We start from the raw sequence: 53,670 nt of genomic DNA, 5'->3' as shown, positions 1-53,670 counted from the left end.
CCGGCACCGCCCGCGCCGCCGGTGCCCGCGGTTCCGGCGGTCGCAAAGCCGCCCGCGCCCCCGGCACCGCCGGCACCCATCAGCCCGGCCGCCCCCCCGGCACCACCGACGGCACCCGCGGAGCCGGATCCACCCGCGCCACCGTCGCCGAACAAGATCCCGCCGGCACCGCCGCTAAGCCCGCTGCCGGCGGGGGCGTTGGCGCCGTTGCCGATCAATGGCCGGCCCAGGAACTGCTCGGTGGGCGCGTTGATCGCCCCGAGCACCGACTGCGTCACCGTGTGCCAGGGAGAGGGATTGACGGGGGCGTTGAACCCGTCGGCGCCGAAGACCAGCCCACCGCCGCCACCGGCACCCGTGCCTCCCGTCGTCAGGCCGAGGCCACCGTTGCCGCCATTGCCGCCGTCGCCCAACAGCACGGCGTTGCCGCCGGCCCCCCCGGGGTTGAAGAGGCCGCCTGCGCCGCCGGTGCCGCCGGTCCCGCCGTGGAAGCCGCTGCCGTTCCCCGTCCCGCCCGTGCCGCCCGCGCCACCCGGTGCGAAGGGGTCCAACAACCCGCTGCGGCCGCCCGCTCCGCCGGCACCGCCGAACTGGCCACCCCCGCCGGCACCGCCGAGACCGCCGGCGCCGAACAGGCCGGCGGCCCCGCCGGCACCGCCCGCGCCGCCATTGCCGGTGGCGAGCGCAAACCCGCCGACTCCACCGGGGCCCCCGGAACCGAACAGCAGGCCGCCGGCCCCGCCGGCGCCGCCCGCTCCGCCGTTGCCGGTGGGGGAGCTACCGCCGGCGCCGCCGGCCCCGCCGACGCCGATTAGCCCGGCGGCCCCCCCCTTGCCGCCCGGCAGTCCCGCCCCGCCGGACCCGCCGGCGCCACCGTTGCCGATCAGGATCCCGCCGGCGCCTCCGGGTGCGCCGGTGCCCGGCGTCCCGTTGGCCCCGTTGCCGATCAGCGGGCGCCCCAGCAGCAGCTGGGTGGGGGTGTTCACCAGGCCGAGCAGCTGCTGTTCCAGGGCCTGCAGCGGTGACGCGTTCGCGGCCTCGGCGGCCGCGTAGGCCGCCCCGCCCGCCGACAGCGCCGCGACGAACTCGGCGTGATAGGCCGCCGCCCGCGCACTGAGCGCCTGAAACTCCTTGGCCTGTGCGGAAAACAGCGCCGCGACGCCCACCGACAGCTCGTCCGCGGCGGCCGCCGCGATTTCGGTCGTCGGGGCCGCCGCGGTCGAGGTGGCCGCGCCGATTGTGGCGCCGATATCCGCTAAATCCGAAGCCGTTCCCGAAACTATTCCTGGCACAGCGAATACGAATGACATGTATGCCTCCCGGCACGTACGGCGAGTCCGCGAGGACATGCCGGACCCGGGCATCGTCAAATCATTGAGCGAAATTGATCCTATCGGTAACCATTGAAATTCCGAAAGTAAATCGGACTAATTGACGACGACTTATTTGGTGCTTTACTTATCGCAATGCTTCGAGTATAAGCCGTGCGGCAGTTTTTATTCGGGTTCCAGCCACAGCGCCGACGTGGGTGGGAGCACCATCACCGCCGAGGCGGGGCGGCCATGCCACGGGTCGTCGGTGGCGTCGACGCCGCCCATGTTGCCGATTCCCGAGCCGTTGTACGTGGTCGCGTCGGTGTTGAGCACCTCGCGCCAGCGGCCGGCAGAGGGCAGGCCGAGGCGGTAGCCACTGTGCTCCGAGCCGGCGAAATTGAAGACGCATGCCATTACCGAGCCGTCTTTGCCATATCGCAGGAAACTCAGCACGTTGTTGGCCGAGTCGTTGGCGTCGATCCAGGAATAGCCCTCGGGAACGGTGTCCTGGCTCCACAGGGCCGGGCGGCTCCGATAAATCTCGTTGATGTCGCGCACGAAGCGCAGTACCCCGTTGGAGAAACCCTGTTCGTCCAGCTGCCACCAATCCAAACCGTTCTGCTCGGACCATTCGGCGCGCTGGGCAAATTCCTGGCCCATGAACAACAATTGCTTGCCCGGGTGCGCCCACTGGTAGGCGAGCAGGCTGCGCAGCCCCGCCGCCTTGACGTGGTTGTTGCCCGGCATCCGACCCCACAGGGTCCCCTTGCCGTGGACCACCTCGTCGTGGCTGATCGGCAGCACGTAGTTCTCGCTGAACGCGTACAGCATCGAGAACGTCATCTCGTGGTGGTGGTAGCTGCGGTAGATCGGGTCGCGGCTGATGTAGTCGAGCGTGTCGTGCATCCAGCCCATGTTCCACTTCATCGAAAAGCCAAGGCCGCCAAGGTTGGTCGGCCGCGTGACCCCGGGCCACGAGGTCGACTCCTCGGCGACGGTGACGATTCCGGGTGCGGCCTTGTGCGCCGTGGCGTTCATCTCCTGCAGGAACTGCACGGCCTCCAGGTTCTCCCGCCCGCCGTAGATGTTCGGGGTCCAGCCGCCCTCCGGGCGCGAGTAGTCCAGGTAGAGCATCGACGCGACGGCATCCACCCGCAGGCCGTCCACGTGGAACTCCTCGAGCCAGTACAGGGCGTTGGCGACCAGGAAGTTGCGCACCTCCGCGCGGCCGAAGTCGAAGACGTAAGTGCCCCAGTCGAGTTGCTCACCGCGCTTAGGGTCGGCGTGCTCGTAGAGCGGGGTCCCGTCGAAGCGGCCCAGCGCCCACGCGTCTTTCGGGAAGTGCGCCGGCACCCAGTCCACGATGACGCCGATGCCGGCCCGGTGCAGGGCGTCGACCAGCGCGCGGAAATCGTCGGGCGTGCCGAACCGCGATGTCGGCGCGTAGTACGACGTGACCTGGTATCCCCAGGACCCCGCAAATGGGTGTTCGGCGACCGGCAGCAGCTCTACATGGGTGAACCCGTGCTCCAGTACGTAATCCGTCAGCTCACGGGCGAGCTGGCGGTAGCTCAGGCCGGGACGCCACGAGCCGAGATGCACCTCGTAGGTGCTCATCGGCTCGAACACCGGATTGCGCTCCGCGCGCCGCGCCATCCAGTCGGCGTCCTCCCACGTGTAGGAGCTGCGCGTGACGCGGGACGCGGTGTGCGGCGGCACTTCGGTGGCGAAGGCCATGGGGTCGGCCCGCTCGGTCACCACGCCGTCGGCGCCGTGCACCCGGAACTTGTACAGGCCCTCTACCGGAAAGCCGGGCCAGAACAACTCCCACACCCCGGAGGAGCCGAGCACCCGCATCGGCGCGTCGTTGCCGGTCCAGCCATTGAACTCCCCGATCAAGTTGACGCCCTTGGCGTTGGGCGCCCACACGGCGAACGAGACCCCGGTCACGACACCGTCGGCCGTGGTGAACGAGCGGGGATGGGCGCCAAGGACTTCCCACAGCCGCTCGTGGCGGCCCTCGTTGAACAAATGAAGGTCGACCTCGCCCAGGGTGGGCAGGAAGCGGTAGGCGTCGGCGACGACGTACGGGTCGGAACCCTCGTAGGTGACCTCGAGCCGGTAGTCGATGAGGTCGACGAACGGCAGGGCCACCGCGAACAGGCCGGCTTCGACGTGCTGCAGCGGGAACCGATCCTCGCCGACGAGCGCGACGACTTCCCGCGCGTGCGGGCGAAACGCACGGATGACCGTGTGGTCGCCGTACTCGTGGGCACCGAGGATGCCGTGTGGGTTGTAATGCGCGCCGGCCACCAGGCGCGCCAGGTCGGCCGGGTCGGGCGCCAGATCCAGTCCGGCCAGTTCGTCGGTTCGGCTCACAGCCCGTCACCTCCTACGCAGCAGCGTGATTCGCGATTCGTACGGTATGAGCGGCATGTTGATGATGTGTGCGACCGACTGCCCGGGATCGAGGCGGATGTAATTGGATTGCCCCCATTGAAATTCCTGACCGCTGATCTCGTCACGCACCCAAAAGCGCTCATAAGGCTCCATACCCAATGCCGCCATGTCCAACCACAACGTCGCTTCCTCGGGTCCGAACGCGTTGAGCGTCACCACCACCAGCACGCAGTCACCGGTGGCCGGGTCGAACTTGCTGTAGGCAAGCATTGCGTCGTTGTCCACGCCATGGAAATGGATGGTGCGCAGCTGCTGCAGCGCCGGGTGCAGGCGGCGAATCATGTTGAGCCGTTTGATGAACGGCTCGAGTGATCGCCCTTCGGCCAGCGCGGCCGCGAAGTCGCGGGGGCGCAATTCGTACTTCTCGGAGTCCAGGTACTCCTCGCTGCCCTCGCGCACCGCGCGGTGTTCGAACAGCTCGTAACCGGAGTACACGCCCCAGGCGGGACCCATGGTCGCCGCCAGGACCGCGCGGATGGCGAACATCCCGGGTCCGTTGTGCTGCAGCACCGCGTGCAGGATGTCGGGGGTGTTGACGAACAGGTTCGGCCGGCGAAAGTCGGCGAGGGCGGCGATGTCGTTGCCGAACTCGGTGAGCTCCCATTTGGCCGTGCGCCAGGTGAAGTAGCTGTAGGACTGGGTGAACCCCAGTTTGGCCAGGCCGTATTGCCGGGCCGGCGGTGTGAAGGCCTCCGAGAGGAACAGGACGTCGGGGTCGGCGTCTTTGACCTGACCGATCAGCCAGGCCCAGAAGTCGGGCGGCTTGGTGTGCGGATTGTCGACCCGAAAGAACTTGATGCCGTGGTCAATCCAGTGCCGGACCACCCGCAGCACCTCGTCGTAGAGACCCGCCGGGTCGTTGTCGAAGTTGATCGGATAGATGTCCTGGTACTTCTTCGGTGGGTTCTCCGCGTAGGCGATGGTCCCATCGGGCAGCTCGGTGAACCACTGTCGGTGTTCGCGGGCCCACGGATGATCGGGCGCGCATTGCAGCGCCAGGTCCAGCGCCACCTCCAGGCCCAGATCGCGTGCGGCGGAGACGAAGTCGTCGAAGTCGTCGATGGTGCCCAGGTCCGGGTGTATCGCGTCGTGGCCGCCCTCGTCGCTGCCGATCGCCCACGGGGATCCCACGTCGCCGGGCGCGGCGGTCGGGGAGTTGTTGCGGCCCTTGCGATGTACCTTCCCGATCGGATGGATCGGCGGGAGGTAGACGACGTCGAAGCCCATGTCCGCGATCCGCGGGAGCTGGGCGGCCGCCGTGGCGAAGGTGCCGTGCACGGGCTTGCCGTTCTTGTCCCACCCGCCCGTCGAGCGCGGGAACATCTCGTACCACGCGCCGAAGCGGGCCAGTGGCCGGTCCACCCACACCCCGAACTGCTCGCCGCGGGTGACGAGGTCTCGCAACGGATACTCCGCCAGGAGTTCTTCGATTTCGGGGGCCAGCGCCAGCGCGGTGCGGGTGACCGCGTCCCCGGGCGCCCGCAGCGCCTTGGCCGCCGCCAGCAACGGGTCGCGCCGCGCCCGCGGCACACCGGTCGCGGCACGCTCGAACAGCGCGGCCCCCACCAGGAGATCGTTGGACAACTCGTTCGCGCCCTGCCCGGCGTCGAGCTTGGCGACCAGCCCGTGCCGCCACGAGTGGATGGGGTCACCCCACCCGTCGACGCGGAACGTCCACAGTCCGACGCGGTCGGGGGTGAACACGCCATGGAAAACGTACGGCTCCTGGCCCTCCGTCATCGGAAGCAGCAGGGGCTTGATCCGTTGCTCGGCGGCCTTGCCGTCGAGCACCGGCTCGGTCCGTTCGGGGGCCTGGACGGCCTTGATGCGGCGCGTTTCGGGTACCTGCGGATAGCGCGGGCCGAGGTAGCGCACGACCAGCGTCGCCGCGACCGCCTCGTGGCCTTCCCTCCAGACCGCGGCGCTGACGGGGACCATCTCACCGACCACCGCCTTGGCGGGGTACGCGCCGCAGGAGACGACGGGCTGGACGTTGTCGATCTCGACACGACCGGGCACAACCACTCCGTTTCGATTGTGTGGCGAGACCGCGCACTGTGCTTCGCCGCGGAATGTCTCGCCTCTCAGAAACTTCCTGCCGTGGGGACTTCATCGGACGGACCGCATCGTTGCGGCCCCACAACTAACCGATACCCACCCTAGTGGGCGATCACACACCGCTGAAGGCGAACGGGCGCTCGCTGGACCTGCGAGCGTCGAAATCCTCAGTAAGGTAATGATGTGTGAAAGCCCTTCGCCGCTTTACCGTCCGTGCTCATTTGCCCGATCGTCTCGCCGCGCTGGATCAGCTTTCGACCAACCTGCGGTGGTCGTGGGACAAGCCGACGCAAGACCTGTTCGCGGCGATCGACCCGGAGCTGTGGGCGCGGTGTGGCTGCGATCCGGTGGCGCTGCTTGGTGCGGTGAGCCCGGCGCGACTGGACGATCTGGCGCTCGACGAAGAATTCGTGGGCCGCCTCGACGCGCTCTCGGCCGACCTGAACGATTACCTGAGCCGTCCGCTCTGGTATCAGCAGCGGCAGCACGCCGGTGCCGCGATGCCGGCCGCCATCGCCTACTTCTCGATGGAGTTCGGGGTGGCCGAGGTGCTGCCCAACTATTCGGGCGGACTGGGAATCCTCGCCGGGGACCACCTGAAGTCCGCGTCCGATCTCGGCGTCCCGTTGATCGCGGTGGGCCTCTACTACCGCTCCGGCTACTTTCGGCAGTCGCTGACAGCGGACGGCTGGCAGCATGAGACCTACCCGGCGCTGGACCCGCAGGGGCTGCCGTTGCGACTGCTCACCGACGCCGCGCGCGAACCCGTGCTGGTGGAACTGACGCTTCCCGACTCGGCGCAGCTGCGGGCGCGGGTCTGGGTGGCGCAGGTGGGACGCGTCCCGCTGCTGTTGTTGGATTCCGACGTCCCCGAGAACGAGCACGAGCTGCGCAGCGTCACCGATCGCCTGTACGGCGGCGACCAGGAACATCGCATGCGCCAAGAGATCCTGGCCGGCATCGGCGGGGTGCGGGCCATCCGCGCATTCACCGCCATCGAGGGCCTGCCCGCGCCCGAGGTCTGGCACATGAACGAGGGGCATGCGGGGTTCCTCGGGGCCGAACGCATCCGCGAGCTGATCACCGATTCGGGTTTGGACTTCGACACCGCGCTGACCGTCGTGCGGTCGGCCACCGTGTTCACCACCCATACCCCGGTGCCCGCCGGTATCGATCGGTTCCCGGTTGACATGGTCCGGCTTTATTTCGACGACGGGCTGGACGACGGTCCCGACGGGGCGACAAAAACCAAGGGAGCGCCCACCTTGCTGCCGGGCGTGCCGACTGACCGGATCATCGAGCTCGGCGCCGAGGACGATCCCACCAAGTTCAACATGGCCCACATGGGGCTGCGGCTGGCGCAACGGGCCAACGGTGTCTCGTTGTTGCACGGCCGGGTCAGCCGGGCGATGTTCAACGAGCTGTGGCCGGGATTCGATCCCGGCGAGGTGCCGATCGGCTCGATCACCAACGGCGTTCACGCGCGCACCTGGGCGGCGCCGCAATGGCTGCAGCTCGGCCGCGAGCTGGCCGGCTCGGACTCGTTCGGCGATCCCGGGGTGTGGCTGCGGCTGCAGGAGGTCGACGCCGGTCACCTGTGGTGGATCCGATCGCAACTGCGATCGCTGCTGGTCGAGGATGTGCGGAGGCGGTTGCGCCGCTCATGGCAGGAGCGCGGCGCCCCGGATGCCGAATTGGGTTGGATAGCAAAGGCTTTCGATCCCGACGTGCTCACCATCGGGTTTGCCCGGCGGGTGCCGACCTACAAGCGGCTGACGCTGATGCTGCGCGATCCGGATCGGCTGGAACAACTGCTGCTCGACAAGGAAAGACCGATCCAGCTGATCGTCGCCGGCAAATCGCACCCGGCCGACGACGGCGGCAAGGCGCTGATCCAGCAGGTGGTGCGCTTCGCCGACCGACCGGAGGTGCGGCACCGCATCGCGTTCTTGCCCGACTACGACATGTCGATGGCCCGGCTGCTGTATTGGGGCTGCGACGTCTGGCTGAACAACCCGTTGCGCCCCCTGGAGGCCTGCGGCACCTCGGGAATGAAGAGCGCGCTCAACGGTGGACTGAACCTGTCCATCCGCGACGGCTGGTGGGACGAGTGGTACGACGGCGAAAACGGTTGGGAGATACCGACTGCCGACGGCGTGGCCGACGAATCCCGTCGCGACGACCTGGAATCCACCGCGCTGTACAACCTGCTGGAGCAGTCGGTGGCGCCGAAGTTCTACGAGCGCGACGAACACGGGGTCCCGCCGCGGTGGATCGAGATGGTGCGCCACACCCTGCAGACCCTCGGCCCGAAGGTGCTGGCGTCCCGCATGGTTCGCGACTACGTCGAGAAGTACTACACGCCGGCGGCGGAATCGCTGCGCAAAACCACGGCGGCCGAAGACGGCGGCGCCGAGTTCGACGCGGCCCGCGAGCTCGCCGTCTATCGCCGGCGCGCCGAGGAGGCGTGGCCCAAGATCACCATCACCGACGTCGACAGCACCGGCTTGCCGGACAGCCCGGTGCTCGGCTCCAAACTGACGCTGACGGCGACCGTGCAGCTGGACGGGCTGGCGCCCGACGAGGTCACGGTTCAGGCGCTGGTGGGCAGGGTCGACACCGGCGACGCGCTGTTGGACCCGGTCACCGTCGAGATGTCCTACACGGGCACCGCCGAGGGCGGCAACCAGGTCTTCTCGACGACCACGCCGCTGCCGCTGGCCGGAGCGGTCGGATACACCGTGCGGGTGCTGCCCAACAACCCCATGCTGGCCGCCAGCAACGAGCTCGGTCTCGTCACCCTGGCGCGCTAGCCGCAGGTGCGCGCAGCCGCTCCAGCGCGGCGCGGACCCGCGCGCCATCGGTGGTCGCCCAAAACGGCGGCAGCGACGCGCGCAGGTAGCCGCCGTAGCCGGCGGTCACCATCCGGGAGTCGAGGATCGCGACGACGCCGCGGTCGGTGACGCGGCGCAGCAGCCGGCCCGACCCCTGGGCCAGCAGCAGCGCGGCATGGTTGGCGGCGACGGCCATGAAGCCGTTGCCGCCGCGCGCGGCCACCGCGCGCTGCCGCGCGCCCAGCAGCGGGTCGTCGGGCCGCGGGAACGGGATGCGGTCGATCAGCACCAGCGACAGCGACGGCCCCGGCACGTCGACGCCCTGCCACAGCGACAGCGTGCCGAACAGCGAGGTCTCCTCGTCGGCGCTGAACTGTTCGACCAGCGCCGAGGTGCTGTCGTCGCCCTGGCACAACACCGGCGTCGACAGCCGCCCGCGCATGGCCTCGGCGGCGGACCGGGCGGCCCGCATCGACGAGAACAGCCCCAGCGTGCGCCCGCCCGCGGCGGTGATCAGCTCGGCGATCTCGGTCAGCTGCTCCGCCGAGCCGGTGCCGGCGCGGCCGGGCGGCGGCAGATGGGCGGCCACGTACAGGATTCCGGCCTTGGCGTGCTGAAACGGTGACCCCACGTCGAGGCCGCGCCAGGCCGCGGGCTCCTCGGAGTCCGTCCCGGCCAGGCCCCACGCCGCGGCCATGGCGTCGAAGGACCCGCCGATCGCCAGCGTCGCCGACGTCAACACCGTCGTCGAACGCGAGAAGATCTCGTTGCGCAGCAAGCCGGCGACCGACAGCGGCGCCACCCGCAACACGGGTCGCACCGAACCCCGGTTGTCCTCGTGGTCGAGCCAGACCACGTCGGTCCGATCCGGGATCGGCGGGGTGAACGACGTGAGGATCCGCGACGCGGTGTCGGAGATCTCGCTCAGCGCCGCAACGGCTTCGGCGCGCGCCGAAGCCGCCTTGGCGTCGCTGGTGGTGTCGATCGCCAACCGCGCCGCGGTGGCCACGTCGCGCAGCGCGGTCAAATAGGTCGCCATCTCGTCGTCGAGGCGGTCGATGCGCCCCGGCGTGCCGTCGTGGATGGCCGCGGCGAAACTGGCGGTCGTCGCCTCCAGCCGTTGCACGAGTTCGGGATCCACCAGCCGGGTGATCCGGCGCGCGGCGACACCGAGCGCGGCCGACGTCAGTTCGGCGGTGGCAACCGACGTCACCCGGTCGACGAGCTCGTGCGCCTCGTCGACCACCAGCAGCGCGTGCTCGGGCAGCACCGCCGATTCCGCGACGGCGTCGATGGCCAGCAGCGCGTGGTTGGTGACGACGATATCCGCGGCGCCGGCCAGGCCACGCGCCCGCTCGGAGAAGCACTCGGCGCCGAACGGGCAGCGCGCCACGCCCAGGCATTCCCGGGCCGAGACGCTGACCTGCGACCAGGATCGGTCCGGAACGCCGGGCTTCAGGTCGTCGCGGTCGCCCGAGTCGGTCGTCGACGCCCAGGCGGTGAGCCGTTGCACGTCGCGTCCCAGCGCGCTGACGGCCACGGGATCGAAAAGTTCGTCCTGCGGTCGCTCGTCGTCCGAGTCGCCGGCCGCGGCCCCGTTGTGGATCTTGTTCAGGCACAAGTAGTTTCGCCGGCCCTTCAGCAGTGCGAAGCGGGGCCGGCGCGGCAGGGCGTCGGCGAGCGAGTCCGCCAGCCGGGGCAGGTCGCGGTCGACGAGCTGACGCTGCAGCGCGATCGTTGCCGTCGACACGACGACCGGCGCCTCGTCGGTGACCGCGCGGACGATCGCGGGAACCAGGTAGGCCAGCGACTTGCCGGTGCCGGTGCCCGCCTGCACGACGAGGTGCTCACCGGTCTCGAAGGCCCGCTCGACAGCGCCGGCCATCTCCACCTGGCCGCTGCGCTCGCTGCCGCCGAGCGCGGCGACGGCGACGGCGAGCAACCCGGACACGGAGACGTCGGACGTGGTCATTGCCTCGCTCTCAGGCCCGGATCTGCGTCGTCGGGATCGCGGGCTCGCCGTGCGACAGGTTCAGCCCCTCCCACGGCAGGCTGCGCAGCCCCGAAGCCACCAGCTCCCGCGCGGCCGCCAGGTCCGCGTCGAACACCGCCTCGCCGCCGCGGACGAGCGGCGTCGTCACCGCCCGGCACGGCTCGGTGGTCTCCGGTGGGCGGCCCGCCGGATAGACCACCTCCTCGGTGATCGTCCCGGTCGGGCGCGCAAGGCGCAGCGCCTCCTTGCGGCCGCCGTGGGATTCCTTGTGGCTGCTTCGCTTTTGCACGGGCATGCCGTCCACCTCGACCAGCTTGTAGACCATGCTCGCGGTCGGCGCGCCCGAGCCGGTGACCAGCGACGTGCCGACGCCGTAGCTGTCGACGGGCTCGGCGCGCAGCGCGGCGATGCTGAACTCGTCGAGATCGCCCGACACCACGATGCGGGTTTGGGTGGCTCCCAGGCCGTCGAGCTGCTCGCGCACCTGACGGGCGAGCACCCCGAGCTCGCCGGAGTCGATGCGCACCGCGCCGAGCCCGGTGCCGGCGGCCGCCACCGCGTTGGCCACGCCGGTCGTCACGTCGTAGGTGTCCACCAGCAGCGTGGTGCCGGCGCCCAGCGCGTCGACCTGGGCGCGAAACGCCGCGACCTCGTCCGGGCCGTCGCGGTGCGTGTGCAGCATGGTGAACGCGTGCGCGGAGGTGCCCTCCGCGGGAATGCCGTATCGGCGCTGGGCCTCGAGGTTGGAGGACGCGGCGAAGCCGGCGATATAGGCGGCGCGGGCCGCGGCGACCGCCGCCTGTTCGTGCGTGCGACGCGACCCCATCTCGACCAGCGGGCGATCCCCGGCGGCGCTGACCATGCGGGCCGCCGCGGAGGCGATCGCCGTGTCGTGGTTGAAGATCGACAGCGCCAACGTCTCGAGAACCACGCATTCGGCGAAGTTGCCGTGCACCGACAGCACCGGCGATCCGGGGAAGTACAGCTCGCCTTCGGCGTAGCCGTCGATATCGCCGCCGAACCGGAAATCGCGCAGGTAAGCCACCGTGTTCGGGTCGAGGAATCCGGCCAGCAATTCGCAGGCGTCGTCGTCGAACCTGAACTGCGGCAACGTTTCCAGGAGCCGGCCGGTCCCGGCGACCACGCCGTAGCGGCGCCCGTCGGGCAGCCGCCGGGCGAACAGTTCGAACGTGGTCCGGCGCTGGGCCGTGCCGTCGCGCAGCGCCGCCGCCAGCATGGTCAACTCGTACTTGTCGGTCAGTAGCCCAGCTAGGACCGGCTCGTTCATTCCGCAACGGTAACGGCTGGCGGCGACGGGCGTGTGTCTCGGTATCGTAGGGGCCATGGTTGTTGCGTCAGCGCCCACGAAACCGGGCACTACCGGACAACGCGAGTCGGCTCCGGTGGACGTCACGGCCAGCCCGTGGGTCACCATCGTGTGGGACGACCCGGTCAACCTGATGACCTATGTGACGTACGTCTTCCAGAAGTTGTTCGGCTACAGCGAGCCGCACGCCACCAAGCTGATGCTGCAGGTGCACAACGAGGGCAAGGCGGTGGTGTCGGCGGGCAGCCGGGAATCCATGGAAGTCGACGTGTCCAAGCTGCACGCCGCGGGTTTATGGGCGACGTTGCAGCAGGACCGGTGAGGTTGAGGTAGTCCGGGACTCCTTGTGCGCAAATGGAAGCGCGTCGAGACCGCCGGCGGTCCCCGTTTTCGGTCCGCCTTGGCCTCCCACGAGGCTGCCCTGCTCAATAACCTCGTGAGCGCGATGATCGGCCTGCTCGAGGAGCGCGAATCTTCCTCGCCCACAGACGAACTCGAGGAGATCACCGGCATCAAGACCGGGCACGCCGATCCGCCACAGGACCCGACGCTGCGGCGGCTGCTGCCGGATTTCCACAATCCGGATGAACCGGACAAGGCGGCGGGTGAAACGCCCGACGCCCTCAACGCCGCGCTGCGCAGCCTGCACGAGCCGGAGATCATCGCGGCCAAACGCGCTGCGGCGCAACGGCTCCTGGACACCGTCCCGGACAACGGCGGCCGCTTCGAGCTGACCGAGGACGACGCGAACGCCTGGATCGCGGCGGTCAACGACATCCGGCTGACGTTGGGCGTCATGCTCGAGATCGGGCCGGAGGGCCCGGAGCGCCTGCCGGCCGACAATCCGCTGGCTGTGCACTTCGACGTTTACCAGTGGCTGACCGTCCTGCAGGAGTATCTGGTGCTGGCGTTGATGGGGTCCCGATGATGTGGATGACGGCCGGATGAACTGCATCACCGACGTCGCGGGCATCCGCGTCGGCCACTACCAGCGACTCGACCCCGACGCGTCGCTGGGCGGCGGTTGGGCCTGCGGCGTGACGGTCGTGCTGACCCCGCCCGGCACGGTCTGCGGCGTCGATTGCCGCGGCGGTGCGCCGGGCACCCGGGAGACCGATCTGCTGGATCCGGCGAACACCGTGCGGTTCGTCGACGCGGTGTTGCTCGCCGGCGGCAGCGCCTATGGCCTGGCGGCCGCCGACGGGGTCATGCGCTGGCTGGAGGAGAACGAGCGCGGCGTGGCCATGGACGGCGGCGTCGTGCCCATCGTGCCGGGAGCGGTGATCTTCGACCTGCCGGTCGGCGGCTGGGACTGCCGGCCGACCGCCGATTTCGGCTACGCGGCCTGCGCGGCCGCCGGGTCCGGTGAGATAGCCGTCGGGACCGTCGGCGCCGGGGTCGGGGCACGGGCCGGGGTGCTCAAGGGCGGCGTCGGGTCGGCGTCGGCGACCTTGCCGTCCGGGGTGACCGTCGGCGCCGTCGTCGTGGTGAACTCCGCGGGCGACGTCGCGGACCGGGCGACCGGCCTGCCGTGGATGGCGGACCTGATCCGGGAATTCGCGCTGGCGTCGCCGCCGGCCGAGCAGATCGACGCGTTCGCGCGGTTGCCGTCGCCGTTGCAGCCCGAGCACTCGCTGAATACCACCATCGCGGTGGTCGCGACCGACGCCGCGCTGAGCCCGGCCGGGTGCCGGCGCGTGGCGGTCGCCGCCCAGGACGGCCTCGCCCGGACCATCCGCCCGGCGCACACCCCCGTGGACGGCGACACGGTGTTCGCGCTGGCCACGGGGGCTGTCGAGGTGGCCCCGGCCGTCGGTGCGAAGCCGGCGCCCGCCGCTTTTTCGCCCGAGACGGGGCTGGTCACCGAGGTCGGTGTGGCCGCGGCCGACTGCCTGGCCCGCGCGGTGCTGGCCGGAGTGTTCGCCGCCGAATCGGTCGCCGGAATCCCGACCTACCGCGACGTGTTGCCCGGGGCGTTCGCCTGAGGCAAGAAGGCCGTCATGGCCGGTAAGCGCGCCGACATCGCCTTCGTGGTCGCTGACGCCGGCTGGAAGTATCTGTCCACCGGGGCCTATGCCGGTAGCCTGGACGATGCCGAGAAGGCTCTAGAAGGGCAGCTATGGGCATGAGTCCGCGCCGCGACGATGCAGAGCGCAGCGATGAGAAGGAGCGGCGCTGATGAGTCCCGGACATCCGCGGGCGCCAGCAACCACGTCGAAAAAACGACCCCAGTGGGTGGTCGGCGGGGCCACGATCCTCACGTTCGTCGCCCTGCTGTATCTGGTAGAGCTGATCGACCAGCTGATGGGCGGCCGGCTGGATTCCAACGGCATCAGGCCGCTGACGACGGACGGCCTGTGGGGCATCATCTTCGCGCCGGCGCTGCACGCCAACTGGCAGCACCTGATGGCCAACACGGTGCCGCTGTTGGTGCTCGGCTTCCTGATGACGCTGGCGGGGTTGTCCCGCTTCGTGTGGGCCACGGTGATCGTCTGGGTTGTGGGCGGCTTCGGCACCTGGCTGATCGGCAACGTGGGGAGCGCGTGCGGCCCGACGGACCACATCGGGGCCAGCGGCCTCATCTTCGGCTGGCTGACGTTTTTGCTGGTCTTCGGGATATTCGTGCGCAGGTTCACCGACATCGTCATCGGGCTGGTGGTGTTGTTCGTCTACGGCAGCGTGCTGCTGGGCGCGATGCCGGTGCTCCACCAATGCGGTGGGGTGTCCTGGCAGGGCCACCTGAGCGGCGCGGTCGCCGGCGTCGTCGCGGCGTATCTGCTGTCCGCCCCGGAGCGCAAGGCCCGCGAAAAGAAAGCCGGCGCGCGGCGGCCCAAGACATGAGTTCACCATTGGCGCCCGTCGGGGTCTTCGACTCCGGCGTCGGGGGACTGACCGTCGCGCGGGCGATCATCGACCAGCTGCCCGACGAGGACATGATCTACGTCGGCGACACCGCCAACGGCCCCTACGGTCCGCTCTCCATTCCCGAGGTCCGCGCGCACGCGCTGGCCATCGGTGACGACCTGGTCGACCGCGGCGTCAAGGCGCTGGTGATCGCCTGCAACACTGCGTCGGCGGCCTGCTTGCGCGACGCCCGCGAGCGCTACGACGTCCCTGTCGTCGAGGTGATCCTGCCGGCCGTGCGCCGCGCAGTCGCCACTACCCGAAACGGGCGCATCGGCGTGATCGGCACCCGGGCGACCATCAACTCGCACGCCTACCAGGACGCGTTCGCCGCCGCACGGGACACCGAGATCACCGCGGTAGCCTGCCCGCGGTTCGTCGACTTCGTCGAGCGCGGCGTGACCAGCGGGCGTCAGGTGCTGGGGCTGGCCGAGGGCTACCTGGAGCCGCTGCAGCGCGCGCAGGTCGACACCCTCGTGCTCGGGTGCACGCACTACCCGCTGCTGTCCGGGCTGATCCAGCTGGCGATGGGGGAGAACGTCACGCTGGTCTCCAGCGCCGAGGAGACCGCTAAGGAGGTGCTGCGGGTGCTCACCGAAGAAGACCTGCTGCGCCCGCACCCCGACGATCCCGACGCCGCCCCGTCTTCGAGGGTCTTCGAGGCCACCGGCGACCCGGAGGCCTTCACCAAACTGGCCGCGCGGTTTCTGGGTCCCGCGGTGACCGGGGTCCAACCCGTGCATCAAACCCGCTCGCGCTAGCGCGCGGGGAGATTCTGATCACACCAAAGCGGCCATGTTTTCTCCATCGCCCCATCGGGCATGGCACAGTAGTGTCCGTGCGAATAACCGTGCTCGGCTGCTCGGGCAGCGTGACCGGTCCGGATTCGCCTGCATCGGGTTATCTGCTTCGGGCACCGGATACCCCGCCGCTGGTTCTCGACTTCGGCGGCGGTGTTTTGGGCGCGCTCCAGCGCTACGCCGATCCCGGTTCGGTCCACGTGCTGTTGTCGCACCTGCACGCCGATCACTGCCTGGACGTGCCGGGCCTGTTCGTGTGGCGTCGGTACCACCCGTCGAAGCCGCTCGGCAAGGCGCTGCTGTACGGCCCCGGCGACACCTGGTCCCGGCTGGGCGCCGCGTCGTCGCCCTACGGCGGCGAGATCGACGACTGCTCCGACATTTTCGACGTTCGTCACTGGGTCGACGGTGAGCCGGTGGCGTTCGGCGCGGTCACGGTCACGCCCCGCGTGGTGGCACACCCCACCGAGTCGTACGGCTTGCGGATCACCGACGCCAGCGGTGCGTCGTTCGTCTACAGCGGCGACACCGGCCTCTGCGACCAGCTGGTCGAGCTTGCCCGCGGCGCCGACGTCTTCCTGTGCGAGGCGTCGTGGACGCACGCGCCGGATCGCCCGCCCGCGCTGCACATGAGCGGCACGGAGGCCGGCCGGGTCGCCCGTCAGGCCGGCGTGCACGAGCTGCTGCTGACGCACATCCCGCCGTGGACTTCGCGGGAGGACGTGATCACCGAGGCCAAGGCCGAGTTCGACGGTCCCGTGCACGCGGTGGTCTGCGGCGAGACGTTCGATGTCCGCCGCTCCGAAAGGGTCTGACCACCGGGCGTTGGCTAGTGTTACTGGGTGTCCAAACGAGAAGACGGCCGCCTCGACGACGAGCTTCGCCCCGTCGTCATCACCCGCGGATTCACCGACCACCCGGCGGGTTCGGTACTGATCGAATTCGGCCACACCAAGGTCATGTGCACCGCCAGCGTGACCGAGGGGGTGCCGCGCTGGCGCAAGGGATCGGGCCTGGGTTGGCTGACCGCCGAGTACGCGATGCTGCCGTCGGCCACCCACACGCGCTCCGACCGCGAATCGGTGAAGGGCCGGCCGAGCGGACGCACCCAGGAGATCAGCCGGCTGATCGGCCGGTCGCTGCGGGCGTGCATCGACCTGCGGGCGTTGGGGGAGAACACGATTGCCGTCGACTGCGACGTGCTGCAGGCCGACGGCGGCACTCGCACCGCGGCGATCACCGGCGCCTACGTCGCCCTGGCCGACGCGGTGACCTACCTGTCGGCGGCGGGCAAGCTGTCGGACCCGCGCCCGCTGTCGTGTGCCATCGCGGCAGTCAGCGTCGGCGTCGTGGACGGCCGGATTCGGGTCGACCTGCCCTACGAGGAGGACTCCCGCGCCGAGGTCGACATGAACGTCGTCGCCACCGACACCGGGACCCTGGTCGAGGTCCAGGGGACCGGCGAGGGCGCGACGTTCCCGCGCTCGACGCTCGACAAGCTGCTCGACGTGGCGCTGGCCGCGTGCGACAAGTTGTTCGCCGCCCAGACTGAGGCCCTGGCGCTGCCGTACCCGGGTGTGCTGCCCGAGGGGCCGACGCCGTCGAAGGCGTTCGGCAGCTGACCCGACTGCTGGTTGCCAGCCGCAACCCCAAGAAGCTGGCGGAACTGCGCCGCGTGCTCGACGGCGCGGGTCTGTCGCGGTTGACGTTGGTTTCGCTGGACGACGTGGAGCCGTTCGACGAGGCCCCCGAAACCGGTGCGACGTTCGAGGACAACGCGCTGGCCAAGGCGCGCGACGGGTTCGTCGCGACGGGCCTGGCGTGCGTGGCCGACGACTCGGGCTTGGAGGTCGCCGCTCTGAACGGGATGCCCGGCGTGCTGTCGGCGCGCTGGTCAGGCAAGCACGGCGACGACTCGGCCAACACCGCGCTGCTGCTCGCGCAGTTGCGTGACGTTCCCGATGAGCGGCGCGGTGCGGCGTTCGTGTCCGCCTGCGCGCTGGTCTCCTCGTCCGGGGAGGTCGTCGTCCGGGGCGAGTGGCCCGGCAGCATCGTGCGGGAGGCGCGCGGCGACGGCGGGTTCGGCTATGACCCGGTATTCCTTCCCGACGCCAGTGACCGCACCGCGGCGGAGTTGAGCCCGGCCGAGAAGGACGCGGTGTCGCACCGCGGTCGGGCGCTCGCGCTGCTGGTGCCGTCGCTGCGCGACTTGGTGCCGCGAACGTGAAGCTAGCCGCACGTTCGGCCTCGAGCGTGCGCCCAGCCGCACGCTCGATCGTCTAAAGCCCGAAGCGCGCTTTGACGGCCTTGGTCTGGAAGTGCTCGACGATGATGCCGAGCAGCGGGATGGTGCCGGACAGAAGCACGCCGATGGTCTTGCCGATCGGCCAGCGCACCTTGATCGCGAGGTTGAACGCCGCCAACACATATGCGAAATAGACCCAGCCGTGCACCACTTCGATCCAGCGGATCTCGTGGTGGAACGCCAGGTGCGAGACGATCTCGTAGCACAGCGCGATGAGCCAGAGACCCGTCGTCCACGCCATCACCCGATAGGCGAGCAACGCCGTGCGGATCTTCTCGACGGGGAAGGCGGGCGCGGGCGTCTCTGGGGTGCTCATGTGGTGGTCCTGTTCTCCTTCTCGGCATCCTTCTGGGCGAGCTCGGCCAGGTAGGCGTTGTACGCCCGCAGCGCGGGATCATCGGGCGGCGGCGACGCCGGCTTGGGCCGCTCCGGCAGCAACCCGGCGGGGATCTCGGTCATCTCGTCGCTTTTGTGCGGTTGCGGAGGCTCGTCCTCGTAGCGCACGAATTTGCGGTATGCGTAGACGCAGAACCAGGCGAACAGCGGCCACTGCAGCGCGTAGCCCAGGTTCTGAAACGTGCCCGAGACCGACTGAAACCTCGTCCACTGCCACCAGCCCAGGGCCAGGCAGCCGCACGCCGCGACGATCACCAAAGCGATCAGCGCGGGCCTGCGACGGCGGGTAGTGGACACCACTTGACCGTACCGCTCACGATTTGGGCCCGACGAATTCGTCGAGACGCGCGGTACGATCGGCACGCCGCGGGCGTGGCGGAATTGGCATACGCGATGGTTTTAGGTGCCATTGCTCGTGAGAGCTTGAGGGTTCGAGTCCCTCCGCCCGCACGTTGTGATGTCGCGAGACATCGAGGACAGATGTCTCGCGACATAGTGAACACCCTTAGTTGTCGGCTGGGGGTTTGAAGTTCGCCGGTTTTGGTGGCGATGCATGTTTCGTTGAGCATCCCGCGCCGACCTATCGCCCCTCGTCGCCGTCGCGCTCGTCGTCCCCGTAGGCCCAGTCGGGAAGCGGTGTATTCGGCATGGCGCCGAAAGCCTGCGATTCGTAACCAGGTTGGCCGCGTGGCCCCTTCCACCGGGGGTCTAATCTGTTGGCGCGTGAGCGCCGAATTCCCCGGGTTATCAGGGCGACGGCGCCTCCAACGATGAAGGCGAGCAGCGCGATCTTCAAAGTCAGCAACAGCACGGCCATATCCCCTTGGGCTCCTTATACGGCGTTGCATCTTCAGTCATGCTTCAACCAAGGCTCCCCGGTTTCGAGCGTCGTCACCGCCGTTGTAGCCGTCGGTGTGGTGTGAAAAGGGTTCGAGCCCTCCGCCCGCACGTGTTTCGTTGTGCGTTCCGCGGGTAACCGCGTTGAACCGCAGTAAGGAAGGCGCCATGGCTCACGAGCCGCGAGAGCAAGCCATCACGGCCGAAGACGTGGACCGCGCGGAAAGCCGGGCGGCAGAGGCTCGCGAACGGGCCGCGCTCGCAGGGCTATCGGCGGCCCGCAGCTTCGAGGATTCCGCACGCCAGCACGAGCGCGTCGCACAGGTGCAGGACGCGACCGTCGCACAGGGCGCGTCTCACCCGGAGGCGCACCGCAGGTCCGCGTCCCGCCATCGCCAGGCGGCGGCCGACGATCGGAAACTGGCCCGGCAGAAGCGAAAAGAGTCGGAAGCCGACCTGTCTATAGACGGGGAGTGATCACCCGAAAAGTTCGCGGTTCCGTTCGACGTACTGCCGCACCGACTCCGCCGGACGGCCGATGATGCGCTCGACATCATCGGTTGACCGGTTGTAGCGGTCCTCGCCGTGCAGCCGCGCCATGGTGGCGATGTGTTGCTCCACGTGCGGCGGCAATCCCAGCCCGCCCAGCTCGGGTAGCCACTCGTCAAGGGAAGGCCGCACGGCGGTGACCGGCCGGCCCAGGGCCTGCGAGTACTGCTCGGCGAGCTCATCGACGGAAAGCGTTGCGGGGCCGGTCAATTCGTAGACCGCACCGAGATGGTCCCGTGGTGCCTCCAGCACCACAGCGATGACGTCGGCGACGTCACTGGATGCGACGGGCGAGGTGCGCCCGCTTCCGAAGGGCAGCGACACTTGGCCGGTTTCGCGGATCGAGCGGGCGGCCAACATGCCGAAGAGCGGGTTCTCGAGCAGGACGGTCGGCCGGACGTGCACCGCCGGGACGCCCGACCAGTTGATCACGCGCTCGGCGAGCCAATGCAGCCGTTGCTGCTTGGATTCTTCCGTACTGGTGGCGGTCATCTGGGAGACCGTCATCTGCGACATGTTGACCAACACTTCCAGGCCGCCGAGTTCCTCCGCCGCCACGCACACCACCGTGGTGGCCTGCAGGTAATCCGGCGAGACGCTCATGTTGAAGAACATCCGGGTGATGCCCGACACCGCCGCGAAGACGTCGACCGGGTTCGTCAGGTCCCCGGCGATCACCTCGGCGCCCTGGGCGCGCAGCGCGTCGGCGCGATCGTCGTCGTGGTGCACCATGGCGCGAACCGCCTCGCCCCGACCGAGCAGCCTGGTCACCACCTGCGGGCTGACGCCCGCGACCCCGCCGCCCGCGCCGGTGATCAGGTAGGTCGGTGGCTCGGCCATGGAACCGCCTCTGTCTCAAGGGATTTGGAGCTGATCGTAACCCCGGCAAGAGGGGGTTACGCGTGTTTACAAATTGGCACTGCGTTCAATGGCGCGCAGATCCATCTGCAGACGCTTGAATTCGCAGCTAGAACGCCATTTTCGGTATGCGTCAGGAGGCCACGGAGAATCAAGTCGGCGAACATGTGTTTATCGAACGCAGCGGATGGGAAGCCGATGGGAAAGCGTGAGCCGACCGGCCCACGGAAACCTCGATCAGACCGGTGGAATGACTTATGGCTTCTCCGTTTCGTAGCCTCACTCGTTGGAGCACGGCGCCCGCCAAAGGTGTGCAGACCGCCAAATCCTGGGTCAATGTGCCGCGTGGGCTGGCCGCCCGCGCGACCACCCCGTTGCTGCCCGACGATTACCTCAAGCTGCTCAACCCACTGTGGTCGGCGCGGGAGTTGCGCGGCCTGATCGTCGACGTCCGCCCCGAAACCGCCGACTCGGCGACCGTCACGATCAAGCCCGGTTGGGGTTTTTCGGGGCGCTACAAGCCGGGCCAGTACGTCGGCATTGGCCTACGGATCGACGGTCGATGGCACTGGCGCTCTTATTCGTTGACGTCGATCCCGCGCCGCGACAGCAAGAACATCACCATCACCGTCAAGGCCACTCCCGAGGGCTTTCTGTCGACCCACTTGGTCAATGGGGTCAAGCCGGGCACCATCGTCCGGCTGGCGTCTCCCAAGGGAGATTTTGCGCTGCCCGACCCGCCACCACACAAGATCCTGTTCATCACCGCCGGCAGTGGAATCACCCCGGTGATGGCCATGTTGCGCACTCTCAGGTCGCGCGGCCAACAGGCGGACATCGTGCACATCCACTCGGCGCCCAGGGCAGACGACGTGATATTCCACGACGAGCTACGCGAGCTGGAAAAGGCTCAGCCGGGGTATCGACTTCACCTGCAGCTCACCGAAACTCACGGCCACCTCGACTTTGCCCAGCTGGGCGATATCGTCGGCGACTGGCAGCAACGCCCCGCCTGGGTATGCGGCCCCTCCGCGCTACTGGACTCTGCCGAAGACGCATGGAAAGCGGCGGGTTGCGGCGATCAGCTGCACATGGAGCGCTTCACCATCGCCGCCACGGACAAGGGCGGCGAAGGCGGAACGGTCACCTTCGCCATATCCGACAAGACCGTCGAAATCGACGGCGCCACATCCATTATGGAGGCCGGCGAGCAGGTTGGTATCCAGATGCCGTTCGGGTGCCGGATGGGAATTTGCCAGACGTGCGTGCTGCCGCTGGAGGCGGGGCACGTGCGCGACTTCCGGTCGGGCACCGAACACAGCGCGGGCGACCGCATCCAAACCTGCATCTCCACGGCATCCGGAGACTGCACGATCAAGATCTAGGGGGACCTATGGCAATCACCGATATCAAGGAATACGCGCACCTGACCACCGAGGACATCGAGCAACTCGCGCACGAACTGGACGCCATCCGCGCCGACATCGAGGAGTCCCGCGGTGAGCGCGACGCCCGCTACATTCGCCGGTCCATCCAGCTCCAGCGGACGTTGGCCGCCGGCGGACGAATTGCGTTGTTCGCCAGCCACAACAAGCTTGCGTGGCTCTCCGGCACCGCAATGCTCGCCATGGCGAAAATCATCGAGAACATGGAACTGGGCCACAACATCATCCACGGGCAGTGGGACTGGATGAATGATCCGGAGATCCACTCGACGGAATGGGAGTGGGACACCACCTGCCCGAGCGTGCAGTGGAAGCGCTCCCACAACTTCGTCCACCACAAGTACACGAACGTCGTCGGCCTCGACGCCGACGTGGGCTACGGCATCATGCGCGTCACGCGCGACGAGCCGTGGGAACCCTGGATGCTCGGCAACCCGATCTACAACGTGCTGCTGGGTACGTTCTTCCAGTACGGCGTCGCGTTGCACCACATCGAGAGTGCGAAGCTGCGCAAGAAGGAAAAGAGCTGGGCCGAGGCGGCCAAGGATCTGCGGGTGATCATGAAGAAGCTCGTCAGGCAGGAGGGCAAGGACTACCTGATCTTCCCCGCGCTGAGCGGGCGCAACTGGAAGCGCACCATCAAGGCCAATATGACCGCCAACCTGATTCGCAACATCTGGGCGTACATGGTGATCTTCTGCGGCCACTTTCCCGACGGCGCGGAGAAATTCACTGTCGAGGAGTTCGAGAACGAGACACAGGGGGAGTGGTATCTGCGCCAGATGCTCGGGTCGGCGAACTTCAACGCCGGGCCGCTGATGGCCTTCGTCAGTGGCAACCTGTGCTATCAGATCGAGCACCATCTTTTCCCGGACCTGCCCAGCAACCGCTACGCGGAGATCGCCCTGCGGGTGCGCGAGCTGTGTGACAAGTACGACCTCCCGTACACCACGGGATCCCTTGGCCGCCAATACCTGCAGACGTTCTGGACGATCCTCAAACTCGCCCTGCCCGACAAACTCCTCCAGGCGACGCCCGATGATGCCCGCGAGACGCGTTCGGAACTGAAGTTCCGCGTCCGCGAGGGGCTGCGGGAAAGCTTCGTTGATCCCCAGACGGGCAAACGGCGCGGACTGCGCACCGCCCTGCGTGAGTTGCGGGGAGCCGAGCGGGCGGCCTAGCCACCTCGGCCAAGGCTCGCCCAGATCCACGCCACCGCGAAAAGTTCGAGCGGAGGTCACGGTTTCGTCGATCTCGGCGCGCAAGGTGCGCCCAGCGGGTGATATAGCCGAGACGACCCGGGTTGACCTTTGGTAAGGCAACCCTTAGTTTGTGGGGTAACTTACCTACTCGGAGGGTTCGCTGAATGCAGTCGGTTGCGTCACGTCGGGGCGGGTGGCCGCCGCTGAGCGCTGAGACAGAGGTCGTCAGGGCGAACCGCTGATGGCCCGCGGATTCCAGGGGGTGATGCTGCGCAGCTTCGGCGCCCGCGACCACACCGCGACGGTCGTCGAAACCGTGCGCATCGCACCGCATTTCGTGCGCGTGCGGATGCAGTCGCCGACGCTGTTCGACGAGGTGGAGGCCGAACCCGCGGCATGGCTGCGGTTCTGGTTCCCCGACCCCGACGGATCGAGCACCGAATTCCAGCGCGCATACACGATCTCGGAGGCGGACGCCGCCGCCGGTCGCTTCGCCGTCGACGTGGTGCTGCACGAGCCGGCGGGACCGGCGTCATTGTGGGCGCGCACCGTGCAACCCGGCGCGACGATCGCGGTCATGTCGCTGATGGGCTCGTCGCGCTTCGACCCGCCCGACGAGCAACCGGCCGGCTACCTGCTGATCGGGGACTCGGCGTCGATCCCCGGGATCAACGGGATCGTGGGAACGGTCCCCGACGACGTCCCGGTCGAGGTGTACCTCGAGCAGCACGACGACAACGACGCGCTGATCCCGCTCGCGAAACACCCCCGGCTGCGGGTGCATTGGGTGCCGCGCCGTGACGAGAAGTCCCTGGCCGCGGCGATCGAGAGCCGCGACTGGTCGAACTGGTACGCCTGGGCCACGCCCGAGGCGACGACGCTCAAGCACGTCCGCACGCGGCTGCGCGACGAGTTCGGGTTTCCCAAGTCCGAGATTCACGCCCAGGCCTACTGGAGCGCCGGGCGGGCGATGGGCACCAGCCGCGGCGACGAGACGGAAACCGTTGTGCCAGAGCCGGAACCAGCGCCACCAGCGCCCACGCCGACGCCGCGCGGCAGCTGGCGCGCCCAAGGTGCGGGCCGGTTGCTGGCACCACTGCGGCCGGCGTTGATCGTCTCCGGCGCGCTGCAGGCCGTGATCACGCTGGTGCAGCTGGCGCCGTTCGTGCTCCTCGTCGAGTTGGCCCGGCTGCTGGTATCCGGCGCCGGGGAGCAACGCCTGTGGACCCTTGGCATTGCTGCGGTTTCGCTCCTGGGGCTCGGCACCGTGCTCGGCGCCGCGCTCACGCTGTGGCTGCATGTCCTGGACGCGCGCTTCGCGAGCGGCTTGCGCTCACGGCTGTTGACCAAGCTGTCCCGGCTGCCGCTGGGCTGGTTCACGGCGCGCGGATCGGGGTCGATCAAGCAGCTGGTGCAGGACGACACGCTGGCGTTGCACTATCTGGTCACGCACGCCATCCCGGACGCGGTCGCCGCGGTCGTCGCGCCGGTGGCGGTGCTGGTCTACCTGTTCGCCGTCGACTGGCGGGTGGCGCTGGTGCTGTTCGTGCCCGTCCTGGTCTATCTGGTGCTGACATCGTCCATCACGATTCAATCCGGCCCCCGCATCCCCCAGTCACAGCGCTGGGCGGAGCGGATGAGCGGGGAGGCCGGCGCGTATCTCGAAGGGCAGCCGGTGATTCGCGTCTTCGGGGGCGCCGCGGCCTCCAACTTCCGGCGCCGCCTCGACGAGTACGTCGGGTTCCTGGCGGCCTGGCAGCGTCCCCTCGCCGGCAAGAAGACGCTGATGGACCTGGCCACCCGCCCCTCGACGTTCCTGTGGCTCATCGTGGCGACCGGCACCCTGCTTATTGCGGGCGGGCGGATGGACCCGGTCGACCTGCTGCCGTTCCTGTTGCTGGGCACCACGTTTGGCGCGCGCCTGCTCGGCATCGCCTACGGGCTCGGTGGCATCCGCGCCGGGTTGCTGGCCGCCCGGCGGCTGCAGAACGCGCTCGACGAGCCCGAACTCGAGGTGCGACGGCAGGAAGCGCCCCACAGCGACTCGCCTGGGACCGTGGTGTTCGATCACGTCGGCTTCGGGTATCGCCCCGGCGTTCCGGTGATCCGGGACGTGTCACTGACGCTGCGGCCCGGCACCGTCACCGCGCTGGTCGGCCCGTCCGGTTCGGGGAAGTCGACGCTGGCCGCGCTGCTGGCCCGATTCCACGACGTCGATCAAGGCGCGATATACGTTGGGGGACAGGACATTCGGTCGCTGAGCGCCGACGAGCTCTACACCCACCTCGGCTTCGTGCTGCAGGAAACCCAGCTCGTGCACGGCACCGTCGCGCAGAACATCGCGCTGGCCGTCCCCGACGCCACCGCCGCGCAGATCGAGGCCGTGGCCCGCGAGGCCCAAATCCACGACCGCATCATGCGACTGCGGCAGGGCTACGACACCGTGCTGGGTGCGGGCAGCGGGCTGTCCGGCGGGGAACGCCAACGGCTCACCATCGCCCGCGCCATCCTCGCCGACACCCCGGTGCTGATCCTCGACGAGGCCACGGCGTTCGCCGACCCGGAATCGGAATACCTTGTGCAGCAAGCGCTCAACCGGCTCACCCGGGAGCGGACCGTGCTGGTGATCGCCCATCGGCTGCACACCATCACCCGGGCCGACCAGATCGTCGTGCTCGACGAGGGCCGGATCGCCGAACGCGGCACCCACGACGAGCTGCTCGCCGCGGACGGACGCTATCGCCGCCTATGGGATACAGGCCACGGCGATGCGGTGCCGGCGGCCGCGGCCGGGGAGGCGGCGCGATGATTCGCACCTGGGTCGGTCTGGTTCCCAAAGAGCGCCGCGCCAAGGTGTTTTCCTACGCCGCGCTCGCCCTGATCTCCGTCGCGGTGCGGGCGGCGGCCACGGTGCTGCTGGTCCCACTGGTGGGCGCGCTGTTCGGCGGCGAACCGCAGCGCGCGCTGGTGTGGCTGGGCTGGCTCACCGCCGCGACGGTGACCGGCTGGGTGATCGACACCGCGACCGCGCGCATCGGCCTGGATCTTGGCTTCGCCGTGCTCGACCACAGCCAGCACGACGTGGCCGATCGCCTGCCGGACGTCCGGCTGGACTGGCTCAGCGCCGAAAACACCGCGACCGCACGGCAGGCGATCGCGGCGACGGGCCCGGAACTCGTGGGCCTGGTGGTCAACCTGCTCACGCCGCTCGTCACGGCGATCCTGCTGCCGGCGGCCATCGCGCTGGCGCTGCTGCCGCTGTCCTGGCAGCTGGGCCTGGCCGCGCTGGGCGGCGTGCCGCTCCTGCTGGGGGCGTTGTGGGGCTCCGCGCGGCTGGCGCGCCGCGCCGACACCGCGGCCGCCGCGACCAACACCGCGCTCACCGAACGGATCATCGAGTTCGCCCGAACCCAGCAGGCGTTGCGGGCCGCCCGGCGCGCCGAGCCCGCCCGCAGCCTGGTCGGCGAGGCGCTGGCCGCACAACGCGGGGCGACGATGCGGCTGCTGGCCATGCAGGTTCCGGGCCAACTGCTGTTCAGCCTGGCCAGCCAGTTGGCCCTCATCCTGCTGGCGGGCACGACCACGGCGCTGGCGCTGAGCGGGACCCTCAGCGTGCCGGAGGCCATCGCGCTGATCGTCGTGATCGCCCGCTACCTCGAGCCATTCACCACCATCAGCGAGCTGGCCCCGGCGCTCGAGAGCACCCGCGCCACGCTGGACCGCATCCGATCCGTGCTCACCGCGCCCGTCATGCAGGCCGGGACCGCCACGCTGCCCGGGCCCACCGCGGCCCCCCGAATCGAGTTCGACGACGTCACCTTCGGTTACGACGGAGCGAGCGCGCCGGCGCTCGACGGGCTGAGCTTCTCGCTGCGGGCGGGCACCACCACGGCGATCGTCGGCCCGTCCGGCTCGGGCAAGAGCACCATCCTGGCGCTGCTCGCCGGGCTGCACGAGCCGACCCGGGGCCGCGTGCTCATCGACGGCGTGGACGCGGCGACTCTGGACGCCGAGGCCCGGCGCGCGACCAGCAGCGTCGTGTTCCAACATCCGTACCTGTTCCACGGCACGATCCGCGAGAATGTCCTCGCCGGAAACCCGGCCGCCGGAGACGAGCAGTTCGCGCGGGCCGTAGCTCTGGCGCGGGTCGACGAACTCACCGGCCGGCTGCCCGACGGCGCCGACACGGTCGTCGGCGAGGCCGGCTCGGCGCTCTCCGGCGGCGAACGCCAACGCGTCAGCATCGCGCGTGCCCTGCTCAAGGACGCGCCGTTGCTGCTGGTCGACGAGGCGACCAGCGCCCTCGACACCGAAAACGAGGCCGCGGTGGTCGACGCGGTCGGCGCCGGCCGGGGTACGCGCACCCGGGTGATCGTCGCGCACCGGCTGGCAAGCATTCGCCACGCCGACCGGGTCCTGTTTGTCGACAACGGCCGGATAATCGAGGACGGCACGGTCGACGAACTGCTCTCCGCGGGAGGACGTTTCGAGGAATTCTGGCGGCAGCAGCGCGAGGCCGCGGAGTGGCACATCGCCGCCGATTACGGCGGCTGACCGCCGCTCTTGCCGTATGCCTTACAGTTGATCGGTCAATTGACCGTCGGAGCGCTGGAGGCCTGCCCATGAGTGCTGTGCTGTCGATTCCCCGGTACCCCGGCGACGTGACCGCGGAATGGCTGTCCGGCGTGCTCAGCGAACGGCGCGCGCCCGTCGCGGTGTCCGGCGTTGACGTGGTTGCCATCGGCACCGGCCAGACAGGCGCCGCCTACCGGGTCGCCGCCAGCTATGCGACGGATCCCGGTGACCTGCCGCAGACGTTCGTCATCAAGCTGCCCGCCCAGGACGACACCGTGCGCGACCGCGTCGTCATCGGATACCGCAGCGAATGCGCGTTCTACTCAGCCGTGGCCGATCGGGTGCAGGTGCCGACGCCGGAGTGCTTCTATTGCGAGATCTCCGAGGATGCAATGGATTTCGCTCTGCTGCTCGCCGACGAGGCGCCGGCGGTGCAGGGCGACCAGCTCGCGGGCTGCGGAGAAGTCGAAGCGCGCCTCGCGGTTGCCGCCCTGGCCGGCCTGCACGCGCCCACCTGGTGCGATCCGGTCTGGCTGAATTTCGACGGCATCGCGTTCGGGCGGCCGGACGAGGCCGGAGCCAACGGCCTGGGCGAGGTGGCGAAGATGAGCGCCGACATCACGCTCGAGAAACTCGGCGATCGGATGACCGCCGAGGACCGGGATACCTTCAGCGCGGCAATGGGTTTGGTGGCGCCATGGCTGCTGGCCGAGTACGACCGGTTCGCACTGCTGCACGGCGACTACCGGCTGGACAACATGCTGTTCGATCCCGACCGCACGCGGGTCAGCGTGGTCGACTGGCAGACGCTCGGCGTGGGCCTGCCCGCCAGGGATCTGGCCTACTTCACCGCGACCAGCCTGAAACCGCAACTGCGCGCCGACATCGAGGAAGGCCTCGTCGCCGACTATCACCGGGCGCTGACGAGCCGCGGGGTCACAGGCTACGACCGCGAAACATGTTGGCGCGACTACCGACTCGGCGTGCTGCAGGCACCGCTGATCTCCGCGCTGGGGTTCGCCTTCGCCGCCGCCACCGAACGCGGCGACGACATGGTGCTCGTCATGCTGACCCGCGGCTGTCGGGCGATCCGCGAGCTGGGAACGCTGGAGTTGCTCGGTTAGAGGTCGCCGGTGAAGTCGGCGCTCATCCACCGGTCCGGGCGGATGGTGTACAGCACCTCCTCGACACCCTCCATGCTGCGCAGGAATGCGCGCGCGCCCTCCTCGCCGAGGTATCGGATGGCGATCGCTTCCTGCGCGTCGGCCGGGGCCGGCTTGGTGGTCCCGACGACGGTGCCCTCCACCACCACGTACTGGTAGGGCAACTCCTCGCGCTGGACCACGAGCGTCACCGCGCCCGCGCGCTCGATGAGCCGCGCCTTGCGGCTCGACGCCCCGGTCATGATCCGGATGTCGCCGCCGGGCGTGTAGTCATACCAGATCGGGACGCTGGCCGGCGGGCGGCCGTCGGCGGCCACGGACAGGACGCCGACGTGGGTATCGGCGAGGAACTCCTGACGTTCGGTTTCGGTGAAAGCTTTCATGCCGCTTAAAAATACCGATCCGTGCGGGCTATTCCCGCCGGGGGCGGATCAGTATTGCGTCGAACCCTGGTCGACCGGGATCTGCGCGGCGGTGATGTTGCGCGATTCGTCGCTGGCCAGCCAGCACACGGCGTCGGCGACCTCTTCGGGCTCGGCGGCCCAGGTGGGCAGGAACGGCGTGAGCATGTTGGCCAGCTGCGGATTGGTCTCCATGGCCTTGGCCATCGCCGCGATCATGTCGCCGGAGCCCATCGGGGTGTTCACCGGACCCGGGTGCACGCTGTTGACCCGGATCGAATGCTTGCCCAACTCGGCGGCGAACGCGCGCGCCATCCCGGCGACCGCGTGCTTGCTGGTGGTGTAGTGCACCATGAACGGCTGCAACTTCATGCCGGCCGCGGAACTGATCAGGATGATCGAGCCGCCGCGCCCCCCTTCGATGATCTTGTCGGCGCCCGCCATCACGGTGTTCCAGGTGCCGGTCACGTTGATCTCCATGACGTCGCGGAACGAGTCGGGGGTGATGTCGTTCCAGGCCTGCGGGGCCGAGATTCCGGCGTTGGCGACGATGATGTCGAGACGCCCGAAGGCGCCGACTCCGTCCTCGACCACCCGTCGGAGTTCGTCGAAGTCGCGAACGTCGGTGGGGGTGGCCAAGATTCGACGGTCCGTCTGTTCCACCAGGCGGACGGTCTCGGCGAGGTCGTCGGGCGTGGCGGAATCGTAGGGGACACAGAACGGGAGCTTGCCGGCGATGTCGACGGCGATGATGTCGGCGCCCTCCCGGGCCATCCGAACGGCGTGGGCCCGCCCCTGGCCGCGCGCCGCCCCGGTGATCAGTGCCACCCGCCCCGCCAACCTGCCGCTCATCGCTGCGCCGCCTTGACGAGGTTCGAGCCGATGATCAGGCGCTGGATCTCGCTGGTGCCCTCGTAGAGCCGCAGCAGGCGGACGTCGCGGTAGATGCGTTCGACGGGAACGCCGTGCATGTAGCCGCTGCCGCCGTGCACCTGGACCGCGAGATCGGCTACCTTGCCGGCCATTTCGGTGCAGAACAGCTTGGCCGCCGACGGCGCGATCCGGCGGTCTTCGTTGCTGACCCACAGCCGCGCGGCCTCGCGGACCAGCGCACGCCCGGCCAGCACCCCGGTCTGCTGGTCGGCGAGCATCGCCTGCACCAGCTGAAAGCTCCCGATCGGCGTCCCGCCCTGCGTCGCCGTGGCCGCATACGCCACGGATTCATCAAGCGCGCGTTGTGCGGCGCCCACCGCGATTGCTGCGATGTGAACACGGCCGCGCGCCAGCGACGTCATCGCGGCCCGGTAGCCGATGTCCTCGCTGCCACCGATCAGCGCGTCGCCCCCGACGCGGACGTCGTTGAAGCTGACGTCGGCGGTCCAGGCGCCCTCCTGGCCCATCTTCGCGTCCTTGACGCCCACCTGGACGCCCGCGGCGTCCGCGGGCACCAGGAAGACGGCGATCCCGGGGCCCTGGTCGTCGGCGGGTCGGGTGCGCGCGAACACCACGAACAGGTCGGCGACGGGCGCGTTGGTGATGAAGCGCTTGTCACCGGAGATCACCCAGTCGTCGCCGTCGCGATTGGCCTTGGTCCGCAGGCCGGCCGGGTTCGAGCCGGCGCCGGGCTCGGTCAGCGCGAAGGAGGCGACGACGTCGCCCGACGCCATCGACTCCAGCCACCGGCGCTTCTGTTCGTCGGTGCCGAAGCCGACGAGAACCTGCCCCGCGATGCCGTTGTTGGTGCCGAACATCGACCGCACCGCGAGCGAGGTGTAGCCCAATTCCATTGCCAGCTCGACGTCTTGGACGAGGTTCAGGCCCAGGCCGCCCCACCGCTGGGGGATCGCATACCCGAACAGGCCCATCTTCTTGGCGTGGTCGCGCAGGTCGTCCGGCACCCGGTCGTCGGTCAGGATCTCCTGCTCGCGCGGGACGACGGCGCTGCGGACGAAGTGCCGGGTCTGGGCGAGGATCTCCCGGAAGTCCTCGTCGGGCACTTCCTGAATTTCGGCGGTCGTCATAGGCGGGCGCTCCTCTTTGGAAGTTGTCGCTGGGCCCCGGCGCACCCGGCGCCGAGCGCGATCCTATATGAAATATGATATTCGACCGACGGATACCCCATGGCGGGGCCAAAGCGAGGGAGGCGGGTTTCACGTGTCGTTGCTGGACGGTCAGACTGCAGTCGTCACAGGTGGTGCGCAAGGGCTGGGCTTCGCCATTGCCGAGAGATTCGTCGCCGAGGGGGCGCGGGTCGTGCTCGGCGACGTCAACCTCGAGGGCACCCAGGCCGCGGCCGACAAACTGGGCGGCGACCAGGTGGCGCTGGCCGTCTGCTGCGACGTGACGCGGGCGGCCGAGGTCGAGACGCTGATTCAGACCGCCGTCGAGCGCTTCGGCGGCCTGGACATCATGGTCAACAACGCCGGCATCACCCGCGACGCGACGATGCGCAAGATGACCGAAGAGCAGTTCGATCAGGTCATCGACGTGCACCTGAAGGGGACCTGGAACGGCATCCGGCTGGCGGCGGCGATCATGCGGGAAAACAAGCGCGGCGCCATCGTGAACATGTCGTCGGTGTCGGGCAAGGTCGGCATGGTCGGCCAGACCAACTATTCGGCGGCCAAGGCCGGGATCGTCGGCATGACCAAGGCGGCGGCGAAGGAGCTTGCGTACCTCGGGGTACGGGTGAACGCGATCGCTCCTGGCCTTATTCGCTCGGCCATGACCGAGGCCATGCCGCAACGCATTTGGGACGAGAAGGTGGCCGAGATTCCGATGGGCCGCGCCGGTGAGCCCAGCGAGGTCGCGACCGTCGCCCTGTTCCTGGCCTCCGACCTGTCCTCCTACATGACCGGCACCGTGATGGAAGTCACGGGCGGCCGGCACATCTGAGCGGAGCAGCGACCATGCGCGAGACCGTCGTTTGTGAACCCGTGCGCACGCCGATCGGCCGCTACGGCGGAATGTTCAAGTCGCTGACCGCCGTCGACCTGGGCGTGGCCGCCCTCAAGGGGCTGCTCGAGCGGACCGGAATCGCGCCCGACGCCGTGCAAGACGTCATCCTCGGCCACTGCTACCCCAGCAGCGAGGCGCCGGCGATCGGGCGGGTGGTGGCGCTGGATTCCGGCCTGCCCGTGACGGTTCCGGGGATGCAGGTCGACCGGCGCTGCGGGTCGGGCCTGCAGGCGGTGATCCAGGCGTGCCTGCAGGTGGGCAACGGCGACCACGATCTGGTCGTCGCCGGCGGCTGCGAAAGTATGAGCAACGTCGCCTTCTACTCGACCGACATGCGCTGGGGGGGCGCCCGTAGCGGCGTGCGGGTGCACGACGGGCTGGCGCGGGGACGCACCACCGCCGGGGGCCGCAACTACCCGGTGCCGGGCGGGATGCTGGAGACCGCCGAGAACTTGCGCCGCCAGTACGGCATTTCGCGCCAGGAGCAGGATGGGCTTGCGGTGCGGTCGCACCAGCGTGCGGTGGCCGCCCAGAAGGACGGCATCATGGCCGAGGAGATCATTCCGGTCTCCGTCCGCACCCGCCAGGGTGACGAATTGATCGACACCGACGAGCATCCGCGCGCCGACACGTCGGTGGAGTCGTTGAGCAAGCTCAAACCTGTTCTGCTGGCCGAGGATCCGGAGGCGACGGTGACGGCCGGCAACGCCAGCGGGCAGAACGACGCGGCGTCGATGTGTGTGGTGACCACCCCGGAGAAGGCGGCCGAATGCGGCCTGACGCCGTTGGTCCGGCTGGTGTCGTGGGGGTCGGCGGGCGTGGCGCCCAACATCATGGGCATCGGCCCGGTCCCGGCCACCGAGGTCGCCCTCGCCAAGGCGGGCCTGCGGCTGTCCGACATCGACGTCGTCGAGCTGAACGAGGCGTTTGCCGCGCAGGCGCTTGCGGTGATGCGCGAATGGAACTTCGGCGCCGCCGACCACGACCGGACTAACGTGCACGGGTCGGGAATCTCGCTGGGACATCCCGTCGGCGCGACCGGCGGGCGGATGCTGGCGACCCTGGCGCGCGAACTCAACCGCCGCCAGGCGCGCTACGGGTTGGAGACCATGTGCATCGGCGGGGGCCAGGGCCTGGCCGCAATCTTCGAGCGGGTCGCCCCATCGTGACCGCTCCGCTGAGCGGACTCACCGTCGTCGAGGTGTCCAGCTTCGTCGCCGCCCCGCTGTGCGGGATGACGCTGGGACAGCTCGGCGCGCAGGTGATCCGCGTCGACCCGATCGGCGGCGCATCCGACGTCCAGCGCTGGCCGCTGTCCGCCGCCGGCACCTCGATCTACTGGACCGGCCTGAACAAGGGAAAGCGTTCGGCCACCATCGATCTGCGCTCGCCCGAGGGCCAGGAGCTGGTCCAGCGGCTGATCGTCGAGGGCGACGGCATCGTCGTTACCAACGCCGCCGGGCTGCCCTGGCTCGGCCACGATGTGTTGGCCGCCAAGCGTTCCGACGTCATCAGCGTCCAACTGCTGGGACGCGCTGACGGGTCCACCGCCGTGGACTACACCGTCAACGCGGGCATCGGGTACCCGCTCGTCACCGGTCCGGCCGAGCACGCTGGCCCGATCAACCACGTGCTGCCGGCCTGGGACGTGTGCTGCGGCCTGTACGCCGCGCTGGCCGTCGTCACCGCCGTCCGGCGCCGCGAGCAGAGCGGGGCGGGCGCGCGCGTCAGCCTGGCGCTGGAGGACGTGGCGCTGGCCACGGCGGGGAACCTCGGGCTGCTGACCGAACCGCAGGTCAACGGGACGCAGCGGCAACGGCTCGGCAACGCCATCTACGGCCAGTACGGGCAGGACTTCACCAGCCGCGACGGGATCGGCTTCATGGTGGTCACCTTGACGCGCAGGCACTTTCGCGACCTCGTCGCGGTGACCGGCACCGGTGCCGCGGTGTCGGCGCTCGAGGAGGCGCTGGGCGTGGACTTCGGCTCGGAGGGCGACCGCTATCGCTACCGCGACGCCCTGTCCGGGCTGTTCGCCACCTGGTTCGCCGATTACACGGCCGACGAGGTCGCCGCCGCGCTGTCGGGGACCACCGTGCTGTTCGAGCGCTACCGCACCTTCGCCGAGGCCGCCGCCGACCCGAAGGTGACGGCCAATCCGCTGTTTTCCCGGCTGCACCAGCCGGGCGTAGGGGATTATCTCGCCCCCGGCCTGCCGGCCGCATTCGACGGCACCCATCCCGCGAGCGCACCGGCGCCCGCGGTGGGACAAGACACCGCCGACGTGCTCGCCGAGTGTTTGGGGTTGACGACCGCGGACATCGCACGCCTGACGAGCGCCAAGACGATAGGGACGGATAGCGCATGACCAAACTCGCCCAAACCCTCGGCCTGACCGAGTTCCAGACCGAGATCATCGCAACCGTAAGGCAATTCGTCGAAAAGGAAGTCATTCCCAACGCACCGCAACTCGAGCACGACGATGCCTACCCCCAAGCCATCGTCCATCAGATGCGGGAGATGGGCCTGTTCGGGCTGATGATCCCCGAGGAATACGGCGGGCTGGGGGAGTCGCTGCTGACCTACGCGCTGTGCGTCGAAGAACTTGCCCGCGGCTGGATGAGCGTGTCGGGGGTGCTCAACACGCACTTCATCGTGGCCTACATGCTGCGCCAGCACGGCACCGACGCCCAGAAGCAGCGGTTCCTGCCGCGCATGGCCACCGGCGAGTCGCGCGGCGCGTTTTCGATGTCGGAGCCAGAGCTGGGCTCCGACGTCGCCGCGATCCGCACCCGGGCCCAGCGCGACGCCGACGGCGGCTACACGATCAACGGCCAGAAGATGTGGCTGACCAACGGCGGCAGCTCGACCCTGGTCGCGGTGCTGGTGCGCACCGACGAAGGCGCCGACAAGCCGCACCGCAACCTCACCGCGTTCCTCGTCGAAAAGCCAACGGGCTTCGGCGAGGTCGTGCCCGGCCTGGTGATCCCCGGCAAGATCGACAAGCTGGGCTACAAGGGCATCGACACCACCGAGCTGATCTTCGACGGCTACCGGACGAGCGCCGACGACATCCTCGGCGGCACCCCCGGGCAGGGCTTCTTCCAGATGATGGACGGCATCGAGGTCGGCCGGGTCAACGTGTCGGCGCGCGCGTGCGGCATCGGCATCCGCGCCTTCGAACTCGCGGTGCGCTACGCCCAGCAGCGGCACACCTTCGGCAAGCCGATCGCCGAACACCAGGCCATCGCCTTCCAGCTGGCCGAGATGGCCACCAAAGTGGAGGCCGCGCACCTGATGATGGTCAACGCGGCGCGGTTGAAGGATTCCGGCGAGCGCAACGACGTCGCCGCAGGCATGGCCAAATACCTTGCCAGCGAATACTGCTCGGAGGTCACCCAGCAGAGCTTCCGGATCCACGGCGGCTACGGCTATTCAAAGGAATACGAGATCGAGCGGCTGATGCGCGATGCCCCGTTCCTGCTCATCGGCGAGGGAACCAGCGAAATCCAGAAGTCCATCATCAGCAAGCGGCTGCTCGCCGAGTATCAGGTGTGAGGCGATGACCACCCCGGATTTCGCTGCGCGGCCACAGCTTTCCGACGACGTCGCGCGCTTCGTCCGCAGAAGGATCTTCGACGGCACCTATGCGGCCGGAACGTACGTCCGCCTGGACCAACTGGCCGCGGAGCTGGGGATCAGTGTCACCCCGGTGCGAGAGGCGCTGTTCGCGCTGCGGGCCGAGGGGCTGATCGCCCAGCAACCCCGCCGCGGTTTCGTGGTGCTGCCGGTGACCGGGCGCGACGTCACCGATGTCGCCAACGTGCAGGGCTACGTCGGAGGGGAGCTGGCCGCGCGGGCCGCGATCAACATCACCGACGAGCAGCTTCGCGAACTCAAGCAGATCCAGGCCGAGCTCGAAGAGGCCTACGCCGGTGACGACACCGAGCGGACGGTGCGCCTCAACCACGAATTTCACCGCGCCATCAACGTCGCCGCGGACTCGCCGAAGCTCGCCCAGATGATGTCGCAGATCACCCGTTACGCACCGGAATCGGTGTTCCCCGCCATCGAGGGCTGGCCGGCACAGTCGATCAAGGACCATCGCCGGATCCTGTCAGCCCTGAAAAAGCACGACCAGGAGCTCGCGCGGGCGGCCATGTCGGAACACCTTGCCGCGGGCGCCATCCCGCTGATCGATCACCTCACCGCGCGGGGGGTCGTTTCGAATGGAAGCCACCCGGCGGCCCCGTGAGCCGGGACAGCTGTTGTTGCCGACCCACGCCGGGGCTTAGGCTGCCATCGGAGGGGGCAACAACACAAAGCGAGGAACAAATGCCCCGAACGCTTCGCGCAGCGGCCGTATTCGTCGCATGTGTGGCTGCGGTCGCGCTTGCGGCACCAGCCGGCGCGGAGCCGATGGATCCAATCCCCGGTAACGGCGTCTTTGTCGTGGGGCCCGATATCGCGCCGGGCCTCTATCGAACGGCCGGGTCGGCGTCCACCTGGGGGGTTTGGATCAACAACGTGCCGACCCAGGACTCGATGTGCGCGTGGTTCACGTACGGAACCCCCGACGCGAACAAGGACCACGTGCTGCAGACCAACATGTCCGTCGGTCCGATGTTCGCGAACATCAACACGTCGGTTAAGGCCTTCGAGTCGCAGAACTGCCAACCCTGGACGCGGGTGCCCTAGGGCACATTCGCCTCCATCAACATCTCCCGCAGCCGGGGTACGTCGAGCTTGCCGGTTGCCCCGCGCGGGACCTCATCGTCGGATTCCAGCAAGAGCCACACCGTCGGGACCTTGAACGCGCTCAACAGCTTTCGGGCCGAACCGCGCAACTGCCCGGCGGTCAGCTGGCTCGCACGCACCACCGCCGCGCCGACCCGCTCGCCCGTGTCGCCGGATACGTTGGTGACGTACGCGCTCTGGACGCCGTCGATCGCGCGCAGGGCCCGCTCCACCTCGCTGGGATAGACCGTCGCGCCGCTGACCTTGAACATGTCGTCGGACCGGCCTTGGTAGAACAGGAACCCGTCCTCGTCGAGGTGGCCGAGGTCGCCGGTGGGGTAGAAGCCGTCGGGCGTGAACAGCTCCTCTCGGCTGCGCCGGCAGATGCCACGCAGGGTGTGTGGTCCCCGGATCTGGATCTCCCCAACCGATCCCGCCGCGACCGGCTCGCCGCCGTCGGTGTCGACGATGCGGACTTCCATACCGGGGAACGGCTTTCCGCAGCTGCCCCGCGCCGAGGACGGCATGTCGGTGTCGGCGGCGTAGCCGCAGTATGGCCCGAACGCCTCCGTCATGCCGAATAGCGTGGCCCGCGCGCCGGGTTGGGCGCGCCGCTCGGGCGGCAGTAGGGCCTCTAGGCTGCCGGGTCGCAGGGCCGACAGATCAGCCCCGACCCGGTCGGCATGCCGTGCCAAGGCCTCGGCCTGATCGGGCCACCCGCGAAACAGCGTGACACGCTCGGATTCCAGCAGCCGCAGGGTGGTTTCGGGGCGCGGTATTTCCTCGGTCACCAGGGTGGCCCCGGCCAGCAGCGTGGACAGGATGCCGCTGCCGAAACCGCCCACCCAGAAGAACGGCATCGGAAGATACAGCCGGGTGTCGGGCGTGATGCAGCGCGCCGCGAGGCCCGATGCCACGGCGGCCAGCGCGCTGCCGTGGGAGTGGATGACTCCCTTGGGTGTTCCGCTGCTGCCGGAGGTGAACATGATGACCATCGGGTCGGCGGCGGCGATCGTCTCGGTCACGGCGTCGACGATCCGGTGGGCCGGCACGCTCGGCACCGTATGGTCGAGCCGGTCGGCCGGCCAAACCTGGCGCAGGGCGGGAAGCTCCAGTCGCGGCACCGCCTCGATGTCCGCCAGGTACCGGCGGCCACGGAACTCCTCCACGCTCACCAGGAACTGAACCGACGCGGCCCGCAGTTGCGCGACCAGTTCGCCGGGTTGCAGCAGGGTGCTGAGCGGAACCAGCACGGCCCCGATGCGCGTCAGGGCGATCGCCACCCGCACCCAGCGGGCGCTGTTGGGCATGATCAGCCCGACGCGGGTGCCCTTCCCGACGCCGGCGTCGACGAAGACCGCGGCCAGATCGCGTGTGGTGGAGTCGAGTTCGCGGTAACTCAGCCGAACCGCCGGGTCGATCACCGCCGGCTTGGGGCCGTGCCGCGCGGCGCGGGACCGCACCAGTTCGTCAATGGTGCCCTCAGGCATCGAACAGCTCCCGCAACCGTTGGGTGTCGACCTTGCCGCTCGACAGCCGCGGAATCTCGTTGCGCGGCAAGGTGACGAACCGCTTCGGGATCTTGTACGCCGACAACTCAGTCTTAAGCCGTTCCCGCAGCGCGGCCTCGTCGAGGCCCGGCCGAGCGACGACGGCGGCGACGAGTTCTCCCCGGTGCGGGTCCGGAATGCCCACCACGTGCGACTCCGCGCCGGTGACTCTGGCGATCGCCTTCTCGACCTCGGCCGCCGAGACGTTGGCTCCCGCCGTCTTGATCATCGCGCTGAGCCGGCCGGCGAAATAAAAGAACCCGTCGGTGTCGGTGCGCACCAAATCGCCGGTGTGGAACCAGCCGTCGGCGTCGAAGCACTCCTCGCGGCTGCGCTTGTAATATCCCTGCATCACGTAGGGCCCGCGGATGCACAGCTCACCGACTCCCGAGGCGTCCGGGTCGATGATCTTGGTGTCGAACCCCGGCGCGGGCCTGCCGAAGGAACCGCGGCGGTGTTCGGGTTGGTCGGATTCGTCACCGCTGATCAACATGACGCTGCCGGCCTCGGTCAGCCCCAGCATGTTGTGCCGCAGCTCGGGGTCGGCGGGTCGGGCGTCGGGCGCCATGATCGGGTACAGGTTGCCCCGACGCATCGACGACAGGTCGCGCCTGGGAAAGCTCGGGTGATCCGCGAGGTGCGCGATCCCGGCGACGAAACCATTGGTGATGGTCGGCTTTTCGGCCTCGAGCAGGTCGAGGGTCGCACCCGGGTCGGTGGCGTTCGAGCACACCAGCGTCGATCCGGCGACCAGCGTGGCGAGCAGGCCGAACGCGAACCCGCCGATCCAGCAGAACGGCGAATTGCAGAACAGCCGGTCTGCGGCTGTCAGGCCGCGGATCTCGTTGAGGTTCCGCTGGTGGGCAAGCAGGCCGGCGTGCGTGTGCACCACGCCCTTCGGCGCGCTGGTGGAACCCGACGTGTACACGATGGCCAGCGGATCGCAGCCGTCGACGTCGTCCTCCATCGCCTCGAGCAGCTCGGGGGCGACGGTCCCGGCGAGCCGGGACACCCGGTCGAAATTCAGGATCACATGACGCAATTGCGGTGCCGCGGTGGCGAACAGCCGCTCATCGGCGTCCGGCTCGGCGCGCGACAGCACCTCGCCCAGCCGTTGCGCGTAGTCGTGGGAGCGAAAAGACCTGGCAGCCAACAAGATCTCGGTGTCGCTGTCGACGAGCTGCTCGCGCAACTCGCGGGCGGTCGCGAACGTGGAGAACGGGATCACCGCCGCGCCGATCCGCGCGGCCGCCAGCATCCCGACGACGAATTCGGCGCCGTTCGGGTAGAGCAGCCCCACGTGGGTGCCCTTGCCGGCCCCCAGCGCGATCAGCCCGCGGGCGAGCTCCGCCGAGTGCCGGTCGGCCTCGGCGTAGCTGATGCGGTCGCCGTCGCAGACCAGTAGCGGGTGCTCAGCGCGGGAGTGGGCCTGGTGTCGCAGGATTCCGGCGACCGTCGGGGAGTCACCGGGCATGGTGGGGATGGGCGGCGGACTCGCTGAAGAATAGCCTGACCGCGCTGAGATCAGCCTTGCCCGACGGTGTTCGCGGGATCGCGTCGACGATCGCGATCTCGGTGGGGATCTCATAGCGGGCCAGTCGCGTTCGCAGATACTCCACCAGCGTGTCGGCGGACGCTGGCTCGCGCAGTTGCACCATCGCGACCGGCGTCTGCCCGAGGCGTTCGTCGGACCGCGCGACCACGGCGGCGCCCGCCACCGCGGGATGGTCCTCCAGCGCCACGCGCACGTCGTCGGGCATCACCTTGAACCCGCCGCGGATGATCGCCTGGTCGGCCCTCCCCACGATCCAGACAAACCCGTCCGGGTCGATGCGGGCGAGGTCGGTCGTTCGCATCCACTTCGCCGACGGCCCCAGTTGCCCCGGCTTGACCTCCAGCAGGCCGACCTGGTCCGGCCCGAGCTCCGTGCCCGCGTCGTCGACCACCCGCAGCCGAGCACCCGGGTTGGCCCGGCCGACGCTGCCACGCTTGGCGCGCCAGTGCTTTTCGTAGTCGGCGAGGGTCCAGCCGGCGACGCCCCCGCCGAATTCCGTTGCCGCATAGGAGGTCAGGACCGGGATGCCGTACTTCTCGGTGAAGGCGTCGGCGTCGTCGGCCGACAGCGGCGCGGTGCCGCAGGTGACGGCGCGGATGCTCTCCAGGTCGGCGCGCGTTAGGTCGGAGTGCAGGACCGTCCGCAGCGCCGCCGGCACCAGCGAAACCGTGCGCGGCCGGTGGGTGCGCACCGCGTCGGCCCATGCCTGCAGCTCGAAGCGTTCCAGCAGCACAAAGGGTCTGGCCTCGGCGATGCACTGCAGCACCCGGAATACCCCACCGATGTGCACCAGCGGCGAGTTGACGATCGCGACGCCGCCGCGCAGCTGCGTCGGCCTCGGGGCGCTTTCGGGGTCGGGACCCATCACGCTGCGCGCGAGCATGTCGTAGCTGAGGTCAATTCGCTTGGGCGGCCCGGTCGTCCCGCTCGTCAGCATCCGCACCGCCACGCCGGGCTGTGCGGGGGATCCGTCGCATGCCTGCCCCCGGGCGTCGACGGAGGTACCCGTGATCGCGACCGTCGCGGTCCCCGGCGGGACCAGCGCGGCCAGGTCGTCGGGTTCGCCGATGATCGTCGGCAAACCGAGCGCGACGATGTCGGCCCGGGTGCGGTCGTCGCCGCGGGACGGGTTGATGGTGACCACCGTTCCGCCGCCCAGCAGCACCCCGAGGAAAGCCGCCACGTGGCCGGGCCGGTTGCGCAGCAGCATGCCGACGTCGGCGTGGTCGGCGGCCAGGGATGCGACCCGCCGCGCCGTGTCGCCCACCTCGCGCCACGAGAGCCATTGGCCCCCATGCTCGATCGCGCGCGAGTCCGGCTGCAGATCGAGCACATCGGCGATGCGCCGGCTGAGCGCGTGCATCAGCGGATCTTCGGTTCGCGCGCGGCGACCTCGCCTTGCTGGGCGGCCAGTTCGGCGGTGCCCAGCGGGTTGCCCAGGCGGGTGTAGATGAGTCCCTGCTCCAGGGCGGCGCGGTAGGGCCGGTCGAGCGATTCCCAGATCGCCTTCACGGTGCCCTGGGTCGCCGACGGTGGCTTGGCGGCGATCGCCGCGGCGATCTCATGGGCGCGCTCCCACAGTCGGTCGCGGGCGACGACCTCGGAAACCAGGCCGATGCGCAGGGCGGTGGCGGCCCCCACCCGCTCGTCGTTGCCCATCAGCGCCATTCGCAGGGTCTCGCCCAGGCCGATGCGCCGCATCAGCCCGATCGGTTCGAGCGCGCACACCAGGCCCGCCGACACGTGCGAGTCGAAAAACGTTGCGTCGTCAGAGCAGATGACGACGTCGGACTCGTTGATGAAATAGAACGCGCCCGCGGTGCACATGCCCTGGACGGCGCACACGACTGGTTTCCACATCTTCTGCCACTTGGGGCTGAGCGCCTCGCCCGGATCCTCGTGGTTCCACACGTTTTCCGGTTGGCCGTACGGCGTCTTGATGTCCAGGCCGGCGCTGAACGCCCGGTCGCCGGCCGCCCGCAACACCACCGCGTGCACCGACTCGTCAAGCTTGACCGTGCGCCAGGCCCGAGCCATCTCCTCACACATGGTGCGGTTGAACGCGTTCAGCTGCTCAGGCCGATTCAGCGTGATGGTGGCGACGTGGTCGTCCGCGTCGACCTCGAGCAGGATGGTTTCGAAGCTCATCTGCATTGCCAATTCGGTTTCCGCTTTTCGACAAAAGCCTTGGGGCCTTCCTGCGCGTCCTCGGTTCGCAGCACGCGCTCGCGGAAGGTCTCGGCCATTATCTCGGCCTCGTGCAGCGGCACGTTCAGGCCCTTGAGGATGGCCAGCCGGGTTCCGCGCACCGCCAACGGCGCGTTCGAGTTGACGATGTCGGCAATCTCGTAGGCCCGTTCCAGTAGGCGCTCGTGCTCGACGATCTCGCTGATCAATCCCAGCTCGTAGGCGCGTTGCGCGCTCATCCGCTCGTGCTTGCCCATCAAGGCCATCCGCAGGGCGATCGAGCGGGGCAACACTCTGGACACACGGACCAACTCGCGCCCGGCGACCAGCCCGATGCTGACATGCGGATCGAAAAAGGTTGCCTGCGCGGACGCGATGACGATGTCCGTCGTGGTGACCCAGTCCATGCCGGCACCGCAGCACAGCCCGTTGACCGCGGTCAACACCGGCTTGGCCATGGTGCGAAACGGCGGTGTGCCCTCCTGCGGAGCCTCCCACTGGTCGTAGGTGGACAGGTACGGCCTTTCGTAGATCACCTTGCCGTCTTCGGGAATGGCTTTGACGTCGGCCCCCGTGCAGAATGCGCGGCCGGTGCCGGTGACGACGAGCAGCCACACGTTGTCGTCGTTCTCGGCTTCGTCGTAGGCGGCGCGGAGTTCGGTGATCATGTGCGGGCTCAGCGCGTTGAGCGCCTCCGGGCGGTTCAGTGTGATGGTGGCCGTGTGCCCGTCGACGTGGTAGTTGATGGTGTCGAACGAGTCAGTAGGCATCCGTGCTCCCTCATCTGCCCTGGAACTTTGGCGCCCGCCGTTGCCGAAACGCCTCCAGCCCCTCTTTGAAATCGCTTGTCCGACACGAGAGTTCCAGATTGAACAGCTCCTGTGTCATGGATTGGCTCAGCGTCGCGTGTTGACCGAAGTTCAGGGCCTGCTTGGCCAGGCCGATCGCGGCCGTCGGCCCCGCGGCCAGTCGCTCCACCAGTTCCTCGGCGGTGGCGTCGAGTTCGGGTCCGCTTGCCGCTTGATGGATCAGCCCCCAGTCGGCCGCGTCCGTCGCGCTGACCTTCTCGCCCAGCAGCAGCATCCGCCTGGCCCGCGCCACACCGACGAGTCGGGGCAGCAGCCAGGTGGAGCCCGAGTCCGGGCCGAAGCCGCGGTCCATGAACGGTTCCCAGAACACCGCGTCGGCGGCGGCGACGGTGAAGTCGGCGGCCAACGCGAGGTTGCAGCCGAACCCAACCGCCCACCCCCGCACGCTGCACACCACCGGCAGCTGAATGCTCGCGACGAGTTCGATCACCCGGTGGGCGGCGTGGGGGACCCGCCGCACCAGATCGCCCGCGCGGGGGCGCTGTCCGCCGGGCTCATTGGCCGCCACCCAGTCCGCGCCCGCGCAGAAGTCTTCTCCCGCGCCGCGGATGTGAATCGCGCGGAGCGAATCGTCGGTGGCGGCATCGGTCAGCGCGACGACGAGGTCATCGATCATCAAGTGGGTCAACGCGTTACGGCGGGACGGGCGATTCAGGGTGACCCGTAGGACCGCGCCGTCCCGGCACGTTGTGACCGATCCCTCGGCCTCGGCCGCGTCGGCCCCGTGACTCACCGTCTACCCGGCCTTTCTCCGCCGATACGGTTACCCATACAGTAGGCAATACGATTGATACGAGGTATAAGTTAGCAAGGAAACCCTAACGACGGAACATAGCGGGACGAAACCCGTGGATAAGGGCAGCATGGCCGAGGGCACAACCGCTTCGCCCCACACCCGCGACGCCAAATTCGGCGAGGCGCCGCTCGCGCAGACGGTCGCGGCCGCCGGGGCGATGCGGCGCCTGAGCTCGCTCCTGTTGTCCCTGGAGCACCCGCACCCCACCGTCGACGCCATGCTCGCGAAGTTCGCCGAGTGGGAAGGTGAGCTGGCCGCCGCGGCCCCGACGGACAACGCACCGCGAATCGGTGAGGTCGCCGACGACCCCCGGCGCGTCTACCTCAACCACGCCACCGATATCGGTGCCTACAACCCGTGCTTTCCCGAATACCGGTTCGACGTGCTCGACGCCGAGAAGGCCGAAGGGGTGGTGTGCTTCCCGCTGGTCTACGAGGGGCCACCGGGACTGGTGCACGGCGGCTTCCTCGGCGTCTTCTTCGACAGCGTGATCCAGCACCACAATTGCGTCACCGGCCTCTCCGGCAAGACCCGGTCGCTGTTCGTCACCTTCCGCCGGCCGACGCCCGTGCTGACCGACCTGCGCTTCGACATCGTTCGTTCGAAGGTGGAACGGGGAATCACGTCGACCGCGCGGCTGCTGCTCGACGACGAAGTGCTGTGCAAGGGCGAGGTCAACACGTTGGCGTCGAAGCCGGAGAACCTGACCGGCTTCAAATTCGGCAGGCGGCGAAAGGAATCCGATAGATGAGCGCCTCCAGCGGTTCGGACGATCGCGTGCTCTTCGACGTCGACCCCGACCGGCGCATCGCGACGATCACGCTGAACAACCCCAAGCAACGCAACTCCTATGACGCGACGATGCGCGAGGCGATCGGCCGCTGCCTAGACCAGGTGGCGGACGACGACGACCTCACAGTGGTGCTGTTGCGCGGAGCCGAGGGAGTCTTTTCCACCGGGGCCGACATGAACAACGCGTACGGCTGGTACGGCGACAAGGCCAAGGCGTCCGACGACGCGGCGGCCAAGCGTCGCCCCAGTCAGCGCCGGCGACTCACCGTGGACCGCAAGTCTTTTGGCTTCTACCACAATTTCATGGGTTTCCCGAAGGTGACGGTGGGAGAGATCGCCGGCTACGCGCTCGGCGGCGGCTTCGAGATGGCGTTGATGACCGACATCTCGGTCATCGCGCGCGACACGAAGATCGGCATGCCGGCCACCCGCTTCCTCGGCCCGGCCCTCGGCAGCCTGCACATGTTCTTCCATCGACTGGGGCCGGTGCTGGCCCGGCGGCTGCTGTTGACCGGTGACATCATCGAGGCCGCCGAGATCGAGCACCTCGGAATCTTCACCGACACTTGCGATCCCGGCGCGGTGACCGCGCGGGCTCGCTACTGGGCGGAGAAGGCGGCGAAGATGCCCGCCGACGGCGTCGTCATTGCCAAGGAAGCGTTCCGCCTCGTCGAGCAGAGCCAGGCATATCAGGGCGAGGAAGTGGCGAGCTACCTGTTTCACGCCTACGGCACCAACCTGCAATTCGCGCCGGGCGAGTTCAACTTCGTGAAGACGCGCGCACAGCACGGCGCCAAGGAAGCCTTCCGGCTACGCGACGAGCATTTCCACGTGCCGGAGCCGGAGGCGTGACCGGGCGATCACGCCGAGCGTGCAGCTAGGGCGAAAAATCGGCCAAAAAGCCGCCGTGGCTTCACGTTCGGCGTGGCGGCGGCCAGCGGCAGTTACCGCGTCGCGGCCGCCTTGGCCCGGCCCCGCTGGGCGGGCGACTTGGTCGCCTTGCGTTGCCGCGACGGCGCGGACTTGCCGCCTTTACCGCCCTTTTCGATCAGGCTGGCCGCGTGGTCGAGGATGCAGTCCAGCCCGAATTCGAAATTCGTTTCGTCGGGCGCCCCGATGCGGTGTCCCTGCCCGGTCACCTGGGCGATCAGCGGCGTGGTGGCCGGATCGATAGCCACCGCGTCCTCGATGGCGCGCGGCCCGCTGTCCGGGGTTTGGTTCTTCTCGTACAGCCGATGCAGCACCACCGAACCGCGGACGTGAACCGAAACCGCGGAGTAGGTGTCGAAAGCGTCCTCGGGTGACAGGCCGGCCTCGACCAGGTTGGCAATCGCGCGCTCCATCTCCTGGGCGCCCAGCCGCGCCGCCTTCGGGCTGAGGGCGGCGCGAATCAGAATCAGGTCGCACAGAATCGGATTGCCCATGAACGTCTTACGCATCAGGCGGGCGTGGTTGCGCAGCGTCTCGCGCCAATCGCTGGCCTCGACATAGGGGGTTGCGAACACGTACTTGCTGAGGGCGCGGTCGGTCATCGCGTTGAGCAGATCGTCCTTCTTGCGGAAATACCAGTAGATGCTGGTGACGCCCACGCCGAGATGTTTGCCGAGCAGTGGCATGCTCAGGTTGTCTATCGACACTTGCTCCGCGAGTTCGAATGCGCCGCTGATGATGTCGTCGGGATTGATGGACCCGCGCTCGCGTCGTTGCCGCTTATCAGCGGTTGCCTGCTTTGCCACTACGGGCACCTCCATCACGATCGGGCCGTGCCACCGGTAAACTGGAATCTACCGGCGGTTGCTCTCTGACCTGCGTATACGCGGGCGTGTCGTCGAGTTTTCCGTCTGCTACTGTAATACCTATCGTAGGCTTTTTGGTAAAACGGCTGGACACATGGATCTAGGGCTGGCGAACGCCGCGGCGGTGGTCGTCGGGGGAAGTCGCGGTATGGGTCTGGCGACGGCCCGCTGCCTCGCCGACGACGGCGCCCGGGTGGCGGTGGTCGGCCGCAGCCGCGAGGCGCTCGATTCCGCGGTGACGGATTTGACCGGTCGCGGGAGCCCCGATGCGCTCGGGCTCGTCGCCGACATCGGTGACGCAGGTGCGGTCGACAAGGTGTTCGCCGAACTCGCCGAACGATGGGGCGGCGAGCTCAACGTGCTGATCAACACCGTAGGGCCAGGCGCGGCAGGCGGTTTCGAGGCTTTGAGCGACGAGCAGTGGCACCAGGCCGTCGAAGACGGTGTCATGGGCATGGTGCGCTGCGTGCGTTCGGCGCTCCCGCTGCTGCGCAAGGCCGAATGGGCGCGGATCGTCAACTTCTCGGCGCACTCGACGCAGCGGCAAAGCGTCATGCTGCCGGCCTACACCGCGGCCAAGTCGATGCTGACCAGCGTCTCCAAGAACCTCTCGCTGCTGTTGGCCAAGGACGAGATTCTGGTCAACGTGGTGTCGCCGGGCAGCATCGCGTCCGAGTCGCTGGTCGGCTGGGCGAAGTCCGTCGGCGTCGACGGCAACGACCCCTATGCGCTGATGGACGCCATCGCCAAGCATTTCGGGCATCCGGCGCAGATGCCCCGCACCGGCCTGCCCGACGAGATCGGGCCGGTCGCCGCCTTCCTCGCGTCGCGGCGCAACTCCTACATGACCGGGGCGAACATCAACGTCGACGGTGGTTCGGACTTCACCTGACCCGAAATCCTTTGGCCGACAGAAGGAGTGACAGTGGCGACGGCGACGGAGGCGCGCACCTGGGCGCGTGGAGCATTGCGGGGAATCGGCGACTCCCTCTACACGCCGTTCAGCGGCACCGACGGTGATGACATCGACTGGGACGCCTACCGGACGTTGGTCCGCTACTGCGTCGGCGACCTCGGTCACCCGATGTTGTGGTGCACCAGCGGGATCGCCGAGTTCTGGTCACTCACCATCGACGAGCGCAAGCGGTTGTTGGAGGTGGCGATCGAGGAGGCGCGCGCGCTGAATCCCCACGTCGTCGTGCAGGCCTGCACCGCGGCGACGTCGGCCAAGGACTGTCTGGAACTGACCCGGCATGCCCAAGAGGTGGGCGCCGATATCGCCTACATCCAAACGCCGATGATGGAGGCCCACGGCGGCGAGGGCGTGCTGAGGTTCTTCAAGTACGTTGCCGCGCGCACCGATATCGCGTTGGGAATGTTCAACTCCCCGTCCTCCGGCTACGTGCTGACGCCGGCAGAAAGCGCTCGGATCTACGACGAGGTGCCCGCAGTGTGCGCCACCAAGGAGGGCGCGTTCCGGCCGGAGGCGAGCCGGCGGCTGCACCAGTTGGCGCCCGACCTGGCGGTCTGGGAATGCGACAGGACTGTCTACCGCGCCGGGTGGTTGCGTGCCGGCATCGTCTGCCCTGCGCAATTGGGTACGGCCGGTTACCTATTCGAGACCCCGCAGCGGCGACTGTTTTCCGAGTACTGGGATCTGGTGTACAGCGACAAGCTCCTCGAGGCGATGGACTACGGGCGAGAGTCCGGGATGGACCAGTTCGATCTCGACGTCGGATCGTGGTGGACGTGCTATCCGGGGCGGTCGGATTACTTCACCCACTGGGGTGGTGCGTTCAAGTACGCCGCCTCGCTGCTGGGCCTGCCGATAGGCGACTATCCGCACTCCCGGCCCCCGCAGGTGGAGTTGCCCGGCGAGGCGAAAGCCCAGATCGAAAACGCTTACCGGCGGCTCGGGCTCATCGCCGCATAGTTACGGCAACCGATTACAACGCGAAGCGGGCCCGGTCGGTCACCGGGCCCGCTCCATCGACGAGCTATTTACTGCTGCTCGGCCCGCTCACGTGACTCGTGCGCCTTGGCCTTGACGCGGGCCCTCTCGGCCTCGGCTTCCTTCTTACCGGCGTTGCGTTGCGCTTCGGCCTTGTCCTGCTGGGCCTTGCCTTCCTCGATCAGGTCGTCGCGGCCGATGATGATGCCGAGGACCTGCTTGCTCTTACCGAGGACCTCTTCGACGACGCCCCGCACGAACTCGACTGGACCGCTCTTGATGTCAACCATTTGCATCTCCCTCCCGTTGATGGCTGGCTTAACTGAAGCCTTCCCGGTTACCCCGTCCGGGCAAACCTGCCCGCAAAGTGGCGCACGCCACACCCTCAGTTGACCAGCGGCGGCGCGGTTTCGGCTCGACCATCGACGGCGGGTGCCGCGGCGCGTCGCGCCCGTAGGGCAAGACCGACGGGAACGCCGATCAGCGCCACCCAGAACAGGATCTGAGCGCCCGTCAGCGCCAGCTCGGCACGCAGCACCACCGCGCGCGCCTGGCGGAGGCGATGAACAAGGGCCCTCGACGTTGTCTTCACCAGTCACCGATAACCGCCGGATCGCCAGTTCAAACGCCCGCGACGGGCATAGGGTGATGGCTACTCGCCTATCGAAAGGATCGGGGGAATGCTCACTCTCGGTGTGATCGGGTGGATAATCATCGGGGGACTGGCCGGCTGGATCGGCAGCAAAATCATGGGGACCGACGCCCAGATGGGGCTGGTCCTCAACATCGTGGTCGGCATCGTGGGCGGCTTGATCGGCGGGTTCCTGCTGCGCGGCTTTGGCGTGAACGTCGCCGGCGGGGGCCTGATCTTCTCGTTCCTCACGTGTCTGCTCGGCGCGGTGATCTTGCTGGCGATCGTCAAGCTCGTCACGGGTCGACGGGCGTCCCGTTAGGCGTCAGCCGGATGACCGGAAACCCAAGATCGCCAAGCACCTTCGACCATCGCCCGGTTAGCGGTTCGGCGGCCGGAAAATCGCTGCTTGGTCGGGTTGCGGTCGGCCGCGGAGGCAGTTGTGGAATGCGCTACCGATAGGTATACAGTATGCGTACAAAGTCGGTGGGGATCCGGTAGGCAAGCGTGAGGAGGTGCCGCGGCAGATGTCCGGCAGCGACGGTGCCTCCGAAGACGCCGTGCTCTACGAGGCCACGGCGAGCGGCGTCGCGATCCTGACCTTCAACCGCCCGGATCGCCTGAACGCCTGGGGCCCGGACATCGCCGCCGGCTTCTACGCCGGGATCGACCGGGCCGAGCAGGATCCGGACGTTCGGGTGATCGTGGTGACCGGCCGGGGCAAGGGGTTCTGCGCCGGCGCGTATCTGGGCGAGCCGAGTTCGGCTCCCAGCTACGGCGAGAAGATGGAGAAGGCGGGTCAGACCGACCTGGCCGAGCTGGTCGGCGAGCGCCCACCTCATTTCGTGACCACACTGCGCAAGCCCGTCATCGCGGCAATCAACGGAGCCTGCGTCGGCATAGGCCTGACGCAGGCGCTCATGTGCGACGTCCGGTTCGCGGCCGCGGGCGCCAAGTTCGCCGCGGTGTTCGCTCGCCGCGGGCTGATCGCCGAATTCGGCATCTCCTGGATACTTCCGCGCCTGACCACCTGGGGCGTCGCCCTCGACCTGTTGTTGAGCGGGCGCACCTTCCTCGCCGAGGAGGCGGCCCAACTCGGCCTCGTCAAAGAAGTCGTCACACCCGAGAACCTGCTGAGCCGCGCCCTGGAATATGCGGAGGACATCGCGCGAAACTGCTCGCCGGCTTCGATGGCGGTGATCAAACGGCAGGTATACGGCGACGCCACGCGCGACGTCGTCGACGCCACATCGCGTGCCGAGGTCCTGTTGCACGAGGCGATGCCGCGCCCGGACGTCATCGAGGGGATCACGAGCTTCCTCGAGAAGCGGCCGCCGCAATTCCCGTCGCTCACCTCAACTGACGCTTGAATTTTCGCCGGTTGTACCGGAAAGGATGATCATGGCCAACTTGGACTACAAGGCGATCGACGTCGACAACCACTATTACGAGCCGCTGGACGCCTTCACCCGTCACCTGGACAAGGCGTTCAAGGCCCGCGGCGTTCAGATGGTGACGCAGGGCAAGCGCACCTTGGCCGTAATCGGTGGCCGGGTCAACCATTTCATTCCCAATCCCACCTTCGACCCGATCATCGTGCCCGGCTGCCTGGACCTGTTGTTCCGCGGTGAGATTCCCGAGGGCGTCGACCCGGCGTCGCTGATGAAGGTCGAGCGGCTCGGCGAACACCCGGAGTACCAGAACCGCGATGCGCGCGTTGCGGTGATGGACACCCAGGACATCGAAACGGTGTTCATGCTGCCGACGTTCGGCTGCGGCGTGGAGGAGGCGCTCAAGCACGACATCGAGGCGACGATGGCGTCGGTACACGCGTTCAACCTCTGGCTCGACGAGGATTGGGGCTTCGACCGGCCCGACCACCGAATCGTTGCGGCACCGATCATCTCGCTGGCCGACCCGGCCAAGGCGATCGAAGAGGTCGAGTTCGTCTTGGCGCGCGGGGCCAAACTGGTCCTGGTGCGGCCGGCGCCGGTGCCCGGCGTCGTCAAGCCGAGGTCGCTGGGCGATCGCAGCCACGATCCGGTGTGGGCCCGGCTGGCCGAGGCGGAGGTGCCGGTCGGCTTCCACCTCAGCGACAGCGGATATCTGCACATCGCGGCAGCTTGGGGCGGTAAGGCAACCTTCGAGGGGTTCGGCGAAAAGGATCCACTGGACACGGTGCTCCTTGACGACCGCGCCATCCACGACACGATGGCGTCGATGATCGTGCACGGCGTATTCACCCGGCACCCCAAACTCAGGGCGGTCAGCATCGAGAACGGCTCCTACTTCGTCCACCGGCTGGTCAAGCGCTTGAAGAAGGCGGCCAACAGTTATCCGCGCAATTTCCCTGAGGACCCGGTGGCGCAGTTGCGCAACAACGTGTGGATCGCGCCGTACTACGAGGACGACCTGACGGAGCTCGCCAATGTCATCGGCGTCGACAAGATCCTGTTCGGTTCCGACTGGCCGCACGGTGAGGGCCTCGAGTCGCCGTTGTCGTTCGCCGAAGAGCTCACGGGATTCAGTGATTCCGATATCCGAAAGATCATGCGCGACAACGCTCTAGACCTCCTCGGTGTCCAAGTAGGATCGTTTCGCTAGTGAGCGAATGGACCGTAGGCGCGGTTCTCGACGCCATCGCCGACGTCATCCCCGACCGTCTGATGACCGTCTGCGGAGACCGCCGAAGCACGTTCGCCGAATCGGCCCGTCGCACCGACGGTCTGGCGAATTACCTGAGCGGCAAGGGGTTCGGGGCCTACGCCGAGCGCGAGACGCTCGAGCCGTGGGAATGCGGCCAGGACCGGGTCGCGCTCATCATGTACAACGACCTCTACCCCGACATGGTGATCGGATGCCTCAAGGCGCGCACCGTCCCGGTCAACGTGAACCACCACTACTCGCCGCGCGAAATCGCCGACCTGCTCGCCTATGTCCGTCCCAGGGCAATCATCTATCACCGCGCCCTCGGTGCCCGGTTCGCCGATGTGCTCCCCCCGGACGGGACGGAACTGCTGGTGTCCATCGACGACGGCAGCGGCGCCCCGGAATTGCCGGGCGCCGTCTCGCTGGACGACGCCCTGACATCGGGCGGCACGGGCTTTCGCCCGGCAGGGTCGCCCGACGACCTGATCATGATGTGTACCGGCGGAACGACCGGACGCCCCAAGGGAGTCCTCTGGCGCCAGTGCGACATGTACGTGTCGTCGATGGTGGGCGCCGACCACACAAGCGTCACCGAGATCCACGACAAAGTGCGCGGCGGCGGCCCGCCATGGTTCGCCGTCTCGCCGCTGATGCACGCGGCGGGCATGTGGACCGCGTTCGCCGCGCTGTGTGCGGGCCTGACCGTCGTGCTCTATGACGACCGCAACAAGCTCGACGTCCGGTCCGTGTGGGAAACCGCCGAGCGCGAAAAGGTCGGCATGATGACGATGGTCGGCGACGCGTACGCCGGGCCGTTGATCGCCGAACTGCGCGCCCATCGCTACGACTTGTCCTCGCTGAACGCCATCGGCACCGGCGGGGCCGCCACCAACGCGAAATACAAACGCGCGCTGATGGAATGCATTCCGCACATCACCATCATCGAAGGCTACGGATCCTCGGAAAGCGGAAACATGGCCTTCGGGCACAGCCACAACGGCACCGCGAGCGAGACGTTCGCGCCCCGGGAAGGGGCGACCGTCGTCTCCGCCGACCGCACACGGTTCCTGTGCCCCGGTGACCACGAGATCGGATGGGCCGCCAGGACGGGTCGGATTCCGCTGGGGTACTTCAACGACGCAGCGGCCACCCGGCGCACTTTCCCGCAAATCGAGGGCCAGCGGGTGGTGATACCGGGCGACCGTGCATCCATCGAAAAGGACGGCACCATAAGACTTTTCGGTCGCGACTCGCTGGTGATCAACACCGGCGGCGAGAAGGTCTTCGTCGAAGAGGTCGAGGAAGTGCTGCGGGCGCATCCGGGCATCGCCGACGCCCTAGTGGTGGGGCGACCGAGCGAGCGGTGGGGACAGGAAGTCGTCGCGCTCGTCGCGCCACACCCGGGCGCCGACCTGAGCGCCGCCGAACTGTATACCTTCTGCACCGCGCAGCTGGCGCACTTCAAGGCGCCCAAGGCGTTCATCTTCGTCGAGCAGCTCGGACAGGTCGACGGGCGCGAACATCGATTCCGGGCCCTTGAAGTAATCGTCCCGGACCTTGAGCATCCAGGTGGGCTGGGAGTCGGCCTCGCCGAAGTGCACGTTGACGAGGCAGTCAATCGCTTTGGTGTTCATGACACCTTCTCTTCGGCTTGCTCTCGGGCCCACCGGTAGTTGGGCTTGCCGTTGCCCAGGCGCTGAATCTGCTCGACGAAGATGAACGCCTTGGGCGCCTTGAAGTGCGCCAGCTGCGCGGTGCAGAAGGTATACAGTTCGGCGG

49 protein-coding genes, 1 tRNA gene and 1 pseudogene are annotated in these 53,670 nt (G+C 68.4%); 30 read left to right on the top strand and 21 right to left on the bottom strand.

Features of this window, described 5'->3' with window-relative positions; translation table 11 throughout:
- The 3 genes from A9X00_RS31120 to A9X00_RS04070 form a co-directional block, all read right to left on the bottom strand.
- The coding region (locus tag A9X00_RS31120) for a PE family protein (protein ID WP_197515048.1) at positions 1–1,310 on the bottom strand (1,310 nt) is incomplete at its 3' end.
- Between the two features lie 186 nt (positions 1,311–1,496).
- On the bottom strand, positions 1,497–3,692 hold the full coding sequence (glgB, locus tag A9X00_RS04075) for a 1,4-alpha-glucan branching protein GlgB (RefSeq protein WP_067149463.1): 2,196 nt from the start codon (positions 3,690–3,692) through the stop codon (positions 1,497–1,499).
- A 6-nt stretch (positions 3,693–3,698) separates the two neighbouring features.
- Positions 3,699–5,792 (bottom strand): alpha-1,4-glucan--maltose-1-phosphate maltosyltransferase, encoded by a 2,094-nt coding sequence (locus tag A9X00_RS04070; protein ID WP_232006664.1) that lies wholly within the window; start codon positions 5,790–5,792, stop codon positions 3,699–3,701.
- A gap of 224 nt (positions 5,793–6,016) precedes the next feature.
- Here A9X00_RS04070 and glgP point away from each other — a divergent pair, with 224 nt between their 5' ends.
- The gene (gene glgP / locus A9X00_RS04065) at positions 6,017–8,644 is read left to right on the top strand and encodes an alpha-glucan family phosphorylase (RefSeq protein WP_067149459.1); all 2,628 of its coding nucleotides are present in this window, start codon (positions 6,017–6,019) and stop codon (positions 8,642–8,644) included.
- Here glgP and A9X00_RS04060 read toward each other — a convergent pair.
- Together A9X00_RS04060 and A9X00_RS04055 are read right to left on the bottom strand one after the other, a co-directional pair.
- On the bottom strand, positions 8,628–10,637 hold the full coding sequence (locus A9X00_RS04060) for an ATP-dependent DNA helicase (RefSeq protein WP_067149457.1): 2,010 nt from the start codon (positions 10,635–10,637) through the stop codon (positions 8,628–8,630). The genes glgP and A9X00_RS04060 overlap by 17 nt on opposite strands.
- Before the next feature lie 10 nt (positions 10,638–10,647).
- Positions 10,648–12,003: a nicotinate phosphoribosyltransferase gene (locus A9X00_RS04055; protein ID WP_369830709.1), complete on the bottom strand. Its 1,356-nt coding sequence runs from the start codon at positions 12,001–12,003 to the stop codon at positions 10,648–10,650.
- Here A9X00_RS04055 and clpS point away from each other — a divergent pair.
- The 8 genes and pseudogenes from clpS to rdgB all read left to right on the top strand — a co-directional run bounded on the left by clpS (position 12,002) and on the right by rdgB (position 17,916).
- Positions 12,002–12,307, top strand: a complete 306-nt coding sequence (gene clpS / locus A9X00_RS04050) for an ATP-dependent Clp protease adapter ClpS (protein ID WP_066928670.1) — start codon at positions 12,002–12,004, stop codon at positions 12,305–12,307. The genes A9X00_RS04055 and clpS overlap by 2 nt on opposite strands.
- Before the next feature lie 24 nt (positions 12,308–12,331).
- Positions 12,332–12,913, top strand: a complete 582-nt coding sequence (locus tag A9X00_RS04045) for a DUF2017 domain-containing protein (RefSeq protein ID WP_067149453.1) — start codon at positions 12,332–12,334, stop codon at positions 12,911–12,913.
- Between the two features lie 16 nt (positions 12,914–12,929).
- Positions 12,930–14,114: pseudogene (locus A9X00_RS04040) on the top strand (P1 family peptidase).
- A 49-nt stretch (positions 14,115–14,163) separates the two neighbouring features.
- Entirely contained in the window at positions 14,164–14,826 is a 663-nt protein-coding gene (locus tag A9X00_RS04035; RefSeq protein ID WP_067149452.1) for a rhomboid family intramembrane serine protease, read from the top strand.
- Positions 14,823–15,650, top strand: a complete 828-nt coding sequence (murI, locus tag A9X00_RS04030; protein WP_067149450.1) for a glutamate racemase — start codon at positions 14,823–14,825, stop codon at positions 15,648–15,650. The genes A9X00_RS04035 and murI overlap by 4 nt, the downstream gene beginning before the upstream one ends.
- A 71-nt stretch (positions 15,651–15,721) precedes the next feature.
- Positions 15,722–16,504: a cyclic nucleotide-degrading phosphodiesterase gene (locus A9X00_RS04025; protein WP_067149448.1), complete on the top strand. Its 783-nt coding sequence runs from the start codon at positions 15,722–15,724 to the stop codon at positions 16,502–16,504.
- A gap of 27 nt (positions 16,505–16,531) precedes the next feature.
- Positions 16,532–17,311 carry a ribonuclease PH gene (gene rph, locus A9X00_RS04020; RefSeq protein ID WP_067149446.1) on the top strand — a complete coding sequence of 260 codons (780 nt, stop codon included), beginning with the start codon at positions 16,532–16,534 and terminating at the stop codon, positions 17,309–17,311.
- Positions 17,308–17,916 carry an RdgB/HAM1 family non-canonical purine NTP pyrophosphatase gene (gene rdgB, locus A9X00_RS04015; protein ID WP_067149444.1) on the top strand — a complete coding sequence of 203 codons (609 nt, stop codon included), beginning with the start codon at positions 17,308–17,310 and terminating at the stop codon, positions 17,914–17,916. The genes rph and rdgB overlap by 4 nt, the downstream gene beginning before the upstream one ends.
- Positions 17,917–17,968: 52 nt before the next feature.
- Here rdgB and A9X00_RS04010 read toward each other — a convergent pair whose 3' ends face one another.
- Together A9X00_RS04010 and A9X00_RS04005 are read right to left on the bottom strand one after the other, a co-directional pair.
- Positions 17,969–18,310, bottom strand: coding sequence for a DUF3817 domain-containing protein (locus tag A9X00_RS04010; RefSeq protein ID WP_067149442.1), 342 nt, complete (start codon positions 18,308–18,310; stop codon positions 17,969–17,971).
- A complete protein-coding gene (locus tag A9X00_RS04005; RefSeq protein ID WP_067149477.1) occupies positions 18,307–18,687 on the bottom strand; it encodes a hypothetical protein in 381 nt (126 codons plus the stop codon). The genes A9X00_RS04010 and A9X00_RS04005 overlap by 4 nt, the downstream gene beginning before the upstream one ends.
- 69 nt (positions 18,688–18,756) lie before the next feature.
- On the opposite strand from A9X00_RS04005, the gene A9X00_RS04000 reads away from it, so the two are divergent.
- Positions 18,757–18,840: transfer RNA gene (locus tag A9X00_RS04000), tRNA-Leu, on the top strand.
- Positions 18,841–18,970: 130 nt separating this feature from the next.
- Here A9X00_RS04000 and A9X00_RS03995 read toward each other — a convergent pair.
- On the bottom strand, positions 18,971–19,207 hold the full coding sequence (locus A9X00_RS03995; RefSeq protein WP_067149440.1) for a hypothetical protein: 237 nt from the start codon (positions 19,205–19,207) through the stop codon (positions 18,971–18,973).
- A gap of 188 nt (positions 19,208–19,395) precedes the next feature.
- On the opposite strand from A9X00_RS03995, the gene A9X00_RS03990 reads away from it, so the two are divergent.
- The gene (locus A9X00_RS03990) at positions 19,396–19,704 is read left to right on the top strand and encodes a hypothetical protein (protein ID WP_067149438.1); all 309 of its coding nucleotides are present in this window, start codon (positions 19,396–19,398) and stop codon (positions 19,702–19,704) included.
- On the opposite strand, the gene A9X00_RS03985 is transcribed toward A9X00_RS03990, so the two are convergent.
- On the bottom strand, positions 19,705–20,616 hold the full coding sequence (locus A9X00_RS03985) for an NAD(P)H-binding protein (protein ID WP_067149436.1): 912 nt from the start codon (positions 20,614–20,616) through the stop codon (positions 19,705–19,707).
- Positions 20,617–20,891: 275 nt separating this feature from the next.
- Here A9X00_RS03985 and A9X00_RS03980 point away from each other — a divergent pair, with 275 nt between their 5' ends.
- The 5 genes from A9X00_RS03980 to A9X00_RS03960 all read left to right on the top strand — a co-directional run bounded on the left by A9X00_RS03980 (position 20,892) and on the right by A9X00_RS03960 (position 28,980).
- Positions 20,892–22,019, top strand: coding sequence for a ferredoxin reductase (locus A9X00_RS03980; protein ID WP_067149434.1), 1,128 nt, complete (start codon positions 20,892–20,894; stop codon positions 22,017–22,019).
- 8 nt (positions 22,020–22,027) lie between these two features.
- Positions 22,028–23,260, top strand: a complete 1,233-nt coding sequence (locus tag A9X00_RS03975; RefSeq protein WP_067149432.1) for a fatty acid desaturase — start codon at positions 22,028–22,030, stop codon at positions 23,258–23,260.
- A gap of 262 nt (positions 23,261–23,522) precedes the next feature.
- Entirely contained in the window at positions 23,523–26,090 is a 2,568-nt protein-coding gene (locus tag A9X00_RS03970; RefSeq protein ID WP_067149430.1) for an ABC transporter ATP-binding protein/permease, read from the top strand.
- Positions 26,087–27,835: an ABC transporter ATP-binding protein gene (locus A9X00_RS03965; RefSeq protein WP_067149475.1), complete on the top strand. Its 1,749-nt coding sequence runs from the start codon at positions 26,087–26,089 to the stop codon at positions 27,833–27,835. Before A9X00_RS03970 ends, A9X00_RS03965 begins: the two co-directional genes overlap by 4 nt.
- Positions 27,836–27,903: 68 nt before the next feature.
- Positions 27,904–28,980: a phosphotransferase family protein gene (locus A9X00_RS03960; RefSeq protein WP_067149428.1), complete on the top strand. Its 1,077-nt coding sequence runs from the start codon at positions 27,904–27,906 to the stop codon at positions 28,978–28,980.
- On the opposite strand, the gene A9X00_RS03955 is transcribed toward A9X00_RS03960, so the two are convergent.
- Genes A9X00_RS03955 through A9X00_RS03945 form a run of 3 tightly spaced genes read right to left on the bottom strand, consistent with a single transcriptional unit; the run spans position 28,977 to position 31,441 of the window.
- Positions 28,977–29,402, bottom strand: a complete 426-nt coding sequence (locus tag A9X00_RS03955; protein ID WP_067149426.1) for a pyridoxamine 5'-phosphate oxidase family protein — start codon at positions 29,400–29,402, stop codon at positions 28,977–28,979. The genes A9X00_RS03960 and A9X00_RS03955 overlap by 4 nt on opposite strands.
- 48 nt (positions 29,403–29,450) lie before the next feature.
- Positions 29,451–30,272 (bottom strand): mycofactocin-coupled SDR family oxidoreductase, encoded by an 822-nt coding sequence (locus A9X00_RS03950; RefSeq protein ID WP_067149424.1) that lies wholly within the window; start codon positions 30,270–30,272, stop codon positions 29,451–29,453.
- Positions 30,269–31,441, bottom strand: coding sequence for an acyl-CoA dehydrogenase family protein (locus tag A9X00_RS03945; protein WP_067149422.1), 1,173 nt, complete (start codon positions 31,439–31,441; stop codon positions 30,269–30,271). Before A9X00_RS03945 ends, A9X00_RS03950 begins: the two co-directional genes overlap by 4 nt.
- Positions 31,442–31,574: 133 nt before the next feature.
- Here A9X00_RS03945 and fabG point away from each other — a divergent pair, with 133 nt between their 5' ends.
- The 6 genes from fabG to A9X00_RS03915 all read left to right on the top strand — a co-directional run bounded on the left by fabG (position 31,575) and on the right by A9X00_RS03915 (position 37,076).
- Positions 31,575–32,315, top strand: coding sequence for a 3-oxoacyl-ACP reductase FabG (gene fabG / locus A9X00_RS03940; RefSeq protein ID WP_067149420.1), 741 nt, complete (start codon positions 31,575–31,577; stop codon positions 32,313–32,315).
- A 14-nt stretch (positions 32,316–32,329) separates the two neighbouring features.
- Positions 32,330–33,547, top strand: a complete 1,218-nt coding sequence (locus A9X00_RS03935) for an acetyl-CoA C-acetyltransferase (protein ID WP_067149418.1) — start codon at positions 32,330–32,332, stop codon at positions 33,545–33,547.
- 65 nt (positions 33,548–33,612) lie between these two features.
- Positions 33,613–34,746 carry a CoA transferase gene (locus A9X00_RS03930; protein WP_232006665.1) on the top strand — a complete coding sequence of 378 codons (1,134 nt, stop codon included), beginning with the start codon at positions 33,613–33,615 and terminating at the stop codon, positions 34,744–34,746.
- A complete protein-coding gene (locus tag A9X00_RS03925) occupies positions 34,743–35,936 on the top strand; it encodes an acyl-CoA dehydrogenase family protein (protein ID WP_067149416.1) in 1,194 nt (397 codons plus the stop codon). Before A9X00_RS03930 ends, A9X00_RS03925 begins: the two co-directional genes overlap by 4 nt.
- Positions 35,937–35,940: 4 nt before the next feature.
- On the top strand, positions 35,941–36,633 hold the full coding sequence (locus A9X00_RS03920; RefSeq protein ID WP_067149415.1) for a GntR family transcriptional regulator: 693 nt from the start codon (positions 35,941–35,943) through the stop codon (positions 36,631–36,633).
- 80 nt (positions 36,634–36,713) lie between these two features.
- Positions 36,714–37,076: a hypothetical protein gene (locus A9X00_RS03915; RefSeq protein WP_067149413.1), complete on the top strand. Its 363-nt coding sequence runs from the start codon at positions 36,714–36,716 to the stop codon at positions 37,074–37,076.
- Here A9X00_RS03915 and A9X00_RS03910 read toward each other — a convergent pair.
- From A9X00_RS03910 to A9X00_RS03885, 6 genes are read right to left on the bottom strand one after another with little or no spacing between them, the layout of a single operon-like run.
- Positions 37,073–38,605: a class I adenylate-forming enzyme family protein gene (locus tag A9X00_RS03910; RefSeq protein ID WP_067149411.1), complete on the bottom strand. Its 1,533-nt coding sequence runs from the start codon at positions 38,603–38,605 to the stop codon at positions 37,073–37,075. The two genes, A9X00_RS03915 and A9X00_RS03910, sit on opposite strands and share 4 nt — an antisense overlap.
- Positions 38,598–40,139 carry a class I adenylate-forming enzyme family protein gene (locus A9X00_RS03905; RefSeq protein WP_067149409.1) on the bottom strand — a complete coding sequence of 514 codons (1,542 nt, stop codon included), beginning with the start codon at positions 40,137–40,139 and terminating at the stop codon, positions 38,598–38,600. Before A9X00_RS03905 ends, A9X00_RS03910 begins: the two co-directional genes overlap by 8 nt.
- Positions 40,129–41,583: a class I adenylate-forming enzyme family protein gene (locus tag A9X00_RS03900; RefSeq protein WP_067149407.1), complete on the bottom strand. Its 1,455-nt coding sequence runs from the start codon at positions 41,581–41,583 to the stop codon at positions 40,129–40,131. Before A9X00_RS03900 ends, A9X00_RS03905 begins: the two co-directional genes overlap by 11 nt.
- Positions 41,583–42,368, bottom strand: coding sequence for an enoyl-CoA hydratase/isomerase family protein (locus A9X00_RS03895; protein WP_067149472.1), 786 nt, complete (start codon positions 42,366–42,368; stop codon positions 41,583–41,585). Before A9X00_RS03895 ends, A9X00_RS03900 begins: the two co-directional genes overlap by 1 nt.
- Positions 42,365–43,177 (bottom strand): enoyl-CoA hydratase/isomerase family protein, encoded by an 813-nt coding sequence (locus A9X00_RS03890; protein ID WP_067149405.1) that lies wholly within the window; start codon positions 43,175–43,177, stop codon positions 42,365–42,367. Before A9X00_RS03890 ends, A9X00_RS03895 begins: the two co-directional genes overlap by 4 nt.
- Before the next feature lie 10 nt (positions 43,178–43,187).
- Positions 43,188–44,009 carry an enoyl-CoA hydratase/isomerase family protein gene (locus A9X00_RS03885; protein ID WP_067149404.1) on the bottom strand — a complete coding sequence of 274 codons (822 nt, stop codon included), beginning with the start codon at positions 44,007–44,009 and terminating at the stop codon, positions 43,188–43,190.
- A gap of 130 nt (positions 44,010–44,139) precedes the next feature.
- Between A9X00_RS03885 and A9X00_RS03880 the strand changes: the two genes are divergently transcribed.
- Complete coding sequence (locus A9X00_RS03880; RefSeq protein WP_067149470.1) at positions 44,140–44,823, top strand: hypothetical protein; 684 nt, start codon at positions 44,140–44,142, stop codon at positions 44,821–44,823.
- A complete protein-coding gene (locus A9X00_RS03875) occupies positions 44,820–45,716 on the top strand; it encodes an enoyl-CoA hydratase/isomerase family protein (protein ID WP_067149402.1) in 897 nt (298 codons plus the stop codon). The genes A9X00_RS03880 and A9X00_RS03875 overlap by 4 nt, the downstream gene beginning before the upstream one ends.
- A gap of 92 nt (positions 45,717–45,808) precedes the next feature.
- Here the strand turns inward: A9X00_RS03875 and A9X00_RS03870 are convergent, their stop codons facing one another.
- Entirely contained in the window at positions 45,809–46,615 is an 807-nt protein-coding gene (locus tag A9X00_RS03870) for a TetR/AcrR family transcriptional regulator (protein WP_067149400.1), read from the bottom strand.
- A gap of 139 nt (positions 46,616–46,754) precedes the next feature.
- Between A9X00_RS03870 and A9X00_RS03865 the strand changes: the two genes are divergently transcribed.
- On the top strand, positions 46,755–47,552 hold the full coding sequence (locus A9X00_RS03865) for an SDR family NAD(P)-dependent oxidoreductase (RefSeq protein ID WP_067149398.1): 798 nt from the start codon (positions 46,755–46,757) through the stop codon (positions 47,550–47,552).
- A gap of 33 nt (positions 47,553–47,585) precedes the next feature.
- Positions 47,586–48,593, top strand: coding sequence for a dihydrodipicolinate synthase family protein (locus tag A9X00_RS03860; RefSeq protein ID WP_067149395.1), 1,008 nt, complete (start codon positions 47,586–47,588; stop codon positions 48,591–48,593).
- Between the two features lie 68 nt (positions 48,594–48,661).
- Here A9X00_RS03860 and A9X00_RS03855 read toward each other — a convergent pair whose 3' ends face one another.
- Positions 48,662–48,901: a CsbD family protein gene (locus tag A9X00_RS03855; RefSeq protein ID WP_067149393.1), complete on the bottom strand. Its 240-nt coding sequence runs from the start codon at positions 48,899–48,901 to the stop codon at positions 48,662–48,664.
- A gap of 95 nt (positions 48,902–48,996) precedes the next feature.
- The gene (locus tag A9X00_RS30485; protein WP_156771920.1) at positions 48,997–49,203 is read right to left on the bottom strand and encodes a hypothetical protein; all 207 of its coding nucleotides are present in this window, start codon (positions 49,201–49,203) and stop codon (positions 48,997–48,999) included.
- An 88-nt stretch (positions 49,204–49,291) separates the two neighbouring features.
- Between A9X00_RS30485 and A9X00_RS03850 the strand changes: the two genes are divergently transcribed.
- From A9X00_RS03850 to A9X00_RS03835, 4 genes are all read left to right on the top strand, one after another.
- On the top strand, positions 49,292–49,564 hold the full coding sequence (locus A9X00_RS03850; protein WP_067149392.1) for a GlsB/YeaQ/YmgE family stress response membrane protein: 273 nt from the start codon (positions 49,292–49,294) through the stop codon (positions 49,562–49,564).
- A 205-nt stretch (positions 49,565–49,769) separates the two neighbouring features.
- Positions 49,770–50,612 (top strand): enoyl-CoA hydratase, encoded by an 843-nt coding sequence (locus A9X00_RS03845; protein WP_067149467.1) that lies wholly within the window; start codon positions 49,770–49,772, stop codon positions 50,610–50,612.
- A 31-nt stretch (positions 50,613–50,643) separates the two neighbouring features.
- Positions 50,644–51,846, top strand: coding sequence for an amidohydrolase family protein (locus tag A9X00_RS03840; RefSeq protein ID WP_067149465.1), 1,203 nt, complete (start codon positions 50,644–50,646; stop codon positions 51,844–51,846).
- On the top strand, positions 51,846–53,564 hold the full coding sequence (locus tag A9X00_RS03835; protein WP_082974673.1) for an acyl-CoA synthetase: 1,719 nt from the start codon (positions 51,846–51,848) through the stop codon (positions 53,562–53,564). Before A9X00_RS03840 ends, A9X00_RS03835 begins: the two co-directional genes overlap by 1 nt.
- The last annotated feature ends 106 nt before the right edge of the window (positions 53,565–53,670 follow it).

Source organism: Mycobacterium sp. 1245805.9 (assembly GCF_001672915.1).
Taxonomy (GTDB): Bacteria; Actinomycetota; Actinomycetes; order Mycobacteriales; family Mycobacteriaceae; genus Mycobacterium.
The sequence above is the reverse complement of the archived record's forward strand: the minus strand, read 5'-3'. Positions and strand labels throughout refer to the sequence as shown.

Bases quoted from the DNA above. Each gene is read 5' to 3' on its own strand.
- A9X00_RS04060 (WP_067149457.1), bottom strand. From the start codon at position 10,637: ATGACCACGTCCGACGTCTCCGTGTCCGGGTTGCTCGCCGTCGCCGTC.
- clpS (WP_066928670.1), top strand. From the start codon at position 12,002: ATGGTTGTTGCGTCAGCGCCCACGAAACCGGGCACTACCGGACAACGC.
- A9X00_RS04055 (WP_369830709.1), bottom strand. From the start codon at position 12,003: ATGGCCCCTACGATACCGAGACACACGCCCGTCGCCGCCAGCCGTTAC.
- A9X00_RS04035 (WP_067149452.1), top strand. From the start codon at position 14,164: ATGAGTCCCGGACATCCGCGGGCGCCAGCAACCACGTCGAAAAAACGA.
- murI (WP_067149450.1), top strand. From the start codon at position 14,823: ATGAGTTCACCATTGGCGCCCGTCGGGGTCTTCGACTCCGGCGTCGGG.
- A9X00_RS04010 (WP_067149442.1), bottom strand. From the start codon at position 18,310: ATGAGCACCCCAGAGACGCCCGCGCCCGCCTTCCCCGTCGAGAAGATC.
- A9X00_RS03995 (WP_067149440.1), bottom strand. From the start codon at position 19,207: ATGGCCGTGCTGTTGCTGACTTTGAAGATCGCGCTGCTCGCCTTCATC.
- A9X00_RS03990 (WP_067149438.1), top strand. From the start codon at position 19,396: ATGGCTCACGAGCCGCGAGAGCAAGCCATCACGGCCGAAGACGTGGAC.
- A9X00_RS03985 (WP_067149436.1), bottom strand. From the start codon at position 20,616: ATGGCCGAGCCACCGACCTACCTGATCACCGGCGCGGGCGGCGGGGTC.
- A9X00_RS03980 (WP_067149434.1), top strand. From the start codon at position 20,892: ATGGCTTCTCCGTTTCGTAGCCTCACTCGTTGGAGCACGGCGCCCGCC.
- A9X00_RS03975 (WP_067149432.1), top strand. From the start codon at position 22,028: ATGGCAATCACCGATATCAAGGAATACGCGCACCTGACCACCGAGGAC.
- A9X00_RS03970 (WP_067149430.1), top strand. From the start codon at position 23,523: ATGGCCCGCGGATTCCAGGGGGTGATGCTGCGCAGCTTCGGCGCCCGC.
- A9X00_RS03965 (WP_067149475.1), top strand. From the start codon at position 26,087: ATGATTCGCACCTGGGTCGGTCTGGTTCCCAAAGAGCGCCGCGCCAAG.
- A9X00_RS03960 (WP_067149428.1), top strand. From the start codon at position 27,904: ATGAGTGCTGTGCTGTCGATTCCCCGGTACCCCGGCGACGTGACCGCG.
- A9X00_RS03955 (WP_067149426.1), bottom strand. From the start codon at position 29,402: ATGAAAGCTTTCACCGAAACCGAACGTCAGGAGTTCCTCGCCGATACC.
- A9X00_RS03950 (WP_067149424.1), bottom strand. From the start codon at position 30,272: ATGAGCGGCAGGTTGGCGGGGCGGGTGGCACTGATCACCGGGGCGGCG.
- A9X00_RS03945 (WP_067149422.1), bottom strand. From the start codon at position 31,441: ATGACGACCGCCGAAATTCAGGAAGTGCCCGACGAGGACTTCCGGGAG.
- A9X00_RS03935 (WP_067149418.1), top strand. From the start codon at position 32,330: ATGCGCGAGACCGTCGTTTGTGAACCCGTGCGCACGCCGATCGGCCGC.
- A9X00_RS03930 (WP_232006665.1), top strand. From the start codon at position 33,613: ATGACGCTGGGACAGCTCGGCGCGCAGGTGATCCGCGTCGACCCGATC.
- A9X00_RS03925 (WP_067149416.1), top strand. From the start codon at position 34,743: ATGACCAAACTCGCCCAAACCCTCGGCCTGACCGAGTTCCAGACCGAG.
- A9X00_RS03920 (WP_067149415.1), top strand. From the start codon at position 35,941: ATGACCACCCCGGATTTCGCTGCGCGGCCACAGCTTTCCGACGACGTC.
- A9X00_RS03915 (WP_067149413.1), top strand. From the start codon at position 36,714: ATGCCCCGAACGCTTCGCGCAGCGGCCGTATTCGTCGCATGTGTGGCT.
- A9X00_RS03910 (WP_067149411.1), bottom strand. From the start codon at position 38,605: ATGCCTGAGGGCACCATTGACGAACTGGTGCGGTCCCGCGCCGCGCGG.
- A9X00_RS03905 (WP_067149409.1), bottom strand. From the start codon at position 40,139: ATGCCCGGTGACTCCCCGACGGTCGCCGGAATCCTGCGACACCAGGCC.
- A9X00_RS03900 (WP_067149407.1), bottom strand. From the start codon at position 41,583: ATGCACGCGCTCAGCCGGCGCATCGCCGATGTGCTCGATCTGCAGCCG.
- A9X00_RS03895 (WP_067149472.1), bottom strand. From the start codon at position 42,368: ATGAGCTTCGAAACCATCCTGCTCGAGGTCGACGCGGACGACCACGTC.
- A9X00_RS03890 (WP_067149405.1), bottom strand. From the start codon at position 43,177: ATGCCTACTGACTCGTTCGACACCATCAACTACCACGTCGACGGGCAC.
- A9X00_RS03880 (WP_067149470.1), top strand. From the start codon at position 44,140: ATGGCCGAGGGCACAACCGCTTCGCCCCACACCCGCGACGCCAAATTC.
- A9X00_RS03875 (WP_067149402.1), top strand. From the start codon at position 44,820: ATGAGCGCCTCCAGCGGTTCGGACGATCGCGTGCTCTTCGACGTCGAC.
- A9X00_RS03870 (WP_067149400.1), bottom strand. From the start codon at position 46,615: ATGGAGGTGCCCGTAGTGGCAAAGCAGGCAACCGCTGATAAGCGGCAA.
- A9X00_RS03865 (WP_067149398.1), top strand. From the start codon at position 46,755: ATGGATCTAGGGCTGGCGAACGCCGCGGCGGTGGTCGTCGGGGGAAGT.
- A9X00_RS03855 (WP_067149393.1), bottom strand. From the start codon at position 48,901: ATGGTTGACATCAAGAGCGGTCCAGTCGAGTTCGTGCGGGGCGTCGTC.
- A9X00_RS03850 (WP_067149392.1), top strand. From the start codon at position 49,292: ATGCTCACTCTCGGTGTGATCGGGTGGATAATCATCGGGGGACTGGCC.
- A9X00_RS03845 (WP_067149467.1), top strand. From the start codon at position 49,770: ATGTCCGGCAGCGACGGTGCCTCCGAAGACGCCGTGCTCTACGAGGCC.
- A9X00_RS03840 (WP_067149465.1), top strand. From the start codon at position 50,644: ATGGCCAACTTGGACTACAAGGCGATCGACGTCGACAACCACTATTAC.